This is a genomic window from Enteroscipio rubneri (assembly GCF_963929405.1).
In the GTDB taxonomy this organism is placed as follows: Bacteria; Actinomycetota; Coriobacteriia; order Coriobacteriales; family Eggerthellaceae; genus Enteroscipio; species Enteroscipio rubneri.
The window spans coordinates 97,501-154,832 of the sequence record NZ_CAWVIN010000003.1; the positions used below are offsets into that span (position 1 = coordinate 97,501).

Here is a 57,332-nt window from a genome sequence, read left to right on the forward strand (position 1 = left end):
CTTCTTGCGAGAAAGGCGCGAAGACATCGCTTGTCGTAAGCGCATTCAAAGCCTCGTCGTAGGAGCGGCCCTCCAGCGCAACGCTCTCGAGCAGAACCCGTCCGTCATCGTTGATCGCCGTGGTTTCCACAACAATGCCGAAGCGGTTGAGGCCAAGTTCGATGGAAGGATTCACGTCGATGCCCACATAGGCGACCGGTTGGTCGTACAGGCGCACCGCGCCGAATCCCACCGCCGCCAAAACAAGGCAGGCGGCGATTGCGACGACAAGCCGGCGGGATCCAATGGGCCGGCCAGAACGGCGACGAGCAGCAGCGGATGTTTCTCCCTGCCTCCCGCGCTGCGCGACCGGCGCAGATGCATGCTCTGCGCGGGCATTGCCAGTCGTAGCCCGCAGGGCCTCGATGCGCTCGCGCGTGCCCCGCAGCACCTCGTCGGGAACCGTCACATCGTCGAATGCGCTTTTTACCAGCTGGTCGAAGTCGGTCATGACAGGGCCTCCTTCAGCTGTTTCTTACCACGGGCAATCCATGAGTAAATCGTGTTTACCGGCGCATCGATCATCTGCGCGATTTCCGGAGCGGTATAGCCTTCATAAAGGGAGAGATACAGCGGCGTGCGCGGAGGATCGGGCAAAGCGCGCATGGCATCCACCACATCGCTTGAGAATGAAGACTGCTGTGCGCCTTGATCATTCGAAATGTATGAGCCTTCCAGATCGTCTTCATCGAGACGGGCATCCGAACGATGGGCGGCTTTGAGCAGATCCTTGCATGTGTTGGCCGCGACGCGTATCAGCCATGCCTTGCGATGCTCTTCGTCGCTGAACGAAGCCTCGTCGGCGAGCGCATATTTCATCATCGTATCTTGAAATGCATCCTGCGCATCCGACGATACGCGGAAATACAGGACGCAGACGCGCCAGACGGTGGATCCGTGACGTTCCATGGCCCGTTCTATGTCCTCATGAGGCCTCACCGCCCCGCTCTCGCCTCCGAAACTAGCAGCCGCGTCCGTGATGTCCGCGCGCAGGGCCGCAGCCCGACCCGGAGCCGTAGTTGTCCGCATCGGAGGCGCGTCCGCATCCGCCGCGCGCATTCGATCCGTAGTTGTCGCAAACGCCGTCGCCGTCAGCGTCAGCGTAGCCCTCGCAGCCGGGACACGCGCCGGAAGCGTAGTTGTCGCAAACGCCGTCGCCGTCGGCGTCGACGAAGTCGCGATGATGGCGGCCCGTTGGCGCGAGACCGCATGAGTCGCAAACGCCGTCGCCATCCGCGTCGACGTAGCCAGCGCACGCTGCTCCCGGTCGCTCATCAATGATCTGGGCTATAACCTGCGAGAAAGCCGAGACAAACCCTTGGCGCTCCTGCATCGCCGGTGTCGTTTGCCCGAGCACAGCGGATCCTGCCGTAGCGAATGCGATGTTCGGAACGGCCAAGACCGCGAGCGCGACGAGTGCCGCGCATGCGATCATTTTCTTCTTCATAGCTCTGTCCTCCTGATTCGGCACGATTCGGTCTTCACCACTAACACGATCGAGACGCGCGAATCCTTGCATCGTTTTCGAAATTGTTCACCCGCAAGCGAAAAACCCGATAATACCTGCGCGCGACGCGACGAAAACCAGCAATCTGCTGGATTGGCCGCTACGCCAAGCGGGCGAACTTGCGCTTCCCCACCTGGATGACGGCGCCTGCAAGCATGGACGGATCGACATTGTAGGATTTCGCCGGAAGCGGCTCGCCGTTTACCTTCACGCCGCCGCCATCGATGAGGCGGCGCGCCTCCCCAGCGCTCGCCGCAAGCCCCGCATCCGCCAACAGCTTGGCTACGTAGATCGTGCCGTCGTCGTTTGGTGTAAGATCCGCCTTGAACTCCGGGATATCATCGGGCATCGCATGCTGTTTGAACACGCGATCGAACTGCTCTTCGGCCGCATGCGCGGCAGCTTCATCATGGTAGGCGGCCACGATGTTGCGAGCCAGCGCCCGCTTCACTTTGTTCGGATGCAGCTCATCGGATGCAAGACCACGCTCAATCTCGTCGATCGCATCGACGGGCAGCGTGGATGCCAAACGGTGGTACTTCACCATGAGCTCATCGGGGATGGACATGACTTTGCCGAACATATCAGCCGGCTCGTCGGTGAGGCCGATATAGTTACCGTAGCTCTTCGACATCTTCTGCACGCCGTCGGTGCCCTCGAGCAGCGGCAGCGTCAGGCACACCTGAGGCTCCAGGCCCATTTTCTCCATGAGCTCGCGCCCAGCGAGCAGGTTGAAAAGCTGGTCAGTGCCGCCGAGCTCGACATCAGCTTTGATGACAACGGAGTCGTAGGCCTGCATGACCGGATAAAGAAACTCGTGCAGGCTGATGGGAAGATTCGAGGTATAGCGGTTGTGGAAGTCGTCGCGCTCAAGGATGCGCGCTACCGTGAAATTGCTCGCAAGCTTCAGCAGGCCCTCCAAGTCGAGCGACAGCAGCCATTCGGAGTTGTAGCGCAGCGCGGTCTTCTCGGGATCGAGGATTTTGAACGCCTGGTCCACGTACGTCTGCGCGTTCACCTTGATCTGCTCGCTCGTAAGCTGCGGACGCGTCGTGTTGCGCCCGGACGGATCGCCGATAAGGGCGGTACCATCGCCGATAATAAGCGTGACGCCGTGGCCGAGATCCTGAAACTGGCGGAGCTTGCGCAACGGGACAGCGTGGCCAAGATGGATGTCGGGGGCCGTGGGATCCACGCCGAGCTTGATGTTGAGCGGCGTGCCTCGCTTGAGCTTCTCGGCAAGCGCGCTCTCCGGCACGATGCGGGCAGCGCCCGAGGCGATGGTATGCAGCTGTTCTTCAACGGGTAACATCGATCCCTCTTTCCTTACTATATATAGTAGTTCGTGATTCTACCATATAGGCCGAAGCCGGTACCCGAGAGCAGCTGCGCTACTGAACCCCGCGAAAGAGGTGACCGCTCGTCGCACCGGACTCCTTGGGAAGCGCGTTGCCGCCCGCATTTGCAAGGCTGCGAGCGCGCACGACGCGACCAACCGCCTGCGCCGCCTCTTCGACGTTCATGAGCGTCGTATCGATCATGAGCATAGACACACCGGCACGCACAAGATCGGGCAGTGTATGGACGACATCGAGGCCAACCCCGTTATATAAACGGCTGCGGCCCAGCGCATCGGTGACAACGGGAAACTCATAACCCTTCCGGTCGCGCAGATAGTGCGGACTCTTGCGCCGAGGGCACAGATCGCAGCGTTCATCGCAGGGACCCTGGCTCATGAGCAGGCAATGTTCGGTGACCATAAGTTCTTGACGGCCCACGATCGTCAGGCCGAGCTCCATGGGAGCGTCTTGCGCAAGCTCGGCGATCTGGCCAAGCGTCAGCTCGGGAGATAGCCACACCCGCACAGCCCCGAGTTCTGCGGCCGCAGCGAGAGAGAACCTGTTCGCAATGGGTATATGGGGGCCTGCCTCGACCTCGGCACCAAGTTCGACAGCCCGCACGAGGGCGCCAAGGCTGTCGACGAACACGGGCTTGCCGGGTTTCACGTAGCTCCACGGATCGAATCCGAGGGCATGCTCCCGCGTCCCGGGAACAGGATCGTGATCGACTGCCGACATGGCTACGACCGTCTGCTTCGGATAGCCGGCCTGTTCGGCCGCAGCGCTGCGCTGCCCGGCGACGACGGCTTCTCCGCGCTTGTAATTGAGGGCCGGCACGTACACGGCATCGGCTCCGGCGCGCTTCGCCGCGCGGGCGCAGGCGGGATTCGCGGCCCAGGCGACGATGCGACATCCACGTTCGCGGACGGGAGGAAGCGGAGCCCGCTCGCCCACACGCGGAAGGCGACGGTCGCCGCATCCCGAGAGCAGCTGTCGTTCCAACTCCGCAAGCGCTTCGGTGCGGACACGGTGAATCTGGGAGAATCCCACGCCTGCGCCTTCGTCTAGCTCGACATCGAACGCCTTCAGCGAGAACGGCGTGCTGCCAAGCCGATCGACATGGGCACGCACGTCATCGGCGCTCACCGGCTTGGTACGCGCCTTTTCCACGACGTCTCCTGCAGCAACGCCGCACAGGCTCTGCGTAGCAGGCAGGCCGACGGGACGGCGGGCCGTCGGCGCGAGCTTGAATTCCACTTCGAGCGGCTCGCCCAACCGCAGCTTCGCATGGCCGACGATCGGGATACGCGGCAGCAGAGGATCGTCCGCGAAGCGGGCGGCGGCGCTGCGGACGCGAAACACCCGATCGCCCTTTCCAACCGGCCGACCGGGAGCCACGCGCACCGAGCCGCCTTCGTCGCACTGCACGTCATCGAGTGTGTAGGCGAACCGACCTTTGTTCGTCCAGAACTCCAGGACATCGCCCTTCTCAAGCGTACGTTCGGCAGTTATCGACGCCGCGCCGTCCTTCACCCAGGCGACGCGGCCCACGAACACGCCGCGATTGTTCGGGCGGCCGTAGCTCATCACGGCGTTTCCGCGTTCGCCTTCAAGATACGCTGTCGTGAAACCGCGTGAAAAGGCCTCGGCGAGCGCTTGGTGTTCCTTGTCGGTGGCAACCGCCGACGTCCCCGCCGCGCGCGCTTCGAGCACGCGATCGAGCACAGCCCTATAGGCGCTGGTGACAGCCAGCACGTAGTCAGGCGACTTCATGCGCCCCTCGATCTTGAACGATGCTGCACCCGCCTCGACGAGCTCGGGCAGCAGATCGATCGCGCACAGATCCCGCGGCGAGAGCAGGTGATCTCCGGGCGCCGGCAGATTCGTTCGGCGCGCCACATTGCGCAGTTCGTAAGGCAGGCGACAGGCCTGGGCGCATAAACCACGATTCGCAGAACGACCGCCGATAAGCGAAGACATGAAGCACTGTCCGGAATAGCACACGCACAGCGCACCGTGGACGAAGACCTCCGTTTCGAGGCCGAGTCTATGCGCAACATCGGAAAGATGCGCGATCTCGGCAATCGACAGCTCGCGCGCGAGCGTCACCCGCTCGACGCCGAGCTTCGCTGCAGCTTCGATACCGGCCGCATTATGGGAGTTCATCTGCGTCGATGCGTGCACGCGTGCCTCGGGCAGCGTGCGCATGAGCTCGAGGGCGACACCGATGTCCTGAACGATGAGCGCATCGGCTCCGGCACGGTAGGCCTGACGGGCGGTTTCCAGCGCACGCGGCGCCTCCGAGGGAAGCACCATGGTGTTGAGCGTCACGTATACCCGTACGCCGCGCATGTGCGCATACCGGCAGGCATCGCCAAGCGAATCGAGCGTGAAGTTGTCGGCGCCACGACGCGCATTGAACGAGTCGAGGCCGAGGTACACCGCATCGGCTCCGCCGCGGACGGCAGCGTGCAGCGCCGCGGCGCTACCGGCTGGCGCGAGCAGTTCGATATCGTGCATGGTTATCCTCGCTTCGGTGTTCTATGGGCGGCGATCTGGCCGCATCGGAATTCTGCAACCCGTCTTTTCGGGAATTGCGTGTGCACGCCGGCACGTAACGGTTTGGTGTCGGCGGTATGGTAGTATAATCGAACGATGAAAATACGTCGAAAACAGCGCGAAAAGCGCACCCATGCAGTGAAGTGGGGCATCCTTGTTGCAACAGCGGCGCTCTGCTTCGTCGGTTACTGGGGAGTGCAGGGCGTCCTACACGTCATGGAGGGCTGGACGGACGATCTGCCGAGCATCGCCGATACCGACTTCACAAACTCAGCCGAGGAATCGGTCATGTACGCGAGCGACGGCTCGACTCGACTCGCTGAATTCCAGCTTGAGAAGCGCGATCCCGTCACGATCGATCAGATTAGCCCGTTTGTGCTCCAAGGCACCGTCGACACCGAGGACGTGCGCTTCTACGAGCACAATGGCGTCGATATCGCAGGCATCGCGCGCGCCGTCATCAACAACATCACGGGAGGCCAGCTGGAAGGCGCCTCAACCATCACACAGCAGCTCGTTCGCAACACTATCCTGACGCAGGAAGCCAACGAGATATCGATCGAGCGCAAGATACGCGAGGCCGAGCTGGCAACCGAGATGGAGAAGCAGTATTCCAAAGACGACATCCTGCTCATGTATCTGAACACCATCAACTACGGCGACGGGTGCTACGGCATCGAGGCCGCAGCTCAAAACTACTTCCAAGTATCCGCCGCTGAACTCACCCTCGTCCAGGCCGCCACGCTCGTAGGCATCCCCCAGTCGCCGACCTATCTCAATCCGAAGGCATATCCGGAAGCATGCCTCGAGCGCCGCAACACCGTGCTCGATCGCCTGCTCGCTGCAGGTCATATTTCACAGGAGGAGCACGACGCAGCGCAGGCCGAAGAGCTGGCCCTCAACCCCGCGCCAGAGGCTCCGAGCGATGGCATCTACGCCTTCCCCTACTTCACCAGTTACGTGCGCGCGCAGCTGTTTGCCGACGACAACCCTTACGACGTGTCCTATGCAGACCTGTTCGAAGGTGGGATGACCATCTACACGTCCCTCGATCCCGAGCTCCAACAGATGGCCGAAGACGCATGCGCCGACCAACTCGACCGCATGTCGTCGGATCTGGACTGCTCCCTTGTGGCCGTCGACACCGAAACCGGCCAGGTGAAGGCGATGGTGGGCGGCAAGGACTACAGCGCAAGCCAGGTCAACCTCGCAACAGGCACGGGCGGATCGGGCCGTATGGCAGGATCGACCTTCAAGGCGTTCACGCTCGCTGCAGCGATCGAGCAAGGCATCGACCCCGACACGCCCATCGACTGCACCTCTCCTCTGGAGCTTTCAGGAGGTCATCGCGTCGAGAACTTCGGTGGCACCGATTATGGGATTCGCTCCATCCAAAGCGCGACAGCCGTATCGTCGAACACGGGCTTTGTACGCCTTTCCCAGGAAATCCATCCGACCTCGGTGACAGACATGGCCGAGCGCCTGGGCATCCCGGGCGAGAAGCTGAGCCCCGTTGAAGTGGTCACGCTGGGCAGCACTGCGGTAACTCCGCTTGAAATGGCGCAAGCCTACAGCACGTTCGCAACCGGCGGCGTGAAACGGGATGCCGTCGTGGTCACCAAGATCGAGGACAAGAACGGAAACATCATCTACGAAGCAGCGGACACGAGCAAGCGCGTGCTGAGCGAAGAAGTTGCAGGAGCGACCACGAACGTGCTCAAGACCGTTTTTACTGAGGGCACCGCCCGCGGTGCGAGTCCTTCGAACGGACAAACGGTAGCCGGGAAGACGGGCACGTCTGAGAATTACATCGACCACTGGCTGGTCGGCTATTCCCCCACGCTGTCTTGCGCCACATGGATCGGCAACCCCGCCGGCAATATCGAGGGCACGTCGAACATCACCTGCAACCGGCTGTGGCACGACTTCATGAGTGCAGCGCTGGAGGATCAGCCCGTGGTCGATTTCCCTGCCGCCGAAGACCCCGATTACAACAACGATTTCAATAAGAAGCAGCAGATCACCCTCGGAGACCCTGATCCTGCGGATGCGCCGAGTGTGGTTGGCATGACGCTCTCGGATGCGCAGTCGGCTTTGAGCGACTACACGGTGAGCGTTGTTGAAGAGTATTCCGATACCGCAGCAGCGGGCAGCGTGATCGGCCAGTCTGTGCAGGACGACACGATTGTCCTCGTCGTGTCAAAGGGGCCGCAACCTCCGACCGAACCCGCGCAGCCCGATCCAGATACGCCTCCCCCGACCGAACCCGATCCTCCCGCTGAAAACGGCACGGGAGGAACCTAGGCAGGCGAGGCGTATCCGCAAAACGTTCTCCCACCGTCGAGCACCATCGCTCATAGAGCAGCGATAAGAAAAAGGCCGAGCCCACTTATGGGCTCGGCCTTCTCAATGACCTTGAACGCGGAGACGCATGCGAAACGCGCCCCGGTTGTTCCGAGCGCTTATTCCTTAGAAGCGGCGGTTTCGTCACCCTTCTTGAGCTTGTCGATGCCCGCGTCGTATTTCGCCTGGATATCGGCGATACGCTGATCGTACGTCGACCAATCGAAGGGCTGCTCATCGGTGGCGCTTTCGATCTCCGTGTACAGATCGATGTAGCCGTTGAGCGCATCCTTCAAGCTGTTCGTTCCGTCGACGTAATCCGTCTGGATATCCTTCAGAGCGTCGGGAACTTCAATGCCGTTAAGTTCGTCGAGCGCTTTGAAAGCGTTGTCAGCCTGAGTGCGCATGCCCACCACGTCATCACGCGACACGGCATCCGAGAAGCTTTCGAGCCTTGTTTGAAGCTCGTCCATCGCCTGGTTTACTTGCGACATGTACTGTCGTCTGTCCAGCTGGTCCTGATCGACAGCCGATCCTCGCTGCTGACAGCCGGCAAGAGCTGCGATCATCAAAACGCTTGCAAGCGCAACGGCGAGCACCTTGACGAAGTTCATTCGTTTCATAGCGTATCTGCTCCTTGTTCGAGATTCGTGTTCATCCGGGTAGCGAGAAACCTCGCCAGCTTAGCCTATGCCGCTGAGAGCAGCGGTTTCCTACGACCAATACGGCTCGCGTATCCATATGCCAAACGGCGAGAATCCACGATTCGAGAACGAAGCCACAGCTGGCGCGGGCGTCGTTCCGCCGCCATTGCCCGAATCGCCTCCGCCGCCGGAACCGCCGCCGCCATCGGGCGGATTCGGATCGGGATCGGGATCGGGCTTGGGTTCGGGATCCGGATCCGGCTTAGGCTCAGGATCGGGTGTCGGAGTTGGACTAGGAGCAGGCTCCGTCGTTCCAGGCGCGACGGCGCCAGGATCACTGGGAGTCGTCGGATCTTCCTGCGGCTCATCGGTTTCGTCCTGGTCGCTCTCGTCAGCCCATGCGCCGCCGATATGGTAGGTGGCATCCTTGTAGCTTTCGTACGGAGGATTGCCTGCTTGCGGGAATTCCTCATGAGGCTCGCCATCAAGCGCCGTACCGACGAAGTTTCGGAACACATCCGCAGCCGACGTGCCGTTGAGCGAGATGCTGTTGGACGGGTCGCCCAACCAGATGCCCACGGAAAGCTGGGGCGTGATACCGCAGAACGTGATGTCTTTGTAATCGCTGCCCGTGCCTGTCTTACCGGCGGCCGGACGACCGTCGGGAAGCGCTGCCGCTCGTCCGGTACCGCCGGTGATGACGCCCTTCATGACTTCAGTGGCCGCATGAGCGACTTCAGCCGAGATCACCCGCTTGCCTTCCGGATGGGAGTTGTCAAAGATCACGTCGCCTTTGCTGTTCGTCACCTGCAAGATGGGCTCCGCTTCGTAGTGCATGCCGCCGTTCGCGATGTCGGCATAAGCATCCGCCATATCGAGCATCGTGACGTTGTACGTGCCGAGTGTGAGCGTGGGATCTGTTTCGGCAAGCGGGGAGCCGATGCCCATGCGTTTCGCCACTTCGTACACTTTGTTGGTACCCATCGACATCTCGAGTCGCACGAAACCGGTGTTCGACGACACGGCAAACGCGCTTGCGATGCTGCGCGTGCCGTAACTCTTATTGCCGGAATTGTGCAGGGTCTGTCCATATCCTTCGATTTCGGCGGGCGACGAACAGTCGACCGTCGTCTTGTTCGGATCCATGCCTGCCTCGAGCGCTGCGATAAGCGTGAACGTCTTGAAGGCCGAGCCGCAGGGGCGACCAGGATCGGCCGCATTCGTGCCGGAACCCGTCGCCAGGTTGACCTTGCTCGCACTGTAATCCTTACCGCCCACCATGGCCTTAACATGGCCGGTGGACGGATCGATGGCCACGATCGCGGCTTCAGCCTCATCGGGCAGCGAGGATAGCTTCGCATCGGCAGCGTTCTCAGCCGCCTGCTGCGTGGACGGGTCGATGGTGGTGATCACCTTGAGACCGCCCTTGAACACCTCGTTAGTCGAATACTTGTACTTCCCGTTTTCGTCTGTCAGCGTCTCGCGCACGTAACTTGTGAAGTACGGATACAGGAAGATGCCATCGGTCGAAGGCGTGGTTGGATTGAGTGCGATAGACTCAGCGCACGCGGCATCGTGTTCCTCTTGCGTGATGTACCCGTTCGAGAGCATGCGATCGAGAACGACATTACGGCGCTTGAGACTGTTCTCGGGGTTGTCGATAGGGTTATTGTACGTCGGTGACTGCGGAATGCCGACGAGCGTGGCGGCTTCCGCAAGCGTGAGATCAGTCGCGTTCTTCGAGAAATATCGCTGCGATGCGGCTTGGATACCGTAGGCACCTGATCCATAGTTGATGGTATTGAGGTACATGAGCAGAATCTGGTCCTTGGAATACATCTCTTCAAGCTTGACGGAAAGGTACATCTCGCGCACTTTACGCTTGATGGAGATGTCGTCCATCTCCTCCGAGAGGATGGTGTTGCGAACGAACTGCTGCGTGATAGTGGAGGCGCCTTCGAGCTCGCCTCCCGTGATGTTGTTCACAAGCGCGCGCCCTATTCCAGTGATGTCGAACCCGCCGTGCTCGTAGAAGCGCTCATCCTCGGTAGCCACCGTGCCGCGGAGCACATACTGGCTGATTTGATCGAGCTCAACCGGATCCCGGTTCTCAAGCTGGAACTTCGCGAGCAGCGTGGTCCCATCGCTCGCGTATACCTCGGTGGGTTGCGCCGTATTGAATGCGTCTGCGTCGGTGTAGTCAGGCAAATCCTCGAGCCAAGTCGAGCCGAGGGCGTACACGCCGACGCCGCCGGCGATCACGACGGCGGCGAACACAGCCAAAACGGCGAGAAGACCGATAGAGGGATGCTTCTTTTTAATCCCCGGCCTATTTTTCATAGAACGTGAAGCCACGTGGCACCTCCAAAAAAACTTCGCTCATTGTAACATCGAGGGTTGTGGCCTCTGGAAACCACACAAGTTTGTTGGAAAATGGTCATAAGAAGAAATGCCCGGTGGAAGCCTCAATTTGGAGCTGAAACGACCGAGGGGACCGCCCGGCCCCCTCGGTCATGATTATGTCGCGCAGCTCGGATCCTCCGTTCGACTGCCGCATTTTGAAAGCCCGTGAAACACGGTGCGCGCCTCTGTCCGGTTCCCGGCGAAAGCGGAAGCTGGGCACGATTCCGCACTCGAGAAACGCAGAGCACCCTGCCTTGCTTCTTCTTCCGGGGTGCGGCGCGATCCGTTAGACGGCGGCCTCGTCGGCGGCGAGAACCTGTTTCGCGAGCGCCAGCTGCTCGGCCACGGCGGCGTTGCCCGTGCCGCCCTCGGTGGTGCGGGCGGCCACGATGGCGTCGAGGTCGAGTGCGGAGGTGATGTCGGCCTCGAAAAGGCTGCTCTCGGCCTGGAAGTCCGCGAGCGCGAGGTCGTCCAGGTCGCAGCCGCGCTGCTCGCACAACAGCACGAGGTGGCCCACCACCTCGTGGGCGCGGCGGAACGGCATGCCCTTCTTCGCCAGGTAGTCGGCCACGTCGGTGGCGGCCAGGTAGCCCTTCTTCGCCTGGGCGCGCATGCTCTCGGGCTTCACAGCCATCGTCTCGATCATGCCGGCGGCGCACACGAGGCAGTCCTCGAGCGTCTTGGCGGCGTCGATGGCTCCCTCCTTGTCCTCCTGCAGGTCCTTGTTGTACGCGAGCGGCAGCGCCTTCATGGTGACGAGCAGCGCCACGAGGTCGCCCACCACACGCCCGGTCTTTCCGCGGATGAGCTCGGCGAAGTCGGGGTTCTTCTTCTGCGGCATGATGGACGAGCCCGTGGAGAACGCGTCGGAGAGCTCGATGAAGTCGAACTCGGCCGTGGACCACAGCACGATCTCCTCGCACAGGCGCGACAGGTGCATGCACGACACGCTGCACGCGTAGGACAGGTCGAGCAGGAAGTCGCGGTCCGACACGGCGTCGAGCGAGTTGGGGATCACGCGCGAGAAGCCGAGCGACTCCGCCGTCATCTGGCGGTCGAGCGGGTACGTGGTGCCGGCGAGGGCCGCCGCTCCCAGCGGGCTGGCGTCGGCGGCACGGCGTGCGGCGGCCAGGCGCTCGAAGTCGCGCGCGAGCATCCACACGTAGGCGAGCATGTGGTGCGCGAACAGCACGGGCTGGGCGTGCTGCAGGTGCGTGTAGCCCGGCATGATGACGTCCGGATGCGCCTCGGCCTGCTTGACGAGCGCCTGGCGCAGGGCGACGTTGGCCGCCATGAGGTCCTCGCAGCGCTGCTTGGCGAACAGGCGCGTGTCGGTGGCCACCTGGTCGTTGCGGCTGCGGCCCGTGTGCAGGCGCGCGCCCGCGTCGCCGACATCGGCTATGAGCGCGCGCTCCACCGACATGTGGATATCCTCGTCGTTGACGTCGAAGGCGAACTCCCCCGCCTCGATGCGCTCCTGCACGCGCCCGAGCCCGCCCGCGATGGCGTCGGCGTCAACCTGCGCGATGACGCCCGCCTTCGCCAGCATGGCCGCATGCGCCTTCGAGCCGGCGATGTCCTGCGCGTAGAGCGCTTTGTCAACCGGCAGCGAGGCGCCGAAGCGCTGCGTGAACTCGCTCACGTTCTCCGTGAACCTGCCAGACCAGAGTGCCATGGGTTTCCTTTCGCTTACGCCAAGACGGCTTCGGCCTCGGCCACCACGTGCTGGCCGAGCGGGGTGACGTCCTCGTACTTGCCCTTCTTGAGGGGACCCTGCTGCTTCTCGGCGTCGAAGAGCTCGGCCGGGGCGCCTTCCTGCCGGCGGTTCGAGGCCCACGTCTTGCCGGAGAGCGTCTGCAGCTTGATGAAGCCCTTGGCGGCCGTGTGGTCGAACGCGTCGTCCTTGTCGTAGGTGGCCAGCGCGTAGTCGTAGAGCGAGTAGGCGCTCTTCCGGCCAACCACGGTGCAGGAGCCCTTGTAGAACTTCAGCTTCACTGTGCCGGACAGGCAGCGCTGCGTGGAGGCCATGAACGCGTCGATTGCCTCCTTCAGCGGCGAGAACCACTGGCCGTTGTACACGGCGGTGGCCCAGGCCTGCTCCATGCCCAGCTTGTAGTGCAGCACCTCGCGCTCGAGCACGAGGTCCTCGAGCGCCTTGTGCGCCTGGATGAGCGCGAGGCCCGCCGGCACCTCGTAGCACTCGCGGCTCTTCACGCCCACGAGCCGGTTCTCGATCATGTCGATGCGGCCGAAGCCGTGCTTGCCGGCGATCTCGTTCAGCGCGTAGATGATGCCGAGGAAGCTCTTCTGGTCGCCGTTGATCATATAGGGCAGGCCGCGCGCGAACGTGAGCTCGACGTATTCGGGCTGGTCGGGCGCCTGCATCGGATCGCTCGTCATGGTGTAGATGTCCGCCGGCGGCTCGGTCCACGGGTCTTCCAGCACGCCGCACTCGATGGCCCGGCCCCACAGGTTGTCGTCGATGGAGTACGGCGACTTCTTGGTGGTGGGCACCTCGATGCCGTGGGCCTGCGCCCATTCCATCTCCTCGGGCCTGGTCTTGAGCTCCCACTCGCGCACCGGGGCGAGGATCTCGATGTCGGGGTCCAGCATCGTGATGCTGGACTCGAAGCGCACCTGGTCGTTGCCCTTGCCCGTGCAGCCGTGCGCGATGTACTTCGCGCCGAACTTGTGGGCGGCGTCCACGAGGTGCTTGGAGATGAGCGGCCGCGACAGGGCGGACACGAGTGGGTACTTGTTCTCGTACATGGCGTTGGCGGCGAGCGCCTTGGCTAGGTACTCCTTGGCGAACGTCTCCCTCATGTCCACGACGAGGCAGTCGAGCGCGCCGGATTTGAGCGCCTTCTGCTTGATTTTCTCGAGGCCCTCGTGCTCCTGCCCCACGTCGCCCACGACGGCGATGACGTCGACGCCCTTGTTCTCCTGGAGCCACTTGATGCAGCACGACGTGTCGAGGCCGCCCGAGTATGCCAGTACCGCCTTATCCTTCTGATCAGCCATGGTGAATCCCTTTCCTACGCTCTATTTCTTTTTGTTTTAGCTGGTTCGTGCCCGGATCTCCGATGCAGGTACGGGTGGGCCTTAGCTCCGCCCTGCCAATTCCGGCATGCGGATACACGGGGACCCGTGTGCATCGCGGCTTTTCGCGGTGGCGTGAGCGCCGGGCGGCCCTCACGACTTCATGCTGCTGGGCAGCGTTGGGGGAAGGGAGGGAGAAAAGCGTCCCTCGCAAGAAAAGTAGACGACTAACGTCGTCGCAGTCGGTCGATGGCGCGCTCGACGTCAAGAGCGGCCTCAGGGCTTTCGGCAGCGATCATGATCGTGTTGTCGCCGGCGACGGTGCCGAGCGCGCCGCGCAAGCTCGCTTTATCGAGCGCAGCGGAGACGCCGGCTGCTCCGCCGGAGAACGTCTTGACCACGATGAGATTGCCTGCCACGTGTACCTCTTCAACCAATTCGGAAACCATGCGCTGCAATCGCAGCTCCTCGGGAAGGATATAGTATCCTTCACGGGATTTCACCAGTCCCATGTCCATGATGTCGCGAGAAATCGTTGCCTGAGTGCACTCGTATCCAGCGGCTTGCAGCTGGTTCGCAAGATCCCGCTGCGTCTTAACGTTGTGTTCGCGAATGATATCGCGAATGACGTCGTGCCGTTGTTGACGTTTCCTCATGCTCGATACTCTCTGCTCCGAGAACTGGCACATGCGGTTCAGCTCACGTCTTTTCGAGTGGGGTATGCAGAAAACCGCAATCTCCAGTCGAAAATATGCACTGTATAGTACCGCATATAGAAGCGTTCTGCTGTCAGAATTTAAAAAATCGAGAAGTTTTCCGGCGATCGGAACGATTGGACCGGAAGAACGGAGGATGTGCAGTCGGAGTGAGGAGCCGTGAGCCGATAGCGAGACGGATGGACGACAAGGCTCCGCAGAACAGCATCTAAAGAAGGTTGTGCTCCATTTTGTAGGTAAGCGTGAGGTATGTGCGTTCCCGGGCACTTTGCTTTGCTGTACAACGCCCAAGGCGTCCGGTACTTTATCACACTAAAGCACCCACTGATCCGCTGCCAAAAAACATGCCGGTTTGGCACGCAAGCCCCTTTGCCCTCGACTCGCTGCAAGCATCGACCTGGGAAAACGCGCAGCTGGATACTTGCGTCGCGACTCTTTAAAGCAACACTTGCCATCATTCGTGCCAAACCGGCATGTTTTTTGGCAGCGCATCCCCGTGCCGCCGGCGCGGCGGACCTGGAAGAGCCAGCCGCGCCGGGAATGAAAGGAAGGAGGGAGGGTGGTTTACTTCCCGAGCGAGGACATGCCGTCGAGTACCGTGTCCGCTCCGGACGCATAGGTGTGGCAGTTATCGCACGCCTCGGATATGCCGCCCAGCTGCTCGGGCATATAGTCGGCGCTCCCGCCGTGGATCGGGTCGTAAGGGTTCCAAGGACCTAGGTTCTCGAAGGATGCCTTCCCCACCTCGTCGACAGCAGAGCCTTCGACATAGGGAGTCAGAGCGGGCGCGTTGCCGTCAAGCTTGGGCCCGACACCGACGACCGCATTGACGGCGCTCTCCGCAGCCACATACCCGAAGGTGATTGCGCGCCCGATGGAAGTACCAGGAATGTGGCGAGGGTAGTTGCCCGAGAAGAAGCTGCCACTCGCATTGCCGCAGGCATACAGTCCGCGGATGGGCTCATCGTTCACGTCGAGCACGCTGCAATGCTCGTCGATACACAACCCGCCCGTTGTGGCGAGAACATTGCTGTTCGTGGTGAACGCGAACAAACGCGAACCGGTAAAGGGAAGCGTGACCGCAAGATCGCGATCAAAGTCCTCGTCGCGACCCGCCTCGAAGAACGATCCGTAGCGTTCGAGCGTGGCGGACAGCCCGTCGGCGTCGATGCCAGCCGCCTGAGCCAGTTCGTCAGCCGAAGCGCCCTCATACAGCCAGCCTTTCTGCTTGAATTCTTCGAGCGCGTCCTCCATACCCTCGTACATCGTCTCATCGAAAATGTACCAGCAGTTTTTGCCGTAGCCCGGCTGCGCATTCTGAGCGTTCGAAACCACCTGGAACGGCGCATCCTCACGAACGAAGCGATTACCGCGACCGTTAACCAGGATACCGAAGTACACGGCGTTCCAGGTGCGGAAGTCTGCGAACGAATCGGGCGTTCCCCAACGGAAGTTCATGACCGGATGCGGCACGGGATCCATCTGGGCCCCCACGGCAAGGCCCATCATATGCCCGTCGCCCGTGGTGCCCCAGCCGGGGTTCCACCAGCTCGAGTTCGCGTAGTCTTCGGGCCTGGTCCACGCCTGCATCATCTCGGGATTGCAATCGTAGCCACCGGTTGCCATGATGACGCCCTTGGATGCATTCGCCCGGAAGTAGCCGGACTCGTCGCGTGCGACCACGCCCGTAACGGCCCCTGAATCGTCAGAGACAAGGCGAACTGCGGGCGTCGAGAAACGTAGATCAACGGTATCGTAAGCGTTCTTGGCCACATCCTGCATCTCAAGGCACACGTAGATGCCCGACAAGCCGGAGCGCACGCCGGCGTCAGGCGGCAGGGCGGGAGAATCGTAGAAGCCCAGCTCGGTGTCGATAAGCGGCGTCATGGCGGGGAACCCGCAAGATGAGGGGGCCTGCTCGACCTTGCTGATCACGAAGCCGTTCGCCCCTTTGTCGAGCACGCTCTGCCAGAAATCCGTCGCCTCGCCGGAACGGTCGACATACGTGCGCGCCGGTTCGGGGCGCGTGCGGTAGTACGCTGATCGATAGATCTCATCGAGCAGCGCCGCCTTGTCGATCTCAGTGCCTTCCTGACAGCCGGCCCCCACTGCGCCAAAGCACTCGAAGCACCCGCGACCCTTGGTCATCTTCTCGAGGATGAGAACGCTTGCGCCCAGGTCCGCCGCTTTGAGACCGGCCATGAGACCCCCAACGCCGGCGCCCACGACCACCACGTCGAAGTCCTCCTCGCGCTGTATTTCGCTGTCGGGGATGTCGCGCGCTTCAAACGCCACAGGACCGCGCGGGCCCGGGCAGACGGCTTTGCGCGCGGGCATCAGATTGGCACCGCCCTCGTATACGTTCGTATAATCGACACCATCAACGCCAGTTGCAGCGTTTGCGCCTTTATCGGGCGCCTCCCCGCCGTTGGATGCGCATGCGGTGCCAACGACGCCCATGCCGGCCACCGCCGCCGTTGCGAGCGCTCCCTTCACGAAGTTTCTGCGAGTGAACACGTTTGAATCGTCTGTTGCAGCCATAGCTCCCTCTCTTGTCCTTTGGTTCCCACTGAAAGTGTACGCTGTACACTTTGTGGAGTATACAGCGTACACTTTCAGTGTGCAAGAACCGCTTCCCCGCATCCAAGCGTTTCCATCGCTCGCTCGTCTGCTACCATCAGTGGAAGCTATGCACCTCGATGGTATTGCAGGAGGATGTTCCGCATGCCCCAGAACAATTCGGAGTTGAAGAACAAGCGGGTGCCGCTGAACCGGGAAACGATCATCGCCAAGGCCCTCGAGATTGCCGACGAGGAGGGCCTGGAGAACTTGTCAATCCGCAAGTTGGCGAGCGCCCTCGACCGTTCGGCAATGGCGCTGTACCGCCACTTCGGCTCTATGGAGGAGATACAACAGGGCGTGGTGGCACGCGCATTCACCGAAGTGGATACAGCTCCCGTGCCCGGCGAGCGTTGGGATGACACAATCAGGCGCACGACAGCGTCAATCCGACGCATGCACCTCCGACACGCATCCGCCCACCTCTACCTTGCCGAAGGCGCAGCCTGGGATCCGGGGCTACGCGAACATACCGAGCGCGTGCAGAGTCTCCATGGGAACCAAGGCATTCCCGAGGATATCCTCACACGGGCATGGCGCATCATCGACGCGTTCCTTTCGGGTTTCATCGTCAACGAGATCAGCGAGATGGAGCACGCGGATTCTCTGCCTGCAGCCGACAAACCGGCATGGCTGGATACCGTTGAAGCCGCCTATTCGGAACAAGCATTTAACGACGGGGTCGAAATTATCATCGCGGGGATCCGCGGCCTGGCCGCGCCCGATCCCTGCGAGTGGCGCACGCCCACCGAAGACTGAGGCGCGCTCGCCACGAAGCGCAAGAAACCACCTGGTCAAAAAGGGTGATGCGCCCAGGATGCGGGACGCGTCCTCGATCGAGGGAGCGTGCTCAGCAGTCGTCTGCACGCGTCAGTGGGCAATCCCCTTCTCTGCGACGAACAACGTGCGGAGGCGCTCGATGAGCGCATCCACGTCGGCCTCCGAGCACACGAGCGGCGGCAAGAAACGGAGCGTATGCGGTCCGGTGGCATTGAGCAGCAGGCCGGCATCCAGACCGCGCGCAACGACGCCGAACGCGTCGAAGCCCTTGTCTAGATCAGCGGCCACCATGAGACCGAGACCGCGGACTTCCGTCACCTGCGGCAGCGAAGCAAGGCATGTTCGCAGATAGACCCCCACCTCGCGGGCGTTTGAGGCAACGTCTTCATCGGCGAGCGCCTTCACGGTGGCCTCGGCGGCCGCTACCGCCAAACAGCTGCCCCCGAACGTCGAGCCGTGATCTCCCGGCTCGAAGGAGTCGGCTGTCTCGGCGCGCGCAGCGCACATGCCCATGGGAAATCCTGAGGCGATGCCCTTGGCGATGGTGACCACGTCGGGCACGATGCCGAAATGCTGGAAGCCGAATGGATAGGTTCCGCAACGGTACATGCCGCACTGTATCTCGTCGCACACGAGCAGCGCGCCTGCCTGATCGGTCAAACGCCGCGCAGTCTGCAGAAATTCGGCCGTGCAGGGATGCACGCCGCTTTCCCCCTGCACGCATTCGACCACCATCGCGCAGATGGCATCGCCCTGTCGAACGAACAGCTCTTCAAGCGCGGCAACATCGTTGAGCGGCGTGCGCACGAAGCCGTCGGGCAGAGGTTGGAAGGCCTCCTGCTTGGCAGGCTGCGCCGTGGCTGCGAGCGTGGCGAGCGTACGCCCGTGGAAGCTGGCATCGAGCGTGACGATGAGCCGCGGAGCGGCAGCTTCGGCGGCGCGCACGGCGGCCGCATCAGATCCCGCCGCCTTGGCGGACGCGCCAGCGAGCTTCTTGGCGTGCAGGCGCGCGAGCTTGAACGCGCACTCATTGGCCTCCGCCCCCGAATTGGCGAAGAAGCTGCGCCACGGCCGGCGCTCGTTCTCCGGCGTGCAGGTATTCAGCAGATCGGACACGGCATGCGCCACTTCGCCGCGATGCTCGATATAGTAGTAGTTACTGACGTGAACGAGCTTGCGCGCCTGCGCGCTAACGGCCTCGACCAGAGCCGGATGGCAGTGCCCAAGGCTCACCGCACCCACACCCGAGACGAAATCGAGGTACGTGCGACCCTCCGCATCCTCCACCCGCATGCCGCGCCCGCGCACAAGCTCAACGGGCTTGCGCGCGTAGGTTCCCATGACGTACGTGGATTCGAGTTGCCGCTCCTCGTTGAAGTTCATCGTCCCTCTTTCGTCGCCGTTTCCTTCTTCGTCCTGCGGATTCTACGCTATCGGCCGGTGCGCGTTCCCTCTGCGCCCAGTGAGCCGGATGGTCCTACCCCGCCCGATCCCGACGCCATCCTATTTTCGAGCAGCTTCGAAGCGAAGTTGCCGAGCGGGTGCGCGTCGAACTTGCATGCCTCATCAGTGGAATGCATCGTAGTGCCAACGCCGGTGCTCGTGAGCAGTTCGAGCAGAAGCGAGTGCGGCGTAATGCCGTTGATGACATGGGCGCGGAACACGCCAGCCTCCAGCGCGAGGATGCACGACTTGAGCTTGGGGATCATGCCGGTGGACACGATGTTATTCTCCACCATGTATTGCGCCTCGAACACCGTGAGGTTGGAGATGAGCGAGTCCTTGTTCTCGAAATTCTCGTAGAGGCCGTCAACGTCGGTGAGAAACACCACCTTGTGTGCGCCAATGGCGGCGGCGATGTGGCCGGCAACCATGTCGGCGTTCACATTGTAGAAGCCGCCGTCCTCGCCGAGCGCGACCGACGCGACGACGGGAATATAGTCGGCATTCACGAGGTCGTCGAGCAACGGGCGGTTGATGCGCGTGATACGGCCCACTCGGCCCAGTTCAGGGCTGGCCTGCTCGGCTACGATGACGCCCGCGTCGGCGCCTGACACGCCTACGGCGAAGTTGCCGTGCTCGTTCAAGGCTTCGACGAGCTCCTGGTTCACCTTGCCCATGAGCACGGTACGCACGAGATCCATGGCTTCGGGCGTCGTGACACGTTGACCGTCTTTGAACTCCACGGGAAGCTGCATGTGTTCCATAGCCTCAGTGATGGCCTTGCCGCCGCCGTGCACGATGACGGGGTTTACGCCGACGATCTTGAGCAGCACGATATCGGCCATAACGTCGGCGCGCAGCCGCTCGTCGACCATGGCAGAGCCGCCGTACTTTATGACGACCGTCTTGCCGGTGATATTCTTGATCCAGGGAAGCGCTTCGACGAGCACTTCCGCCGCTTTGTGCGAGGCGCCATGGGGGCGCGTGTCCTTCGCGTATTTCATGATCGATAATCTCCGTTGATCGTGATGTACTCGTGCGTGAAATCGCACGTCCATACCGTGGTGGCGGCGTCGCCCGCGCCGAGGTCGATGTCGAGAACGATCTCTGGCTGCTCGAAGCGGCGCAGCGCCTCGTCCTCGTCGAAGGCGACCGTGAGCCCCTTGCGGCACACGGGCAACCCCATGATGTCGATGGCGGCATCCTCCTGACGGAAGGTCGCGCCCGACTTGCCGACGGCTGCGGCGATGCGACCCCAGTTGGCATCATGCCCGCAGATGGCGGTCTTGACGAGCGGCGAGTTGGCGACGGCGCGAGCCGCGAGATCGGCGTCCTCGGGAGTGGCCGCACCGCTCACGCGCACAGTGACGAGGCGCGTCGCGCCCTCGCCATCGGCAGCCATCTGGCGCGCGAGATCCTCGCAAACGGTTATGAGGGCTCGCTCGAACAGCTCGTAAGCAGAACCGCCCGGCTCGAAAGGCTGCGCGTCAGCCGTGACGGCGGCGCCGCTTGCCATGAGGAAACACGAATCGTTCGTGGATGTGTCCGAGTCGACCGTGACCTTGTTGAAACTCGACCCCACCGCCTTGACAAGCGCCCGATGAAGGACATCGGGCATGATCGGCGCATCGGTGGTGACGACGGCGATCATCGTGGCCATATCCGGCATGATCATGCCGGAGCCTTTCGCCATGCCGCCTACCGCGAACGTGCAACCGTCGTATCCGATACCGTCCCCCGCGAACGTAACGGCTGCCTCTTTGGGCCGCGTGTCGGTGGTCATAATAGCGTGCGCGGCATCATGCCCGCCAGCAGCCGACAGCGACGTCGCAGCGGCCGAAACGCCGGATTCGAACGGCTCGATGGGCAGGTGCACCCCGATGACGCCCGTGGAGGCAACCATGACCTCGTCAGCCGTGCAGCCAAGCGTCTCGGCCACGATGCGCGCAGACGCGCGAGCCGCCTCGAGGCCGCGCTCGCCCGTCGCGGCGTTCGCATTGCCCGAGTTGATGACGACGGCACGCGCAGTACCGTAGCCGCAGCTATCCAGATGTGCGCGCGATACCCTGACGGGCGCAGAGCAAAACACGTTGCGGGTGAATACGCCCGCGCACGCGCACGGCTCGTCCGAAACGACGAGCGCCAGGTCGAGACGCTGGGGATCGGCTCGAAAGCCAGCGTGCACCCCGGCAGCCGTAAAACCGCGTGCCGTGGCAACGCCGCCGTTCGGAACACGGGGCAACGGCGAGGGACGCCGTTCGCTGGCGCGCAACGGAACCGCTCCCTCAGGCGCACCGAACCCCACATCGATTTCATGCTCGGTCATAAGCTTCCTTCTCGTCGAATACGGTTTTGCATCGGTCGAGACACGTCACACGGGTACCGCAGCGCGGTCGAATCCGGCGCTCTCGGGCAGTCGAAGCACCGCGTTTGCACATTGAACGGCCTGACCTGCTGCGCCTTTTCCCAGGTTGTCGATAGCGCACACCGCAATAAGCATGCGCGCGCGTTCGTTGACGGCGAGCCCGATATGAGCGTTGTTCGTGCCCGCAACCGCCGAGGTCTTAGGCATCTCGCCGACACCGAGCACGTGCACGAACGCGCTGTCGCCGTAGAAGGCGCGGTAGTGTTCGATGATGGAGGCGGCATCCAAAGGCGCGTCCGACGCAAGCGGAACGTTGACCGTGGAGAGCAGCCCGCGATTGAGCGGCGCGAGATGAGGGGTGAACACGAGGCGGCCATCGAGCTCGAGAATCTGCTCGATCTCGGGCGTGTGACGATGCGTCGCCACGCCGTAAGCCTCCAGATTCTCGTCAGCAAAGCAGAAATGCGTGCGTGCCGACGCCTTCTTGCCGGCGCCCGTAACGCCCGACACGGCATCTGCGACGACGACGCCTCCAGGAGCTACCCAGCCAGCACGAACGGCGGGCGCCGCCGCGAGCGACGTGGCGGTGGGATAGCAGCCAGCGCAAGCCACGAGCGTTCCCTCCTCCATCTTGTGCGCAGCGGCGGCGCGGACGAGATCGTCCGGGAACAGCTCCGGCAGGCCGAACGCTGCCTTCTCGAGCAGCTCGACCGCCGTATGGCGGGCGGCGTACCACTGTTCGTAAACGACGGGATCTTTCAGGCGAAAATCGGCCGAGAGATCGATGACGGTCGATCCGCCTGCCACGAGGCGCGGCGCCATGCCGAGCGCCGCCGTGTGCGGCACAGCGAGGAACACGAGTTCGCACGTATCGAGCGCCGGATCGTCATGGGAGGCGAATGCAAGGTCGGTTGCTCCGACGAAGCCGGGATACTCCGAGGCGACCGCCGTGCCGGCCAGTTCATTGGACGTAACAATGGAGAGCTCGAGATCGGGATGGCGCAAGACGAGCCGGACCAACTCGATGCCGGCAAACCCCGCTGCCCCTACGATGCCCGTCGTGATGGCCATAGCGCCCCTCTTTCGTCGAATCCCGGACGGTTCCGGGTCCAAGCGTGCGAACCGATGATCGGGCTGGAAAATCGTGCACCTGCACAAAAATGCGCTCGAATGTCATTGAGGTTCATCCTAAAAAAGATCAGTCCGTTTGGCAAGGCGCGCAATGAAATAGTAACAGAGTTCTCGGGTCCTTCAGCTCTCGTCCGACGCCGCATGAGCTGAAATAAGCGACAGGCCGATGCGAACGAAACCATGGCGAAATAGAAAAGAAGGCGAAACGGCGGACAGGAAAGAGTATGGTATGCAAAGCAGCATTATCATCGACACGAGTCTGTTCAGGAGCTTGCACTATGAGCGAACCAGTCTGCGCGCCCGAAGCGGCCGCACGCACGGCACAGCCCGCCCGCGAGAGCAATATCGAAGCCATCGTCGCCTACTTCGAAAGCGGCATCAAGCCCCACGACTCCCTGGGAGAATTGGGTATTGAGCTCGAGCACACCATCGTGCACGATGACCTGAGCCCGGTTCCGTACAGCGGCGAGCACGGCGTTGCCTGGGTGCTCGCAAAGCTCCAAGCCGAGTACCCGCACGCAACCACCGACCTCCACGGGGATCTTTTGGGGGTCGCCCGCCCAGGAGAGGCCGTGACCATCGAACCGGCTGCCCAGCTCGAGCTTTCAGCAGGTCCCTTTGCAGATCTCGTCTCCGCCCGAGAGGCATTCGAGGCGTTCGAACAGCACCTCGCGAGCATCCTGTCGCCGGTCGGCGAGCGGGCGCTCACCATCGGCTACCATCCCACCGCCGCCGCACGCGACCTCGAGCTTATTCCGAAACGCCGCTACCAGTTCATGAACCTGTACCTGGGCGCTAAAGATATCTACGGTCCCTGTATGATGCGCGGCAGCGCCTCGACGCAGGTTTCCATCGACTACACGAGCACGTCCGACTGCTTGCGCAAGCTGCGTCTCGCGTTTGCGCTCGTGCCCGTCTTCTCGCTCATCACGGACAACACGCCTCGGTTCGAAGGAGCGGTTCGCGCACACAAGCTTGTACGAACCGCGATTTGGCAGCATGTGGACAACGACCGCTGCGGGCTCGTGCCTGATGTGCTGGATCCCGATTTCAGCCTGCGCCGCTACGCCGCCTACATTCTCGACGCTCCCGCTATTCTCGTGCCGTGCCGCAAAGAGCAGTGGTGCTATTCGGACCGCACGTTCGGCGACATCTACGCCGAACGCACCATGACGCGCGCCGAAGTCGAACACGCCGTTTCGATGTTCTTCAACGACGTACGCCTGAAGACCTACGTCGAGATCAGGCCCGCAGACGCTATGCCCATCCCCTACGTCATCGCTTATGCTGCGCTGATCAAGGGTTTGTTCTATGACGCCGCAAGCCTTGACGCACTCGACGCGCTTTTCGCCAACGTGCGCGCCCCCGATGTGGAGATAGCGAAAAAAGACCTCATGGCACAGGGCTATGATGCCGAAGTGTACGGGCAACCGGCAGGTCGGCTGTGCGACAAGGTGCTCGCGATAGCCGAATGCGGCCTCGACGATGACGACGCGGCGTTCCTCGCCCCGCTCGCTCGGCTGATCGAGCGTCGCACTACGTTGGCCGATCTTGCGGAAGCGGAGGCGGTATGAACAACGAGAACCGCATGGTGAAGGTGGCGTATCGAGGGTACTTCGACGATGGGACCACGTTTATCGACCAACGCGAGCAGCCCATCGAATTCCCGTGCGTCGCTGGCTGGATGCCCCCCGCGTTCATTGAAACGGTGCGCGACATGGAAGTGGGCGAAACAAGACGTGCGCACGTGAGCGCCGACGAAGCTTACGAGGAGCGCACCGACGCGCGCATCCTTGAAGTCGAGCGAGCGAAGATCCCCGCGGACGTCAGACTCGTTGTGGGCGAGATGGTGAACCTCGAGCAGCCGGACGGCCAGACCTTTCCCGCGCGCCTTACCGCGCTCGACGGCGAGCGAGCCGTATTCGACATGAACCATGACGCCATCTGTAAGGCGCTCAACTTCGAGATCACCTTGTTGGACGTCTACGATCTGCCGGATCGGCGGAGGATCTGACGGATCCCCGATTCTTGTCGAAGGCGGATCGGATACCCGACGAAGGAGGCGGAGCGTTGGAAGAGAGGGCGCTCGCCCGCCTTGAAAGCTGCTGCGCGCGCTCGCAGCACATACCGAAACCGGCTGCTTCACGAACTTGTGGCAACTTAGAGCAAGTTTGCCTTGAAGAAGAGGAAGCGGCAAGCCCTCGGTTAGACTGGGGCCATCGCTTTTCAATCGACAAGGAGCTTTTCATGAGCAACGAAGGCAAAAAGGTCAAAGTCCACTATACCGGGACGCTTGACGACGGCAAGAAGTTCGACTCGTCGTTTGACCGCAACGAGCCCATCGAATTCACGTGCATGGCCGGCCAAATGATCCCCGGGTTCGACGCCGCCGTGAAGGACATGGAGCAGGGCGAGACCAAGACCGTGCACATCCCCGCTGCCGAAGCCTACGGCGAGCGCGACGAAGATATGGTGCAGCAGGTGCCCCTCTCACAGATACCGAATGGTGACGAGCTGCCCGTCGGCCAAACCGTGTATATGATGGGCCAAGGCGGCCGCCCGTTCCCCGTGTTCGTGCGCTCCATCGAAGATGGTGTCGCCACGTTTGACATGAATCACGAGCTGGCAGGCCAAGACCTCAACTTCGAAATCACGCTCGTCGAGGTCGCCGACTAGCACGGGCCTCGCCTCGGACAATGCGCGACCGATGCAGTACGGATCGCAGTGATAGCACGTTCGCCGCCGGATCAGATGACCGGCGGCGTTCTTTTTTCGGAAATCCGCTCATCGACGGGTTCAACTCGACGGATGGCAACCGACTTCGAGCGCGATAGGCGTGACAGACGCATGTGCACGGAGAGGCTTCTGGCCAGAGTACGGGCCTCATCGCGTCGAAGCAGCCCGCATCAGCACATACCCATCCTGCGACTCGCGTCGATGCAACGATCCCTGAATTCGGCTCTCGCGATACCGTTGAGTCTGGCCGTGCGCGCAGCCAGACTGTCACGGAAGTCGGTCTCGAAACGATCAGGCTCCTTGAGATCGAACGAGCGCGCCCGCCCCGCCGTGCTGTCCGGCGATGGCGGCTGGGCGGAATCGTTTCCCGAAGATGCGACGCCGAGCAGCACCTTCCCGCTTGCTTCGGCTTGGCGCGCAACAACCCGCTCGTATTCGAATCCGAAGAACGTCATCTCCCAAACTGCGCTCGCGATCACGAGATAGCGTTCGCGGCGGCACCAAGGTCCTCCAAGCCACGTTTTACATGCAAGGGTCTGTTCCCAAGGAAAGAGCGTATAGGAGCGTCGTATCGGCAGTTCCTCATACGGAACGTTTGGGGAACTGCGTCGCGTAAAATCTTCACCGCGGGCGGCCGCCTCCTCGTCCGAACATGCCAGCAAACGAAGGTCGTCGAACAAGACAAGCGACGCGCCGAGCCGGCGTTCGATATCGAGACTGCCCGCATGCAGTACGAATGACTCTTCCGGCATGAGCAGAAAGTTCCGACCCGTCTTCTTCTTCATCGGCAATGCGCGCATTGAACGCAGCGTGCTCGCAAGCCGCTTCTCCATGGCACGACGTCGCTGAGGAGTCGGCGGCTCATCCTCCATGCGAGCCGCATGGTCGTCCAGGATCACGCGCATCAAAAGCGTCTCATCGCAGCAGCGGATAAGCTCCTGAAGCGCAGGCAGCTGCTTGGGGGCGACATAGCTTCGATCCCAAAAGCTGGCAGGAGACATGGTGCAACACCTCTTCACCAGGCGTTCCATTGCCGAGAGGATCTTGCAAGCGTGGTACGGGCAGCGTGGAACACCGCTACCATCTATGGGCTGCCGCCTTGCGAATGTAGGCGGGACAGCGCTTGCACTGGCTCTATTTGCTGATACCAGTATAGCATATATAAGAACGTTTGTTTGGTATTTTTGCAAGACGTATCCGTCCGTCGTGTCCACGAGCATCGGTTGAGCATCACGAGAACGCGGACGGCGCAGAGGCCGGGCAAAAGGGCGGCAAGGGGACGAACCGCGGCCTCGTCGCCCCGCAAAACCCGCTACCAGGAAAGAAGCTCGTACCCGTCGTCGGTGACGACCGCCTGCACCTCCCACTGGGCCGTATCAGAACCGTCGGCGGTACGGACGGTCCATCCATTCGGATCGCTCATATCGATATCGGCTGCGCCAGCGTTGATCATAGGCTCGATGGTGAAAACAAGCCCCGGAACAAGCACCATGCCAGTGCCGGCCTCGGCCACATGACTGACGAACGGGTCCTCGTGGAACCCGAAGCCAATACCGTGCCCGCCGAACTCGCGCACGACGGAGTACCCGCAGCGCTTCGCATGTTCGTTGACGGCGGCGCCCACATCTCCCAGAAAGCCCCAGGGCTTCACAGCCGCGAGACCCGCCTCCATGGCCCTTCGCGTTTCCTCGACCAAGCGAAGGCGCTCCTCAGAGACGTCGCCGATGCAGAACATACGCGAAGAATCGGAATAGTACCCGTCCAGGATAGTGGAGCAATCCACGTTGACGATGCTGCCAGCTCGAAGCACATCGTCCTCGGATGGCATGCCATGACAGACCACGTCGTCTATCGATGTGCACACGCTATACGGGTAGCCTTCATAGTTCAAATCGGCTGGCACACCGCCGTGCTCAACCGTGTAGTCGCGTACCCATCGGTCTATCTCAGCCGTTGAAATGCCCTCGCCGATGCGCTCAGCCACGTAGTCGAGCACGCCGATATTTATCGCCGCGCTCTTCTTGATGCCTTCGATGTCAGCCGGCGATTTCAACAACGAGCGCGGAGGGACTTCATACCCTTGCCCGCGAGCATCTTCCAGCCGCTCGTCGAATCCGAGATGGCACTTCTTGTATTTTTTCCCGCTACCGCACCAGCATTCATCGTTGCGGCCAGGACGCACATCGTCATCGTACATGCTCGTCTTCCTTTCGCTCGCGGGCTATTGTACCGCGAACTTGTGTGTTGTCATCGGGCTTTCATGCGGATCGCCGACGCACGCGATGGTAGACGAGCATTCCTGCAAGCACGAACGCAGCCGTGACGGCAAACACGATGGCGGTCGCCCGCCAGTCTCCCGCCGCCGCATAGGACGAGGCGAGCGTGGCGGCCACGACCGAAGGCAGCCGCCCGACCGTGGTCACGGCTACGAGGTGCACGGGACGCATGCCCGCGAGCGCTGCGAAGTACGCCATGATGTCCTTTGGCAGGCCGGGGATGAAGAATGCTACAAGGATGGCCAGGTCGAAACGCTGCGAGCGCTTGAGATGAGCGAGTTGTGCGCGACGTTTAGGCGAGAGGAACAGCCTGAGCACGCGATCACCCCAGCGTCTCACGATGAGGATGATGACGACGCAGCCCACCACACTGGCCGCCAGATAGACAAGCGCTCCCTCCCAGAAGCCGAACGCGTACCCGGCCGCCAGCTCAAGCGGCTCACTCGGCACGATGACGGTGACCTCTTGCGCAACCACCAGAATCCCCAGTACGACGGGCGCGAGCGGTCCCAGGCGTTCCACCTGCCGCTGCACCAGATGGCCGTTCGTAAGGAAAGCGAACACCTCGCGCCCGTACAACGCGAGCAAAACGACGGCGATTGCAAGGACGACGCCAAGCACCGCGATGATTACGGCGCGGTCTCGACGCAACCGCTTTTCGTCGTCTCCTTTCGCCATCGTCCGCCGTCCTTCCCGCATGCTTCGCGATACGTAAAGCACTGATTATCCGCTTGGCGTATGCGCACCGAATTGCCGCAAGACGACGGGACGGAAACGGATCAGGGGTTCAGCTTGCCGGATGCATCTCCTGGCGCTTGGCGCAGCCCACGCCGAGAGCGCCGGGGCCCACATGGCAGGCAATGCTCAGCGGTAGTCGGTCCACGAACACGTCACCCGAGCCGAAGGCGGCACGCATTTCGTCGGCCAGAGCAAGCGCATCGCCTTCGCGGTTCGTGTGGGCCACATAAAGATGCACGTTCTCCACGCCGCCGAAGCGCTCGTCCACGTCGCGTGCCAACGCCTTCATCATGGCGCGCTTAGCGGCCTTGAGCGACTTGGCAACCGTGAACGCATCCAATTTGTCGCCCTGTATCTGCAACACGGGCTTGATCTTGAGCACCGAGCCGACAGCAGCCGCAGCCGGGGTGATTCGGCCGCTTCTACGCAGGTGATCCATCGTGTCCACCATGAGGTAGATGCTCGCGTCGAGCCTCGTCTCCTCAAGCAGCGCACGAATCTCTGCCGCAGAACGCCCCTCGCCGGCCCATCTGAGCGCGTCGAGCGTCGCCTCGCGCTGCGTGACCGAGATGCGCTGGTTGTCCGCCACCTGCACGCGCCCCTCGAAGTGCTCGGCCAAGCCGCGCGCTGTCTCGCATGAGCCCGACAGGCCGCTCGACATGGGGATGTACACCACCGTATCGTACGCCTGCAGCAAGTCGCGCCACCGCATGCCCAGATCGACGATAGAGGGCTGCGACGTCGCGATGTCCGCGCCCGCTTCCTGGCGCTCGTAAAAGCGCTCGGCGTCAAGGTTGACGCCCTCGAAGCACTCTTCGCCATCCACGACGAAAGGCATGGGAACCACGTGCACACCCAGCCGTGCGGCTTCGTCCGCCATGATGCCGCTGTTCGTATCCGTCACGACGGCTATGCTCTCGCTCACGATCGTCCCCGCTCTCCGCATGAGAAAGCGGCGGAAACCATCCCGCCGCTCGCGTGCGGACCGCTGACGCTCCGCACGATTTCGTCACCACATTATGACCCAAGGGACCGTATCGCGCATCGTGCAAGCCCGTCCTGCCACACCATCTTCACGGCATCCGCCCCGAGCGCTGTCAGGCGACGGCGCGACCGGAACGCCACGCTCCGGTCCACCTTGAGGAGATTGCGCGGCAGCCGTATCCCGCGCGATGACGTGATCGGCTTCGGACGCCATGGAGATCCCGTCCCAACCTGGGCCTTGCCTTGGGTTTCGACCCACCGACGCACGAGCGGCGAGAAAAAAGAGCCTGCGCTCTTGCAAGCGCAGGCTCGGAATACCTCGACGACCGGGTGTTTCAGCTAAGCTCGGACCTCGGCGCCGGTGGCTGCGCTCACCTTCTTCACAAGCCGGGCGTGCGCCTTGTCCACCTCTTCACTCGTGAGCGTGCGGTCAGATGCACGATACGTGAGCGCATAGGCCATCGACTTCTTTCCCACGCCGACGCGCGCCTCGTCGCGGTATACGTCGAACAGCCGCACGTCCTCCAGCAGCTTGCCGCCCGCCGAGGTCATGCACTGCACAAGCTTCTCGTGCGCGATGCCCTCATCCACGACGAACGCCACGTCCATGGACACGGCTGGGAACGTGGGGACGTCGCGGTAGTCGCGAGCGGGGCGGGACGCCTTCGCGAGCGCCTCCACGTCCAGCTCGAACGCCACAACCGGCGCGTCCGCTTGATACGCATCTACGGCCAGCGGATGCAGCTCGCCCACCCAGCCGAGTTCCGTGCCGCCCGACAGCACCGCGGCGGCCCGCCCGGGCTGCAGGTGCGGGGCCTCCTCGGCGGAAAGCGGCTTGAAGCGCAGCTTCGGCAGCGCCAGCTCGCGCGCCAAACTCTCGACGACGCCCTTGCCGTCGAAGAAGTCGAACGGGGCCGGCGCGGCGTTCCAGCCCGCGTCGCCCATGGCGCCCGCCAGCACGCCCGCCAGGCGGCGGCGCTCCTTGGGCTGCTTGCGGCCCTCGGCCGCGAAGAACACGGCGCCCGCCTCGTAGAGCTGGACGTTCTTCACGCCGCGGCTCTGGTTGTACGCCACGCTGCGCAGAAGACCCGGCACGATGCTCTGGCGCATGACGGACTGGTCGGCGTTCAGGGGGTTGATGAGCTCGACCGGCTCGCCCAGGCCCTCGTGCGGCATGCGTAGGCGGTCGAGGTCGCCCGGCTCGGCGAACGAATAGGTCATCGTCTCGTTGAGGCCGCTCGCCCGCATGACGTCGTTCACCGTGTCCATCACGTGCTCCATCCGCGAGCGCGTGCCCACGCGGCCGGGGCCGGGCAGCGTGGCCGGGATGCGGTCCATGCCCCACAGGCGCAGCACCTCCTCGTACAGGTCGATCTCGCGCTCGAGGTCCGGGCGAAACGTGGGCGCCGTCACGGCCAGAATGTCGGCATTGCCCGCCGCATCATCGGCCACCGCGCAGCCGAGACGGCGCAGGATGTCCTCAATGTCGGCGCGCGGGATGTCAGCCCCCATCATGGCGCAGAAGCGCGGAATACGGAAGCGCAGGTCGGGCGCCGTCGAGGGCGCCGGCCACTCGTCCACGATGCCCGCGCCGTTGCGGGCGGCGGCGCTCACCATGCCCCCGGCCACCTCCACCATGAGCGCGGCGGCCGCGGCCGAGCGCTCCTCGATGCCGTGGTCGTCCACGCCGCGCTCGTAGCGCATGGAGCTTTCGCTGAACAGGCCCAGGTTGCGGCTCGTGCGGCTCGTGCGTCCCGGCTCGAACGTGGCGGCCTCCAGCAGGATGTCCACCGTCCCGTCCGTGACCTCGGTGTCCAGGCCGCCCATGACGCCGGCCAGCGCCACGGCGCCCCGCTCCGGCGTGGAGATGACCGTCATGTCGGGCGTGAGCGCGCGGTCTTCGCCATCGAGCGTGGTCAGGCGCTCGCCTTCGGCGGCCGCGCGCACCACGATGTGCGCCAGGCCGTCCGCGTTCTTGAGCTTGTCCAGGTCGAAGGCGTGCAGCGGCTGGCCGAACAGGAACAGGATGTAGTTCGTCACGTCCACGATGTTGTTGATGGAGCGCTGGCCGATGGCCGCCAGGCGCTCGACCATCCAGTCGGGGCTCGGCCCGACCTTGACCCCGCGGATGACGCGCGCAGTGTAGCGCGGGCAGCGCGCCGCGTCCTCGATGGTGATCTTCACCGTCTCGTCGACGGGCGCCGAGGAGGCGTCCAGCGCGAGCTTGCCTGCCATGCGCCCGAGCGGGCTCTCGTAGTCGGTGCGGTACATGGCGCCCACCTCGCGCGCCATGCCCACCATGGAAAGGCAGTCGGGACGGTTCGGCGTGATCTCCAGGTCGAGCACCGTGTCGGCGAGCTGCGCGAAATCGGCGATGGGCATGCCTACGGGCGCGTCCTCGGGCAGGATCCAGATGCCCGCATGATCGCCGCCCATCCCCAGCTCGCGCTGCGAGCAGCACATACCGCAGCTGGGAACGCCGCGCAGCTTCGACTTCTTGATCTTGAGGTCGCCCGGCAGCACCGCGCCCACGGTGGCCACCGGCACCTTGATGCCGGCCGCGATGTTCGGCGCGCCGCACACGATCTGCACCGGCTCGCCCACACCCACATCAACCTCCACCACGTGCATGTGGTCGCTATCCGGGTGCTGCTCGCACGCGAGCACGTGCCCCACGACCACGCCGTCGAGCGCCGCGCCGGTCTTTTCCACCGCCTCCACGCCCGTGCCCGTCAGATCGAGCCGGTCGCAGAACGCCTTCGTGTCCGAGGGCACGTCCACATATTCGCTCAGCCACTTCAAAGATACTTTCATATCGTTCTTCCTATCGTCTATGCGCGTCGCGCATACTATTCCGAACCACTCCCGCCCCTCGCGCCTCCCAAGAAAGCAAAACGCGCAGGTCAACCCCTCTCACCATGCCCACGCCTGCCCGACTCCCTTGACTTGAAGCCGGATCCCGGTCATCAGGCGAGCCGCTCCAACGGCAACAGTGCGAAGGGTTGGCGGGCGGTGCCCACCAAGCGAGTTCCGCACGAGCCGAAACGTCCTGCGGACGTTTCGCGCGAGCCAGGACTGCCGAGCGACTGGGCGCCGCCCGCCAACCCGCCAGAAACCTCAGAACTGCCGAAGGAAGCGCATGTCGCCTTCCACCAGCATGCGCAGATCCGGCACGTTGTACTTCAAGCAGGCGATGCGCTCCACCCCCATGCCGAAGGCGAAGCCGGAGTACTTTTCCGGGTCGATGCCGGACATGGACAGCACGTTCGGGTCCACCATGCCGCAGCCGAGGATCTCCAGCCAGCCGGTGCCCTTGCAGAAGCGGCAGCCCTCGCCGTGGCAGATGCCACAGCTCACGTCCACCTCGGCCGAAGGCTCCGTGAACGGGAAGTAGTGGGCGCGGAACCTCGTCCTGCGCTCCTCGCCGAACAGCTGCTTGCACAGGTAGTCGAGCGTGCCCTTCAGGTCGCCGAACGTGATGCCTTCGTCCACGACGAGGCCCTCGATCTGCGTGAACTGGGGCAGGTGGGACGGGTCGGCCACGTCGCGGCGGTACACCTTGCCGGGCGCGATCACGTAGATAGGCAGCTCGTTGTCCTCCATCGCGTGCACCTGCACGCCCGAAGTCTGCGTGCGCAGCAGCACGTCGGACTCGCCGTGCACAGCGACCTGGTCGCCCGAGCGGTCCACCACGTAGAACGTGTCGGCCAGGCTGCGGCTGGGATGGTCGGCTGGGGCGTTGAGCGCCTCGAAGTTGTAGTAATCCGTCTCCACCTCGGGGCCCGTGGCCACCGTGTAGCCCAGGCCGAGGAATATCTCGGAGATCTCGTCGGTGATGCGGTTGATGAGGTGCCGCGTGCCCATCTGCTGGGCGCGGCCCGGCAGCGTCACGTCCACGGCGGCCGCGTCGATTGCGGCGGCCAGCTCGGCGGCATCGAGGGCCGCCTTGCGCGCGGCCAGCGCCTCCTCCACTTCGACGCGCACCTCGTTCACCATCTTGCCCACCTGAGCGCGCTCCTCCTTGGGTACCTGCCCCATGCCGCGCAGGTACCCCGTGAGCGTGCCCGCCTTACCCAGCACGGCCACGCGCACCCGATCGAGCGCGGCGGTGTCGGCCGCCTGCGCGACATCGCCGAGCGTTTGCTCGCGCAGCGCCGTCAGTTCCTCCACGATTGCCATGTTCGCTTCCTTTCCGTCTCTCTTTGCCCGCCGTGCAACGCCAATGCGGGCAACAAAAAGAGCCCTCTTTCGCCCTTGCTCAACGGGATGCGCATCCCGGAATCCAAGGACGAGAGAAGGCTCTCGCGGTACCACCTCGGTTGACGAGCCTCGGCTGCGCACCCGCCCGTCTCGCGACGATGGGGCGCACGGCTTTCGGCCGCCCGCTCGTATGCTCTGTGACGGGAGCGCCCGGCGCGTTCTACTGCACGTCTTGCCGTCCGTCGAATCAGGACTGCATCCGCCTTCAAACGCACTGCTCAGAAGGGAATCGCCGCTTTCGTCGCCCGGGTGCTTTCAGCCGGTGGCACCCGTCTCTGCCGACGACCTTCGCATGCGGCGCTGTCTTCGTCATCGCGTGTAACGATGCAGTATAGCGCAAACGGGTGCCGCTGCGCGAGAAATTCCTCCGAGCTTCCACGCGAGCAGCGCGCGAGCGTGCAAACGGAACCGCCGCGAGAGAAGCCCGAGCGTAAACCTGCGAAGCGCAGGACGTCCCTTTGCACGAAGGGATCCGACGAAGCAAGAGCCGCCGGAACCTTGAGGCCGATCCTACAGGAAGCGGTAGCTAACCGTGCGCAGCCCCCATGCGGTGCAGGACGAATAGCCGAACGCCTTCCATACACCGGGCTGCAAGTCGAGCGAGCGGCTGCCGCCACCCATGCCGCCGCAGTCGTTCACGGTCGCATACACGGTCTTGCCATTGTAGGAAATTTCGACCGTACGGCCGAAATAGGAGCGATAGTTCGGCCACGCCATGGGCACGGCCACGCCCATCGACCAGTCGTCGCACACGGCGCCGGTGGCCGTGGTGCCGGGATTCGGAGTATAAGGGTCGGTCGAGCCGCCGTAAGCGGATGCAATACCCGTCCTCCAACCGCTCTCAGACGATCCGGAATCAGAACCTCCCGAATTAGAGCCGGAATCAGGGGCAACGGGTTTCGGGTCGGGCTGCACCGGGGTTCCCGGATCCACCACATCCTCGCGATCGACCGTGTTCGCATCGTTCGCTATCGGAGCCTGTTCGGATTCTTGAGAGGCTGCCAGCTGCTCGGCGGCGCGCTGGAGCGCAGCAAGTCGTTCAACCTCCTCAGCCTGCGCGCTCTGGAGCTGAGAAGACGCCGAGGCCACCACTTGCTCGGCCTCCGCCTCCTTCTCCTCGAGCTCGGCGAGCTTTTTCTCCTGCTCGTTCTTCTGGAAATCGAGGTCGCTGGCAATGGCTTCGAACTGGGCGACACGCTCCTGCTGCGCGGTGATCTCGTCCGATTGGAACTGTAGGACAGATTCAAGATAGGACATGCTGCGGAGAAACGCATCGAAATCCTCCGCCTCAAGAACGAGCGTCAATAGAGATTCCACCGAGCCGCCGCGATACTGGTACACGGCCGTCTTGCCGAGCGCAGTCTGGCCTTCGACGACTCCTTGTTGGGATTCGAGCACCTGCGCAGCTGTTTTGTCGATGCGTGCTTGCAGATCGTCGACTTCCTTCTGAAGCGCGTCATGCTCCGACGCGATGCTCTGCATGCGCGCCTCGGCCTCATCAAGCGCCGCCTGTGCTTCAGCCACGCCCACAGCGCGAGCAGTGGACGGAACAGCGGGGACGAGCGCGAATGCGAGCACACAGGCAAGCATCAGCCGACCAGCGCGGCTAACGCCAACAGCGCTCGCGCATTCTACCCGTTGGGAAACAAACCTCATGGCGCTACCTGCATGCTCCTTCTTGGCGCCGCTGCGCCACTCGTTCGTTTGCAGACCCGTAGCCCTGACTGACGCTCAAGTATTTCGTATCGGCGCATATTCGGCAAGCCTTCCACCGCGAAATACACAGGAGGGCCACGGCGGCCCGTGTGCGGCCCCATGCGCGAATCCACAAAGGACTGATCTGCGTCGGCGTCGACGAAGCGAGAGACGAAGCCGGATGCGTCGCGGCCGGAACAAGCTGGAGCGGCGTGTCGGAAAGCCCGCTCAGCCTTCCCGCCCAAGCTCGTCGGATATCATATTCAGCGCCGTCGAGCACGAGATCTTCTGCGCGAGCAGCTGCTGACCCGTCGCGCCGCGCATTCGCCCGCGCGCCTTCAATGCCTCGAGCTCCGCAGCGAGGCTCGCGTGCCGCGCCTCCAAAGCCTCGACGACGTTCTCGAACGCCGCCAATCGCTCCACGACAGGCCCTCGCAAAGAGCCGTCATCGTCGAATTCCGCCGCCCCTTGCGCGACGATGTGCGATCCGTCCGCCTGCTTGCAGGTCATACGTTCCATGTGCGCCCTTTCGCTTCCGTGCTAGTATGCGAGAATTAGTGTAGCGCGACCGTCCCGACCGCGCACGACGTTCTCGTGTGCCCTGCCGGAGACGGGCCGCTCGGAAAGGCAGACCATGCAATCGCAGCGCTTGTTCGAGATCGTCTACCTGCTCATGGAACGCTCGCCGCGTCCGGCCGGCGAGCTGGCGGCGCGCCTCGAAGTGTCGGAGCGTACCGTCCGCCGCGACGTGGAGGCGCTTTCGGCAGCGGGCGTTCCGGTGTTCATGACGCGCGGTAAAGGCGGCGGCGTGCACCTTATGGAAGGCTACGTGCTGGACCGCTCTCTTATGACCGATGCCGAACAGGACGAGATCCTTGCGGCACTGTCCGCCCTACGCCAGACGGGGGCCGCCGACGACGCGTCGCTTCCCGAGCGCGTCGCGCGCCTGTTCAGGCGGGAGGGCGCCGACTGGCTGGACATCGACTTCTCGTTCTGGGGAGCGCCGGCCGCGTACCGGCGGGCGTTCGACCTGGTAAAACGCGGTATTCTGGAGCGACGGCTGCTCTCGTTCGAGTATCGCGACGCGGCCGACCGCACGAGCCAGCGCACCGTGGAGCCGGCGAGGCTGCTGTACAAGGACCGCTCCTGGTACGTGCGCACCTGGTGCCGCGAGCGCGGGGACTGGCGTACGTTTAAGGTTATCCGCATGGTTTGGGAGACGATGGAGCTGAAGGACGAGACGTTCGACCCGCGCCCGCTGCCGCCCGACCTCGTGGAAAACTATTCAGCCCGTAACCGGGCGCACGTCGTGCTCGCATTCGAGCCGGGCGACCCGCGCGTGCGCGAGGAGTTCTCGCCCGACGCCATCGAAGCCCTCCCGGACGGACGCTTCCGCGTGACGTTCGATACCGAGCTCACCGACCGGGCGCGCCATCACCTGCTGTCGTTCGGCGCCGGCATGACGGTGGAAGAGCCGGACGAACTGCGCGAATGGATGCGAGATCAAGCTCTCGCCATCCTGAAGGCCTCGGAAGAGAAAGAAGCTCGGACTCCTGCTTTCTAAAAGGGAGAGAAGGCGTCCCCCTTTGCCGCCCTGTTTCCCGAACAATTTTCCAAAACCGGTCACGCCCTGTCCGGTTCGGTCGCGTATCGTGCTCCCCGTCATCAAAACTTCAACGAGAGGAACACCATGAACTACGAGATCGTCGAGCTTCCCGCACGCACCGTCGCAGGTTCCGCCGTTCGCGCGTCCAACAACTCGCCGGAGGAAGGCGCGGTCATCGGCCAACTGTGGCAGCGTTTTATGGGCGAGGGCATGGACCGCGCCATTCCCGAGGTGCGCGTGGAGCCCTACGGCTGCTTCGGGCTGTACTGCGACTACGACTTCTCCGACATGAGCTACAAGCTGCTCATCGGCTGTCAGACGAACGCCGCTGACGCGCCCGAGGGCATGGAGCGCCTGGAGATTCCCGCCGGCCGCTACGCAAAGTTCGCCGTCCGCGGCGGCGACTGCGTGGGAAGTGTGCAGGAGGTATGGGCCGCCATCTGGGCCGACGAGGAGCTCACGGCGCAGCGGGCCTTCACCTTCGACTTCGAGGGGTACCTCCCCGGCGAGGACATGTCCAACGCCGACATCGACATCTTCGTGGCACTCAAGTAGACGCGTCCAAGGAAAGGAGGGAGCATCATGGAGCCATCGAAGGGAAGCGTCGTCGCGTACCTGCCGGAACGATTCGCCGACTGGGAGGCGGGCCTTGCGTGCGCCGAGCTCAACCGGCCGACCGCCGGCTACCGAGTGCGCACAATGTCGGCCGACGGGGGCTTGCGGCGCTCCATCGGCGGCCTGGCCGTCCAGTGCGACCTGGCCGCCGACTCCCTGCCCGAGGATCTGCGCCTGCTCATCCTCATAGGCGGCGAGACCTGGCTCGACGGCTCAAACGACGCCGTGCTGGCCGTCATCGACGACTGCGTCGCGGGCGGCGTGCCCGTGGCCGCCATCTGCGGCGCATGCACGTTCCTCGCGCGGCACGGCTACCTGGATGCGTGCGACCACACCGGTAACGCGGACTTCGAGTTCGCCCAGCTGGCACCCGCCTACCGAGGACAGGAGCATTTCCGCTTCGAGCCAGCCGTGGACGGCGGGGCGATCATCACGGCGAGCGGCGCGGCGTCGGTGGAGTTCGCGCGCCTCGTGGTGGAGCGCCTGGGCGTCGAGCCCTGGGGCGGCGTCGACACATGGTTTGCCGCCTTCAAGCGCGGGGTATTCGTCACGGCATAATGGCAACAGCCGGTTGCTTGACGCAGCTTGGCGGGCATGGTTCCATGAAGGCGCTTGCATCCATCCGACGAGAATCGAGGAACCCATGGCCATCAAGGAGACACTCATCGAGCTGCGTGAGCGAAACGGCCTCACCCAAACCGAGATGGCCGAGCGGCTGTTCGTGACGCGCCAAGCCGTGTCGCGCTGGGAATGCGGCGACACCCAGCCGGGCATCGACGTGCTCAAGCTCATTGCCACCGAGTTCAACGTGCCCATCGAGAAGCTGCTCGACATGCCCCTGCAAACCGTATGCCAAAGCTGCGGCATGCCTCTCGCGGACGCGAGCCTGCTGGGCACGGAAGCAGACGGCTCCCCCAGCGAGCATCATTGCAAGTGGTGCTACGCGGATGGCTCTTACCTCGGTGAATGCACCATGGAAGACATGGTGGACATCTGCGTGTCGAATATGGCCGGACCCGAGGCGCCCTTCACCGAGGACGAGGCGCGCGCCTACATGGAGGCGCTGCTTCCCACGCTCGAACGCTGGAAGGGCGCCGCACCCGCCGACGCACGATAACCTGCGCGCGCCCAATCGTGCGTGCATGAACGAAGGGAAAGAAGCCGTGGCTGGAGCATTCGACTTCAAGAAGGAATACCGCGATCTCTATCTGCCGAAGGAGAAGCCGGCCCTCGTCGACGTGCCGGCCATGAGCTTCGTCGCCATAGCGGGTGCGGGAGATCCGAACGAGGAAAACGGCTCCTACGCCGATGCGCTTGCCCTGCAGTACGCCTTTTCCTTCACTATCAAAATGACGAAGATGGGGAATTGGCAACCGGACGGCTATTTCGATTACGTCGTGCCGCCGTTGGAGGGCCTTTGGTGGACTGTTACGGGAGGGTTCGACGGACGCAGCATCGTGGACAAAAACCTTCTGCAATGGATATCCTTGATTCGCCTACCCCCGTTCGTCACGCCCGAGGTGTTCGCTTGGGCCCGCGAGCAGGTGGCGGCCAAAAAACCCGATTTCGACGTGACGCGCGCACGATTCGTGACGTTTGCGGAAGGACCGTGCGCCCAAGTGCTGCACAAAGGCCCCTACGACGACGAGCCAGCTACCATCGAAGCGCTTGAAGCGTTTGTTGCCGCAAGCGAGCTGGCGAGCGACATAAGAGACCCGGCTAGCACTGAGGCCATGATGGACATGCTCGATACGTGCGGAGGCGTTCCCTCGGTGCGCCTGCACCATGAGATCTACCTGGGCGATCCGCGCCGCACGAAGCCCGAGAACCTGCGCACCGTGCTGCGCCATCCCGTGAGGCCCGCATCCGCATGAGCGATGCCGCGCCAAGCCCCTGCCCCGTCGTGCGCGCGCGGTCGATCCTTCAGAAGGTGCGCACGCACGGAAACGAATGGTTCGGCATCGACTACAACATGAACCTGTACCGGGGCTGCTGCCACGGCTGCATCTACTGCGACAGTCGAAGCGAGTGCTACCGCATCGACGACTTCGACCAGGTGAGCGTCAAGTTCGACGCGCTGGCCATCCTGCGACGCGAGCTGCGCAGCCGCCGCACGCGCGGCGTCGTGGGCATCGGCGCCATGTCCGACACGTACAATCCGTTCGAGGGTGAGCTGCGCGTAACGCGCGGGGCGCTCGAGCTGGTCGAGGAGTTCGGCTTCGGCGTTTCGGTGGACACGAAGAGCGCCCTCGTCACGCGCGACATAGACCTGCTGAGCGCCATCGGGCGCGCGGGCGGCGCCATCGCGAAGATCACCGTCACCACGGCCGACGACGAGCTGGCGCGCATCATCGAGCCGCACGCGCCGTCGCCGAGCGAACGGTTCGCAGCGCTGGCAGAGCTGGCCGACGCCGGCGTGTTCTGCGGCGTGCTGTTCACGCCGACGCTGCCATGGGTGACGGACGACGATGACACGATCCGCGGCGTCGTTGAGGGCACGGCGGCGGCCGGCGCGCGGTTCGTCTTCCACTTGACGGGCGTCACGATGCGCGACCGACAGCGCGAGCACTTCCTCGAACGTGTGTCCTCCGTCGACCCCGCGCTACCCGAACGCTATCGCGCAGCCTTCGGCGAGCGCTACTTCTGCAACAGCCCGCGCGCGTCCGAGAACCGCGCCCTGTTCCGCGCGTTGTGCAAGCAGCACGGGCTTCTGTGGCGCATGTCCGACATCATCAAGGCGTACAAGCCCGCCCAGCCCCTCGGCGCACAGGCCAGTCTGTTCTAGCGACCCGATGGCGAGAAATACAGGGAGGGGCGACCATCGAAGCGAAGTCGCACCGAATAGGGTGCCAGGACATGCTTCACGCGAAGCATCCGCGTCTCCCCCTGCCGGCGGGAGTCCGATTTCTATTTCCCGCGGTGCTTGGCCTTGCGCTTCTCCTGCTTGAGGGCGAATCGACGCTTAGCCTCGGCCTCGCGGGCTTCGCGCGAGGCCGCTTTCCGCTCCGTCTTGCGCTCTTCATAGGCGGCGCTCATGGCCTGCTGGGCCTTCGTCCCGATGCCCGCATGCTCCACCTGTTTGCGCGCCTCGCGCTGGCGACGCTTTGGGTTCGCATGGGGTGGCGCCTGAATGCCCGCACCCTCAACGAGCCCGAACGGCAAAGAAGCCCAACGCGTGCACACGAAAGCGAGGAGCTCCGTGTCGGTGGGCTCTGTTGCCCCGAACACAATGCGGCATGCGCCGTAGCGGCCCTCGTCCATGTGCTCGCAAATTCCAATCCAGAATTGGCCGTCGTGAAACACGGTCAACGTGGATGAAGCGATGACGTTCATGATCGTCCTCCTTGTATGTAGCTGGCACGCGGAAAATGGACAACCAAGGAGGCAGGTTACTGACGGGAATCCTTGCGAAACCGGGCTACTTCGGCTCAAAGGGCGACTCCCGCGCCCGGACTACCAACCGGGCCGTGTTTTCATGTCCGCACGCGCTATGATAGCACGCCTTACGCGCGCCTTCGCGACGATGCCCCGGCCGTGCAACTTGCGTGCGCCGCAGTGCAACTCGACCGCGGGCGCCTTGTGCAGGCGCGATAGGTTGGGCATACTGGCGGCATCGGCCAACCACCGCAACCCCACCGACGGGAAGGTGCGCACCATGAACGTGACCATCACCGAGAATCCCACGCTCGACGACATCGAGGTGTCCGTCGCGTGCCCGCGCATAGACGAGCGCGTCCAGCGCATCGTCGCCTCGCTGGGCGCCTACGACCGCACGCTCACGGGCGAGCGCGACGGCGCCGTGCACCGCATCGACCGGGATGAGGTCTGCTATGCGGAGACCGTGGACGGCAGGACGTTCCTCTACACGGCCGATGCCGTGTACCGGACACCGCTCAAGCTCTACGAGCTTGAAGACAAGCTGGCGGGCACCGAGTTCGTGCGCGCATCGAAGCAGATGCTCGTGAACTTCGACCACGTCGCGTCCATCCGGCCCGCCCTGAATGCGCGCCTGCAGCTCATGTTAGACAACGGCGAGGCCGTGATCGTGTCGCGCCAGTACGCGCCCGCCATCAAGCACAAGCTCGGACTGTAGGCTGTGCGGCGCCGATCGCGCCGCACAGCCCCCCGACCCCCGACCGTCCCTCCGTCAGAAGGAGTCCCCATGAAGAAGATCGCCGTCCAAGCCGCCTCCGCCGCGTGCATCATGTTCACCATCGTCATGCTATGGTTCACGGGCATGGGATACCTGTTCGCCGGGCCCAGCTACGGGCTCAACCTCACCCTGAGCGTGTTCGGCGCCGCCTTCGGGATGGCGGCGCTCCAGGCGCTGTGGTTCACCGGAGCCGTGTTCAAGAAACTCGCCTACCCGGTGCGCATCGCGGGCTTCGGCGCCTGCGGCCTGCCCGTGCTTGTCCTCTGCGCGTGGGCGGGCCCGTGGTTCCCGCTCGACGATCCGGGCGTCTGGGCCACGTTCGCCATCGTGTACCTGTTCATCCTTGCAGGAGTTACGATCGGCTACACCGTCTACTTCAAGAAGACCGCCGGCGGCTACGACGCGGCGCTCGAACGCTACCGCAACCAGAACCGTCATTAACGGCCGCTGCGACGAAACAGCCTATCGAACGTAGGGCGGAGGCTCTGGCCTTGCCGGAGAACCTATGGCACTGCAGCTGCCGAGCGTCAGGGGCAAAGCCGTTGCCCTACAGCCCCACAACAGCAACCCGCTTTGCAGAAAGGCATACCCATGAAAGAGAAGCTCGCCTTCGGCACGAAGGTCACGGTCGCGCACGTCCTCACCTACACCCTGTGCGGCTTTGCGGCAATGTTTCTGTTCGACTACCAATCCTCGGTGGAGGCCATCGACATGCGCCCCCTGGACGACCCCATCGTCGGGCTGGCCCCCGTATTCCAAATCGTGCGCGGCGCGCTGTTCTCCCTCGTGCTCTGGCTCATCCGCCCCGCGTTCATGGAGCGCAAGCACGGCTGGCTCGTCGTGTGGGCGGTCATAGCCATCGTTGGCATCTTCAACACGCCAGCCCCTTCGCCCGACTCCATCGAGGGCTTCATCTACCTCGCGCCCACGGACGCGCCCCTGGGCATCAGCATCGGAGGAACGCTCGAGATACTCGCGCAGACGCTCCTGTTCAGCGTGGCCGCCACCTGGTGGGTCAAGCTACCTGCGCGTCATGCCTCCGGTGCGCCCGGCTCCTCGGCGACCGGCTCCGGCACGGTGAAGTCCTCCGACCCGAAGTTCTGATAGAAGCGCCCCGCATCGGCCGTGAAGCGCAGCACGCAGTAGTCGGGATCGGTCACGCCCAGCGGATAGTACGTCGTGTCCCCCTCCTGCCAGATAAGCTCCTTCGCCCAGGCGTCCTCGAGCACCTCCATCGTGCCCTTGAGCATGACGCCCCGGAAGAACCGCCGGTCCATGAAGTAGATGCATGCCTGCGGGTGCGCGCGGTAGTGCCGCACCCGCATCGACGAGGTATTCGTGGTGAAGTAGAACGTGCGGATGCCCTCGCGACGGCGCGGCGGGAGCATCGCCTTGATCTCGGGGAAGCCGTCCCCGTCCACCGAGCCGACGAACGAGGCGTTCTGGTGGTCGACAAGGTTGCCGATGGTCTGCTCGGGGTCGCGCATCATGGATGCCTCGCTTTCGTCAGAGGGTACCGCTCTTTCGTTTGCGCATTGTATCACGCGAACATGCGTTTTGTTACCGGCGGCAAGGCGTATGCCTTGCCGCCTTCTCCCCTCCCCTCCTCATCGATCTCGCTTCGACCGACCATAGTCTGAACAGCCCTTTGACCGAAGCATGCCGTCGCATAGGGTCCAGTGGCGTAAGATGTCCGATACGCTAGACGGAAGATTCGGAAAACCCGCCCGCGCCGAACGGCAGACGAAACCCTGAAGGCAAGGGCGCTCGCCGGCCAAGTCGATCGCGTCAGGAGGAGGCGACGTGCCCGTGAGCATCGAACGAGTTCCGCGCCTCAACCGGCACCGGAACACGGGTCCGCGCCTCCCCATGCTGCGGGGCGCCATCGCGCTCGCCATACTGGCCGCGTTCTCGCTTTCCTCCTGCGCTGCAAAAAACGACGACACGGCGACGGCAACCGCGTCGTTTACGGCCATGGACACCGCAATGACCGTTACCGTGCACGCACACGATCGCAACGAGGCGGATGAAGCCCTTTCGAGCTGCACTGAAATCGTACGAGGGCTGGACGAGGCGCTTTCGCCCACTGAGGATGGCAGTTGGATTGCGCGTTTGAACGACGCCGACGAACCCCTGCCCGCGCCCGACGACGTAGAAAAGCTTATCGAGGAAGCGCTCGGCATGGCGGAAGCGACCGGCGGGGCCTTCGATCCCACCATCTACCCGCTTACGAGCGCCTGGGGTTTCACGAGCGGCAACTACCGGACACCCTCGGATGCCGAGATCGAGACGGCGCTCACCCGCGTCGGCTTTCGCTCCGTGGACGTCGACGCTGCAAGCGGCGCAGTCACGCTCGATAACGAAGCCCAGCTCGACCTCGGGGGGATCGCAAAAGGCTACGCTGCCGACCGAATCACCGCTGAGCTCCGCGATCACGATGCAGCAGGCGCGCTCGTCGACCTCGGCGGGAACGTGACCGTGCTTGGATCGAAACCCGACGAGACGCCATGGACCGTCGGCATCGCAGACCCGCACAATCCCGAAGCGCTCGCCGGCACGCTCCAGCTCTCCGAGGCGACCGTGTCCACCTCGGGAGACTACCAGCGATACTTCGTCGACAGCGAAGGCATCCGACGCCATCATCTCATCGACCCCGAAACGGGCTATCCAGCTGAAAGCGGACTGTCTTCCGTCAGCGTCGTCGCAACAAGCGGCGCGCGAGCCGATGCGCTGTCGACGGCTTTATTCGTGCTCGGAGTCGATCGCGCCGTCGACCTATGGCGCGCGACACAGAATGACGAGGCATTGGCATTCGAAGCGGTGTTCATCGCATGCGACGGATCGGTGCTCGTGACGGAAGGGCTTTCCACATCCTTCGCGCCCTCTGCCGCCTACGACGGCCGCGTGGAGACGGTACCGCGATGAGCGCGCCGCAGCGGCTCACGGCCCAACGTGCCGAGATCGTGTTCGCGGGCATCGTGTTTGCCGTCGCAGTCCTCTTGGCCGCCTGCTTCGCCGTAGGCGGCAGCGCAACAGCGGGAACCCTTGGCGAACGCACGAAGGCCATCGTGTCCCGCGACGGCGCAGTCGTGCAGACCATCGATCTCAGCAACACAGACGAATTCGATACTCTCCTTTTCGAGGACGACCGCGACAGCAACCTCATCGAGCTCGACGGCGGCCGCATCCGCGTGGCGGATGCCGATTGTCCCGACAGGACATGCGTGCGCACGGGCTGGATCGAGCGGCCGGGACAGATCATAGCCTGCGTGCCCCATGGTCTGACGATCATTATCGAACGCGAAGGAGAGGGGACGCCCAATGGCCCGGACGCAGTCGTTGGCGCAGCGTGATCCCAATGCCACCCGCCGAGTGTGCCGCTGCGCGCTGCTCGCCGCACTCGCCGTGGCCGTCGCCGCCGCAGAAGCTCTCGTGCCGATGCCTGCCCCCATCCCCGGGATGAAACTAGGGCTTGCCAATACCGTCACCGTGATTGCCGCGTTTTGGCTTGGTCCGGCAGAAGCGACGGTCGTGCTGGCCGTCCGCATCCTGCTCTGCGCCGTGCTCGCCGGTCAGCTGGCCGCCCTCCCATTCAGCCTGGTCGGTGGAGTCTGTGCGCTCGCTGTCACCCTAGCCTTCGTCCATCTGAACGCGCGCGGGAAGGTGCGCCTATGCTGCATGGCGGCCGCCGTCGCGCACAACTGCGGACAGATAGCCATGGCAGCGATCCTCACCGCAACACCTCAAATCGCGCTCCATCTGCCCATACTGCTCGTCGTTGGAACAGCGACAGGATATGCGACCGGCACATTGGCTGCAACAGTGCTGGAACGCCTGCCGCACCTACTGGCGTCCGCAACGAATCGGATCGATTGCCCGAACGCAGAGTCGTCGCCAGGCGGCACCGCCTCCGAGCAACATGGAGCAGGGGCCTGTGCACCGCATCCCGACCGTTCGACACCGTCTGCCGAGCGCCCCCACCACGCGTAACACCTCACCTACCGCTGACCTAAGCACCTCTGAATCCACGATGTCGGGTTGCTATGATGATGTGCGTACCGAACACCAATCTCGGGTAGGAAGCGCGCTTTGCGTCAATCGTAGCGCACTCTGCAGAAGGGAAGGCTAATGGGTATTTACGTCATCACCGGAGCTACGAGCGGCATCGGAGCGAAGACTGCCGAGATTCTGCGCGGCCGAGGCCACGAGGTGGTCAACATCGACCTCAAAAACGGCGACATCGATGCGAACCTCGCCACGAAGGAGGGGCGCGCAGGCGCCATCGCAGAGCTGCACGAGCGCTATCCCGACGGCATCGATGCCATGATCTGCAACGCAGGCGTCTCGGGAGGCAAGGTTCCCATATCCCTCATTATCTCGCTCAATTACTTCGGGTCGACCGAAATGGCGCACGGCGTGTTCGATCTTCTTGAAAAGAAGGGGGGCAGCTGCGTGGTGACCTCCTCGAACTCCATCGCCCAGGGAGCGGCGCGCATGGACGTAGCAGGCATGCTCAACAACCACCCCGACGAGGATCGTATCATCGAGCTGGTCAAGGACGTCGATCCCGCCGTCGGGCATATCTACTACGCTTCGACGAAGTATGCGCTCGCCCGTTGGGTGCGCCGCATGAGCCCTGACTGGGGTTCGCGTGGCGTGCGTCTGAACGCCATTGCGCCTGGAAATGTGCGCACCGCCATGACGGCCAACATGCTGCCCCAGCAGCGTGCGGCCATGGAGGCCATTCCCGTGCCCACCCATTTCGGCGAGGAGCCGCTCATGGAGCCCACCGAGATCGCCAATGCCATGGCGTTCGTCGCCTCGCCCGAGGCTTGCGGCCTGAACGGGGTGGTCCTGTTCGTGGACGGTGGCACCGATGCCCTGTTGAATTCCGAGAAAGTCTACTAGGAGGCGACCATGGTCATCAACGATTTGGTTACGGCGATGCAGAACAAAGACCACGAGGCGCTCGCAGCATGCTTCGAAGAGGATTGCCGCCTATTCGACTACTGTCCTTCCGTCGCCGGCCGGCAAAACGCCTTCCTGTACGGGCGCAACGCCATCGAAATGTCCTACCACAACAAGTTCATGTTCGGCGGCTTCGGCATGCTTGATCCGCACGTGGTGGATGAGCGCACCGTGAACTTCTACGCCGATTACAACGGCACCATCATCCACGCCCTCGCTCAGATCGAGAACTGTAACGACGGCGTATGCACACTCGACAACAGCCTTATCCAGGAGCTGGTGATCCGTCCGGCATAAGCTGGCGCCGCCACTCCCAGCCGCATCGCACCCGTCTCCAACGATGCGGCGACCCCGGCCCGAGGCGGCCGCCCGTTTGTGCGGGCGACCGCCTCTCCGTTTTCCGTCAGGACGCTCTACGGCCTGCAATTCTTGCAGGGTTCGTATCCGCGGGCTTCGGCTTCCGAGCGCGTTGTCGGAATTTTGCTCTTCCGCAGCGACGAACATCCGTCGCGATGGTATTTTTCACCCGTTTTCGTCAGATACACGGTGTCGCCGCCACGGTCGTCCGCAGCCGAGGCCGCTGCGGCAGCAGCTGCCTCGCGCTCTGCAGCAGCGGCGGCCTCCTGCTCCGCCGTTGCTGCCGCAGCGGCTGCAGCAGCCTCTTCCTCGGCCTTTTGGCGTTCGGCCTCTTCTTGCGCCGCCCGAGCCTGCATCGCCTCGGCATCCTGCACTATCTTGATGCTGACCGTACGATCCTTCAAGCCATCGAACGAGCACTCGACTCGATCCGCCTTCAGCAGCACTTCGCCGACTGCAAGCGACGATGCATCGATCTCGAACGAGTACCGTCCTGGCGAACAAGCGAGCGTATAGGTTTTGCCAACCGCCGCTTCATGTCGCTCGCTCACTTTTACGCCATCCGTTTGCGTTCCACTCACGATCACCGTGACCGAAGCGGGCGCAAGCTCTTCATCGCTCTGCACGACAAAATCGAGTTCATGCTCCTCGGGTGCTTCAACCGTTTTCGGTTCCTGTTGAACGGACGAACTGGAAGGCTGCTGAGCCTCGTTGTGAACACCTCCCGAAGCAGCTCCTCCCAACGCGACCATGACTCCGAGCACGACAGAACATATCCCGAGCGCAAGCGTCGCCTTTGGCGCAGTCAGACCGGAAGAAGAGGGTTTCTTGCGCCGGTCATGAACGAAGAACCCCAGCGATACGGCACCGCAGAGCGCGCCGACAAGAGAAAGCACGCCGGTGAAGCTCAGGGCAAGACCGACTGCAGCAAGCACGAGCGCGATGATCGAACCGGTTTTCGGCTCGGATCGTTCTATGGAAGGGAGCGAGGTGATGCCGCCCTCGTACGAACCCGAACCACATTCCCCGGTCGCCTGCTGGCTTGTCGCTCCCGCATCGGGCTTGTCCCGCATGGCCGGCGATTCGTCGGAGGGTTCGGCTGCAGCACCCCCTTCGGGCACGCGCATTCCAGCCTCCGGAGCTTGATCGGGCTCAGTTTCCAGCTCGCTCTTTGCGCTGGCTTGTCCCCTGTCGCCAAGGCGTACTTTGCCTCGTGCCGGATACTCGATCATGCCATCACGATGGAGTTCCAAACGAGCCTTCTCAAAACGATTGGAGAACAGGGCCGATGAACTGCCGGTGACGCAGAAGGCTCGCTGCGCCGATGTGAGTCCCAGACGTTTCGCCGTTTCGCTTTCAAACGAAGCGAGCGATCGCGATCTCCCGCTTTCCAAAACCTGCAAAGCCACAGGTTTGATGTCCTCGATGCCGGGGATATCCTCCCGCGACACCCCCTTCGAATCCCCCATGCGCCATCCTTCCTGCCGCAAGAGCATACCCCTTGCCTCGGAAACCCCTTTGCCTTCTCATTCTAGCAAAGCGATCGATGATCACATGACGTTATCGATAATAAAAAGCTGTTCGCAGCGCAAACGTGCCGAAGCGCTCGCTCGCCATCGCCTTCCCGAACAGCCATCGCGCCTTGATTCGTCGCCCCTTCAAAACGCTTGAACGCTCGCAGACGCGGCAAAGGGCCGAATCGCCAACACCTCACAAGCATTGTCGATCCGGCCCTGAAACGGGCGAGCCTACGCGTTGGCCCGAGGCTCTTGCTGGGTGATGCAATGGATGTTGCCGCCGCCGTAGGCTACTTCCCGGGTGGACACGCCCACGACTTCCCGGTCGGGGAACATCTCGCGTACCTGGTCGAGGGCCAGCTCGTCGTACTCGTCGTCGTACTGCGGCACAATGACGCCGCCGTTGACGATGAGAAAGTTCATGTAGGAGGCGATGGCGTAGTCCTCGGTGGTGCGGGGAAGCGTACCCTCCACCACGTCGACGGCGTCTACCTCCTCCTGCGTCATGTAGGTGAGCTCCTTGGGCATGACCAGCTTGTGCACCTTCAGCTGGCGCCCCTTCGCATCGGTGGCCTGCGACAACGTCTCATAGGCAGCGTGGGCGGCCTCGTAGAAGGGACTCTCCTCGTCGTCGGTCCAGATGCAGGCCGCCTCGCCGGGACGCACGAAGCAGGCCACGTCGTCGATGTGGCCGTTCGTCTCGTCGGGGTCGATGCCGTCTTTGATCCAGATGACCTTCTCCACGTTCAGGTACTCCGCGAGATAGCCCTCGATGTCCTCCTTCGAGAGCTCCGGGTTGCGGCCGGGCGACAGCAGGCACATCTCGGTCGTGATGACGGTGCCCTCGCCGTCCACATGGATGGAGCCGCCTTCCAGCACGAACTGGTCGGGGCGGTAACGGTCGGCGTGGGCGAGGTCGGCCACCTTCATGCCGATGAGCGCATCCTGATCCCAGGGGAAGTACAGGCCGTCGTAGAGCCCACCCCAAGCGTTGAAGTGCCAATGCACGGCGCGAACGCCGCCCTCGTCGTTCACCACGAACGTGGGACCGCAGTCGCGGATCCATGCGTCGTCTGACTCCATCTCGATGACCAGCACGTTCTCGTCCTCAGACATCTCGAAGCGCGCGGCCTCATAGTCCTCGGGCTTCGCGCCGATGATAACGGGCTCGAACCGGGCGATGGCGCGCGCTACGTTGGCGTAGGCTTTCTGAGCGGGTTTGGCGCCGTCGCGCCAGTTGTCGGGGCGATGCGGCCACAGCATCCAGATGCGCTTCTGCGGCTCGAACTCGCCCGGCATGCGGTAGCCGTCTTTCCGAGGAGTGGATTCGTTCTCGTATATAGTTTTCATACGTTTCCTTTCGACGATAAAGAACAGAGTTGCTTGGGTCAGCGACGATCGACGGGGTTGATCTTTTCCGCAACAGCGGCATCGAACGTCTCCGGGTCGCCGCTCGCTTCCATACCGAGATAGTCGACCTTTCGGCCGCGCGCCGAGAGCACGCGCACAATCTCGCCGATGACGACGAACGCGATTACGCCGATAAGCATCGGTATCTTCGACAGCTCCTCTTCGGAGCCGTTCAGCGGCACGATGGTGGCGATGATGGACAGGACGAGCAGCACCACGGGGAGCCAGCATACCACTGCCAACAGGCCTTTGCCGCCGGGCACGCGGAACACCCGCGGGCGAGCAGCGTCCACCTTGCGCAACTTGAGGAACGCGGGGAACATGGGGATGTAGCTGATAAGCAGAAACACGATGTTCATGGAGAAGAATATCCAGAAGAAGCTGTCGAAACCTGCAAGCTCCATGAGCGGCGAGAGCAGCACGAGCACGCTCGCAACGATGCCGTTGATGATGGCGGCGCCGGTGGGCATACCATTCTGAGCGCTCTCGTGGGCGAAGGGCTTCGGCATGTTCTTCTTCTTAGCAGCGTGCTCGGCGACGAAGTTCACGCCGAACGACCAGCTGACCATATTACCGAACAGCGTGATGAGGAATACCACGGCCACCACGACGAACAGCACGCTGCCGAAGCCTGCCATGATCCCCACCGCATCCATGATGCCCGAATCGAGCGAGATGTCGGAGGCGGGGATGGCGGCGCTGATGCCAAACGAGCTGAACAGGTAGAGCGCCGCGATGGCGATACCACCCGCAATGATGGCTTTGGGAATCTGCTTGCTCGGATTCTCCATCGATCCCACGTAGGTGGTGATAACCTCGAAGCCCATGAAGTTGAACAAGATGATGGAAAGATAGGTCAGACTGTTCGAGTCGAGCGAGGGCAGGAACGTCTGAGGGGCCATGTCATTTGCGAACCCGTAATTCACGGCGTACCAGATGCCCAAGCCGCCCACCACCACGGCGATACCCACCTTGAGCACAGCAGCCAGGTTGAGGATCCAGGTTGAGTCGGATACCTTCGAGAAGCTGAGGAATACGACGATCCAGATGAACGCGAGCTCTATGACGAGCGAAGGCAGAAGCCCCAGCTCGAACCCTGTGATAAGCGCAATGGTCTCGGGGAACAGAAATGCGAGCGAAGCCATCCACAGTGGGAAGTTTATCCAGTAGTACCAGCTCACGCGGCTACCCCACGTATCACCGAACGCGCGGCGCACCCAATCGTACAGACCGCCTTCGTCGTCGTAGGCGGTGCCCAACTCGCTCACCACGAGTCCATACGGCAACAAAAAGGCGATGATGAGGAAGATCCACCAGAAGAACTGCGAGTTGCCGATGGCGGCCGCAGGAGCCGCCGCCTCGGCCACGAACACGACGGTTATGACCGACAGTATCGCGTCGATCAACCGGAATTTCTTATTCTTTGCCATAGGTTTCCTTCTTTCACGCACAGGTTGGCGTAGTCAGTCAGCGAGGGCAGCCGTGGTGCTTGAGATTCGTGGGATGGCGAGGGCGACGCGTACTTCGGTACGCGAGTTCGCGGCATCGCTCGAAGATTGAGCGCCACGGCCGCCCGTCCCCTTCGGGGACTTGCTTCGCGGCGCAGCACATCGACTCGTTCCGATGGCCGCTAGGCCGTCGGAACCCCCTGCTTGCCGAGGCCTTCCAGCAGATAGTTCAGCTGGTCGTGCGCCTCGCCGGCTTCGGGCTCCTCGGTTTCGGCCTGCTTGCAGAAGTACGCCAGCAAGCCGCGGATGGAGTGCTTGCGGTTCTCGGCTTCGTCCCAGCAGATGGACTGCGCACCGTCAATGACCGCGTCGGTGACCTCCTCGCCGCGCGAGGCGGGCAGGCAGTGCATGAATTTGGCGTCCGGGGCGGCCATCGCCATGAGCTCCTCGGTGACCTGGTACGTCGGGTAGAAGATGGCCATCCGCTCGTCCTTCGACAGCTCCTTGTCGTACAGGCCGTACCACACGTCGGTGTACACGAAGTCGGCGTCCTTCATCGCTTCCTCGCGGTTGTCGGTGACGCTCACGCTGCCGCCCGACACCTCGCAGTTCTTGCGGCCGATCTCCAGCAGATCCTCGCGGATCTGATGGCCCTCGGGGCCGTACTGCACGAAGTCCATGCCCATCTTCGAGCAGATGAACATCTCGGACACGCACACCTGGGTGGCGTCGCCCACGAACACCATCTTGCAGTTCTCGATGCGCTTGCCCTCGGGCAGGTGCTCGATCATGGTGAGAAGGTCGCCCATCTCCTGGGTGGGATGGTTGTAGTCGGACATGCCGTTGATCACAGGGATCGTGGCGTACTTCGCCAACTCCACGAGGTCTTCGTGGCGGTCGACGCGCGCTTCGAGGATGTCGAGCAGGCGGCTCATGACGCGCGCCGAGTCCTCGATGGTCTCATGCCCGCCCAGCTGGATGGTGCCGGGCGCGTAGAACTGGCCCGTGCCGCCGAGGTCGGCCATGGCGCCCTCAAACGACAGGCGCGTGCGGGTGGAAACCTGCTGGAAGATCATGCCGAGCGTCTTGTGCTTCAACAGCTCGGGGAAGTAGCCGGCCTTCACGCAGCGCTTGAGCACGCGCGACAGCTCGATCATGTCGAGCAGCTGGTCCTTCGTGAAATCATTGGTATCGAGAAAATCCTTGACGGTCATCGCGATGGGCCTCCTTTAGAAGTGGGGACAAGGGAACCGGCGCGACCGGATTGCAGTACGGACGCGCCTTAGATGCAAGTATCGGGGCTCGAGGAGGAGACGCTCGACAGTGACGAGAAGTCGTGCGAGAATCGAGAGCGAACCGAAACCAAATCGATGAAGGAGCCGTCATGGACCTGCCTGGCCTCATCACCGTCCCGCCCGATCCCATCGAAGAACTCGACGGCCTAGCGCACATGGTGGGCGCGTGCTTCCGTGAAGAGATGTGGTACGCCACCTGGTTGGAGGCGATCGATTCACTCGGAGCGGACGAGTCCCGCAAGCTCGAGATCACGCGCGCAGCCATATACGCGGACTACGCCGTCACGGCGCCGTTCCAGTGCGTGTACACGCTCCCCGACCGCGCGGGAGCAGCGAACGCCTACCTGCGCAGCGAGCTGGAAGGCGTCATCTGGCCCGAACTTGAGGAGCGGTCGGGCGCGCTTCTGGCTGCAGCGCTCACCGCCCAGGAGGCCGAGGCGCTGGGGCCACGCGCCGAGGCGATGGGACCCCTTTCCGACACCTGCTGGCCACTTGAGCGAGCCCGCGATGACGAGGACTTCATCTACTTCATCTCCGTGGGCGTCGACCCCGAGAAGCGCGGCACGGGCGCGTTCCGCCGCCTGTTCACACCGTTTCTCGCCTACGCCGATGAGCACGGGCTAAAAAGCTATCTCGACTGCTACACCGACCGCTTGGAACAGCTGTACGGCCATTTCGGCTTCCAGACGGTGGAGCGGCGCGGCGCCCCCGGCTTCGACATCGTGGAGCGCCTCATGGTGCGCGCGCCGCGCTAGCCTAGGAGAGCCCATGAAGTCGAGCGAATTGGCGGAATTGACCGGGTGCACGGTACGCACGCTGCGCCACTACCACGCCATCGGGCTTCTTCCCGAGCCGCCGCGCGGCGCGAACGGCTACCGCGACTACGGCGCGGAGGACCTTGCGCGCGTGCTGCGCATCAGGCGACTCGCGTCGCTGGGATTCTCGCTCGAGCGTATCGGGCGCGTGATGGACGATATGGATGCGAACCCGGCCGATGCGGCGGGTGTGGGCGCCTCGGAGGCCCTCGACGAACTCGACCGCGAGCTGAAGCTGCAGATCGAGCACCTTGAGGGGCAGCGCCGCACCATTGCCCAGCTGAAGCAGGAGCAGCTCGACCCCGACCTGCCCGTGCGCTTCGCGCGGGCGGTGCGTGCGCTCATCGATTACAAAGAAGGCGCCATCTCCAGCGGCGAGCGCGAGGCCCTGCTGATCGCCGCACACCTCTACACCGAGTCAGACACCGCCGAGCTCGAACGCGTCATGGAGAGAGTCCACCGACTCGGACTGTTTGATCAGATAAAGTCGTTGAACGAGCGCTTCGACGAACTGCCCGCAGACACGCCGCGCGAGAAGCTCGAACGGCTCATCGAGGAAGCGCTCGAGACGATCGACCCCCTTATCGACTGCTTCAATTCCGCCAATTGGGAAGACATAACGAACCCGGAAGACGCCGAAATGGAGCGTTTCGTCGACGAGCTCATGCGCAGGGGACTGAACCCCGCGCAGCTCTACGCCGAGGATCGGCTGGAGGAGGAAATAAAGGCACGCATTTTCGCCCGTCAAGACGCCGCTTCCGACGCCTAGCCCCTCTCCTTCACAACTTCGCCACGCTCCGCTTGACCCCGACGTTACGTCAGGGTTTTTACTGGTGCCTGCACGAAGCCGCCGAGACGGCACGCACGAGACGGCCGCTCCGCGCCCACCGCGACCGAAAGGACCCCCATGCACGGCAAAAGCACCACCATCCGGTTTCTCACCTCCAACGCGCTCTCGCTGTTGGGCAACTCCGTCGCGGGCGTCGTACTGCCGCTGGTGCTGCTGGCGCGCACGGGCGACGCGCTGGCGGCCGGCACGCTCGTGCTCATCTGCGCGGTGCCCCAGATGCTGGCGGGCCTCATGGGCGGCGCGCTGCTCGATCGGCTGAACCGGCGCTCCATCTCCATCGTGTCGGACTTCATCTCGGCACTCGGCATCGCGCTTCTGCCCGTAGTGGACATGGTGTGGGGGCTGAACTTCGGCTGGTTCGTGGCGCTGGGCCTGCTGAGCGCCGTCGGCGACATCCCCGGTATGACGGCGCGCGATGCGCTGCTGCCCGCCGTATGCGAACGGGACGGCGTGAACCTGCAGCAGTTCCTGGGCGCGGCCCAGTCCCTCGACTGCATCGTCACCATCGTGGGACCCGCGCTGGCCGCGCTGCTCATCGGCTTCGGCGGCGACGTGAACGCGCTGTGGGTGACCGCGGCCCTCTCGTGCGCGGCGGCCATCGTCACCGTCACCATCCCGCGCTCGGTAGGCGCCGTGCCCCCGCGCGTAGCCGCAGATGGCGCATGCGATGCAGAAACAGCGCCCGCGAAACGCCGCACAGCCCTCCAGCGCGTCGCAGCCGCCGCCCGCGCTTCACTCGTGGACGGATGCCGTGTGCTGTTCAAAGACGACGCCGTGCTTCGCGCCTCCACCCTGCTCACGTTCGGCATCGTCATGGTCATGGGCAGCTTCCAGGGGCTCGTGCTGCCGGTGCACTTCACCGAGACGGGGCATCCGGAACTGCTCGGCTATGTGCTGTCGGCTATGGCGGCAGGCATGCTGGCAGGGTCGCTCGGCTACGCGGCGCTCGCCCCGCGCGCCCGCAAGCGCACGTGGTATCTCATCTCGCTTGCGGGCATGGCGGCGAGCGTTGCGCTTATGGGCATGCTGCCCGCCTTCCCCGCTCTTATCGCAGGTGCAGTCGTCCTGGGGATGGCGGCCGGACCGGCGTCTGCACTGCTGGGATTCTTCGCCTACGACCGCATTCCCAATGCGCATCGCGGCAGCGCGCTGGGCACGCAGAATGCGCTCATGCTGGTGGCCGCTCCCGTCGCCGTGTTCGCCACCTCCATCGTGGTAAAGTCGGCCGGTACATCGATAGCCGCGCTTGTATTGGTGGGCGCCTGGATGCTGGTGACGGTTGCCGCCCTTTGCGCGAAGAGCATGCGCAACCTGGACGAAGCCGTCCGCTCGCCCAGCGGCGCAGGGGAGGCCGCGCGGGAGACTTCTGGAGCGGCCGCTCAATCTCCGGCCGAGTAAACCCGACGATAGCGCGCTCGTTGCGCCTTTCCAACGGCCGCCCGGGCGCCGCGTAGGCGTTCGGGCGGCGCTCCTATCATGCCAAGCGGAAACGCCCGGGCGCCCAAGCAGCGCGCCCTGCACATGAAAGGAGCCCTCCATGGCACAAACCGCATTGGTCACCGGCGCAACGAGCGGCATCGGCGAATCGCTTTGTCTGCTGTTCGCCAGCGACGGATACAACCTGGTCACCGTAGCGCGCGACAAGGAAGCGCTCGAAAAACAAGCCGACGAGCTGCGTTGCCTGGACATCGAGGTCACCCCCATCGCCTGCGACCTCTCCAATCCCGACGCCGCGCGCACCATCTTCGAGCGCGTGCGCAAGGCCGGCATCGAGATCGAGTTCTTGGTGAACGATGCCGGCTATTCCCCCGCCGGCCGCTTCGCAGAGCTGCCCATCGCCGACATTCGCTCCATGATCCAGGTCAGCGTGACCAGCCTCGCTGAACTCACCAACGTGTTCCTGCACCCCATGCTCGACCGCGGACACGGCCGCATCCTCAATATGAGCTCTATGATGGCGAAGACGCCTTGTCCCTACAACGCGTTGTACGGCGCTGCAAAGGTGTTCGTTCTCTCGTTCTCCACCGCGCTTGCACGCGAGCTACGCGGCACCGGCGTTACGGTGACCACCGTATGCCCGGGCGCCACACGCACGAATTTCCCACGAAACGCAGGCATTGAGGACGCGCCGGCGTGGAAGTACTTCTCCATGGACGCCGATGAGACGGCTATCCGCGTCTACCGTGCCCTTATGCGCGGCGAGCTGTGCGCGGTCACCGGCTGGTACAACAAGATCGGCGCGTTCGGGACACGCTTCATGCCGATGGGATTCCAACTGATGGCAGGCGAATGGCTCATGGGAGCTCGCAAGCATCCGCTCCGCGAAGAGGAAGACGAACCCCGCTCCGATGGCTCAACCTGCTCCGACGATCGCGCACCACTCTCGTCAGGTGACGACAAGAACGGGGAGCGCCAGCACGCGCACGGCAAGGACGACCGCAAAAAGCGCGACGGCGGTTCCGCTTGCTTCCACAGCTCCCGTCGCATGACCATCGACCCGGACGATTGGGGCTGGTTCGGCTGGTAGCTCGCTCGAACGGCGGCTGCACCGTGAATGCGCTGCGCTTACCGCACGTACTCCATCGAGCCAACGTCACCAAGCGAAAAACACTCGCCGTCGAAAGCGAGTCGGGTGACGCTGGCGTTGAGTATCTTGAGCGGGTCGTTTACGCGCGAAGGTT

53 protein-coding genes (2 of these 53 only partly in view) are annotated in these 57,332 nt (G+C 63.3%); 23 read left to right on the plus strand and 30 right to left on the minus strand.

Going from position 1 to position 57,332, the window contains the following annotated elements; genetic code table 11:
* From ABGT83_RS07670 to ABGT83_RS07690, 5 genes are all read right to left on the minus strand, one after another.
* Nucleotides 1–490, minus strand: partial view of an anti-sigma-I factor RsgI family protein gene (locus tag ABGT83_RS07670; protein WP_103265138.1) — the 5' portion only. 374 nt of this gene lie to the left of the window's left edge; only the first 490 of its 864 coding nucleotides appear in the window; its start codon is at nt 488–490; its stop codon lies off the left edge, out of view.
* Nucleotides 487–948, minus strand: coding sequence for an RNA polymerase sigma factor (locus ABGT83_RS07675; protein WP_346686816.1), 462 nt, complete (start codon nt 946–948; stop codon nt 487–489). The genes ABGT83_RS07670 and ABGT83_RS07675 overlap by 4 nt, the downstream gene beginning before the upstream one ends.
* Before the next feature lie 52 nt (nt 949–1,000).
* Entirely contained in the window at nt 1,001–1,486 is a 486-nt protein-coding gene (locus ABGT83_RS07680; RefSeq protein ID WP_346686818.1) for a hypothetical protein, read from the minus strand.
* 160 nt (nt 1,487–1,646) lie between these two features.
* Entirely contained in the window at nt 1,647–2,858 is a 1,212-nt protein-coding gene (gene tyrS, locus ABGT83_RS07685; RefSeq protein ID WP_346686820.1) for a tyrosine--tRNA ligase, read from the minus strand.
* Nucleotides 2,859–2,937: 79 nt separating this feature from the next.
* Nucleotides 2,938–5,406: a U32 family peptidase gene (locus tag ABGT83_RS07690; RefSeq protein ID WP_346686822.1), complete on the minus strand. Its 2,469-nt coding sequence runs from the start codon at nt 5,404–5,406 to the stop codon at nt 2,938–2,940.
* Nucleotides 5,407–5,541: 135 nt separating this feature from the next.
* Here ABGT83_RS07690 and ABGT83_RS07695 point away from each other — a divergent pair, with 135 nt between their 5' ends.
* Nucleotides 5,542–7,749, plus strand: a complete 2,208-nt coding sequence (locus ABGT83_RS07695) for a transglycosylase domain-containing protein (RefSeq protein ID WP_346686824.1) — start codon at nt 5,542–5,544, stop codon at nt 7,747–7,749.
* 158 nt (nt 7,750–7,907) lie between these two features.
* Here the strand turns inward: ABGT83_RS07695 and ABGT83_RS07700 are convergent, their stop codons facing one another.
* From ABGT83_RS07700 to ABGT83_RS07725, 6 genes are all read right to left on the minus strand, one after another.
* Entirely contained in the window at nt 7,908–8,411 is a 504-nt protein-coding gene (locus ABGT83_RS07700) for a hypothetical protein (protein ID WP_103265132.1), read from the minus strand.
* A gap of 90 nt (nt 8,412–8,501) precedes the next feature.
* Nucleotides 8,502–10,787 (minus strand): transglycosylase domain-containing protein, encoded by a 2,286-nt coding sequence (locus ABGT83_RS07705; RefSeq protein ID WP_346686827.1) that lies wholly within the window; start codon nt 10,785–10,787, stop codon nt 8,502–8,504.
* A 334-nt stretch (nt 10,788–11,121) separates the two neighbouring features.
* Nucleotides 11,122–12,510: an argininosuccinate lyase gene (argH, locus tag ABGT83_RS07710; protein ID WP_346686829.1), complete on the minus strand. Its 1,389-nt coding sequence runs from the start codon at nt 12,508–12,510 to the stop codon at nt 11,122–11,124.
* A 14-nt stretch (nt 12,511–12,524) separates the two neighbouring features.
* On the minus strand, nt 12,525–13,856 hold the full coding sequence (locus ABGT83_RS07715; RefSeq protein WP_103265129.1) for an argininosuccinate synthase: 1,332 nt from the start codon (nt 13,854–13,856) through the stop codon (nt 12,525–12,527).
* Nucleotides 13,857–14,101: 245 nt separating this feature from the next.
* Nucleotides 14,102–14,530, minus strand: coding sequence for an arginine repressor (locus ABGT83_RS07720; RefSeq protein ID WP_103265150.1), 429 nt, complete (start codon nt 14,528–14,530; stop codon nt 14,102–14,104).
* Between the two features lie 624 nt (nt 14,531–15,154).
* Nucleotides 15,155–17,131 carry an FAD-dependent oxidoreductase gene (locus ABGT83_RS07725; RefSeq protein ID WP_346686832.1) on the minus strand — a complete coding sequence of 659 codons (1,977 nt, stop codon included), beginning with the start codon at nt 17,129–17,131 and terminating at the stop codon, nt 15,155–15,157.
* Between the two features lie 183 nt (nt 17,132–17,314).
* Between ABGT83_RS07725 and ABGT83_RS07730 the strand changes: the two genes are divergently transcribed.
* On the plus strand, nt 17,315–17,968 hold the full coding sequence (locus tag ABGT83_RS07730; RefSeq protein ID WP_103265128.1) for a TetR/AcrR family transcriptional regulator: 654 nt from the start codon (nt 17,315–17,317) through the stop codon (nt 17,966–17,968).
* Between the two features lie 111 nt (nt 17,969–18,079).
* On the opposite strand, the gene ABGT83_RS07735 is transcribed toward ABGT83_RS07730, so the two are convergent.
* Genes ABGT83_RS07735 through argC form a run of 4 tightly spaced genes read right to left on the minus strand, consistent with a single transcriptional unit; the run spans nt 18,080 to nt 22,868 of the window.
* Complete coding sequence (locus ABGT83_RS07735; protein WP_346686834.1) at nt 18,080–19,372, minus strand: aminotransferase class III-fold pyridoxal phosphate-dependent enzyme; 1,293 nt, start codon at nt 19,370–19,372, stop codon at nt 18,080–18,082.
* Between the two features lie 47 nt (nt 19,373–19,419).
* Nucleotides 19,420–20,436 carry an acetylglutamate kinase gene (gene argB, locus ABGT83_RS07740; RefSeq protein ID WP_346686836.1) on the minus strand — a complete coding sequence of 339 codons (1,017 nt, stop codon included), beginning with the start codon at nt 20,434–20,436 and terminating at the stop codon, nt 19,420–19,422.
* Nucleotides 20,433–21,758, minus strand: a complete 1,326-nt coding sequence (argJ, locus tag ABGT83_RS07745; RefSeq protein WP_346686838.1) for a bifunctional glutamate N-acetyltransferase/amino-acid acetyltransferase ArgJ — start codon at nt 21,756–21,758, stop codon at nt 20,433–20,435. Before argJ ends, argB begins: the two co-directional genes overlap by 4 nt.
* Before the next feature lie 45 nt (nt 21,759–21,803).
* Nucleotides 21,804–22,868 (minus strand): N-acetyl-gamma-glutamyl-phosphate reductase, encoded by a 1,065-nt coding sequence (gene argC / locus ABGT83_RS07750; protein ID WP_346686840.1) that lies wholly within the window; start codon nt 22,866–22,868, stop codon nt 21,804–21,806.
* A 338-nt stretch (nt 22,869–23,206) separates the two neighbouring features.
* On the opposite strand from argC, the gene ABGT83_RS07755 reads away from it, so the two are divergent.
* From ABGT83_RS07755 to ABGT83_RS07765, 3 genes are all read left to right on the plus strand, one after another.
* On the plus strand, nt 23,207–24,502 hold the full coding sequence (locus ABGT83_RS07755; RefSeq protein ID WP_346686842.1) for a glutamate-cysteine ligase family protein: 1,296 nt from the start codon (nt 23,207–23,209) through the stop codon (nt 24,500–24,502).
* Nucleotides 24,499–24,942: an FKBP-type peptidyl-prolyl cis-trans isomerase gene (locus ABGT83_RS07760; RefSeq protein ID WP_103265123.1), complete on the plus strand. Its 444-nt coding sequence runs from the start codon at nt 24,499–24,501 to the stop codon at nt 24,940–24,942. Before ABGT83_RS07755 ends, ABGT83_RS07760 begins: the two co-directional genes overlap by 4 nt.
* A gap of 233 nt (nt 24,943–25,175) precedes the next feature.
* Nucleotides 25,176–25,604, plus strand: a complete 429-nt coding sequence (locus ABGT83_RS07765; protein ID WP_103265122.1) for an FKBP-type peptidyl-prolyl cis-trans isomerase — start codon at nt 25,176–25,178, stop codon at nt 25,602–25,604.
* 230 nt (nt 25,605–25,834) lie between these two features.
* Here the strand turns inward: ABGT83_RS07765 and ABGT83_RS07770 are convergent, their stop codons facing one another.
* The 8 genes from ABGT83_RS07770 to ABGT83_RS07805 all read right to left on the minus strand — a co-directional run bounded on the left by ABGT83_RS07770 (nt 25,835) and on the right by ABGT83_RS07805 (nt 36,136).
* Nucleotides 25,835–26,665: a hypothetical protein gene (locus ABGT83_RS07770; protein WP_346686845.1), complete on the minus strand. Its 831-nt coding sequence runs from the start codon at nt 26,663–26,665 to the stop codon at nt 25,835–25,837.
* A 311-nt stretch (nt 26,666–26,976) separates the two neighbouring features.
* Nucleotides 26,977–27,861, minus strand: a complete 885-nt coding sequence (map, locus tag ABGT83_RS07775) for a type I methionyl aminopeptidase (protein ID WP_346686847.1) — start codon at nt 27,859–27,861, stop codon at nt 26,977–26,979.
* Between the two features lie 61 nt (nt 27,862–27,922).
* Entirely contained in the window at nt 27,923–28,618 is a 696-nt protein-coding gene (locus ABGT83_RS07780) for a TVP38/TMEM64 family protein (RefSeq protein WP_103265119.1), read from the minus strand.
* 109 nt (nt 28,619–28,727) lie between these two features.
* Nucleotides 28,728–29,603 (minus strand): DegV family protein, encoded by an 876-nt coding sequence (locus ABGT83_RS07785; protein ID WP_346686848.1) that lies wholly within the window; start codon nt 29,601–29,603, stop codon nt 28,728–28,730.
* A 398-nt stretch (nt 29,604–30,001) separates the two neighbouring features.
* Nucleotides 30,002–32,476, minus strand: a complete 2,475-nt coding sequence (gene pheT / locus ABGT83_RS07790) for a phenylalanine--tRNA ligase subunit beta (RefSeq protein ID WP_346686850.1) — start codon at nt 32,474–32,476, stop codon at nt 30,002–30,004.
* 303 nt (nt 32,477–32,779) lie between these two features.
* Nucleotides 32,780–33,841, minus strand: a complete 1,062-nt coding sequence (gene pheS, locus ABGT83_RS07795) for a phenylalanine--tRNA ligase subunit alpha (RefSeq protein ID WP_346686851.1) — start codon at nt 33,839–33,841, stop codon at nt 32,780–32,782.
* Nucleotides 33,842–34,432: 591 nt separating this feature from the next.
* Entirely contained in the window at nt 34,433–35,578 is a 1,146-nt protein-coding gene (locus ABGT83_RS07800; protein ID WP_346686853.1) for a coiled-coil domain-containing protein, read from the minus strand.
* Nucleotides 35,579–35,845: 267 nt separating this feature from the next.
* A complete protein-coding gene (locus ABGT83_RS07805) occupies nt 35,846–36,136 on the minus strand; it encodes a hypothetical protein (RefSeq protein WP_103265115.1) in 291 nt (96 codons plus the stop codon).
* A 115-nt stretch (nt 36,137–36,251) separates the two neighbouring features.
* Between ABGT83_RS07805 and ABGT83_RS07810 the strand changes: the two genes are divergently transcribed.
* From ABGT83_RS07810 to ABGT83_RS07835, 6 genes are all read left to right on the plus strand, one after another.
* Entirely contained in the window at nt 36,252–37,181 is a 930-nt protein-coding gene (locus ABGT83_RS07810) for a helix-turn-helix transcriptional regulator (RefSeq protein WP_346686854.1), read from the plus strand.
* A gap of 126 nt (nt 37,182–37,307) precedes the next feature.
* Nucleotides 37,308–37,778, plus strand: a complete 471-nt coding sequence (locus ABGT83_RS07815; RefSeq protein ID WP_103265113.1) for a GyrI-like domain-containing protein — start codon at nt 37,308–37,310, stop codon at nt 37,776–37,778.
* A 27-nt stretch (nt 37,779–37,805) separates the two neighbouring features.
* Nucleotides 37,806–38,396, plus strand: a complete 591-nt coding sequence (locus ABGT83_RS07820; RefSeq protein ID WP_103265112.1) for a DJ-1/PfpI family protein — start codon at nt 37,806–37,808, stop codon at nt 38,394–38,396.
* 85 nt (nt 38,397–38,481) lie between these two features.
* The gene (locus tag ABGT83_RS07825; protein ID WP_103265111.1) at nt 38,482–38,955 is read left to right on the plus strand and encodes a zinc ribbon domain-containing protein; all 474 of its coding nucleotides are present in this window, start codon (nt 38,482–38,484) and stop codon (nt 38,953–38,955) included.
* A gap of 46 nt (nt 38,956–39,001) precedes the next feature.
* Nucleotides 39,002–39,712, plus strand: a complete 711-nt coding sequence (locus ABGT83_RS07830) for a GyrI-like domain-containing protein (RefSeq protein ID WP_239926468.1) — start codon at nt 39,002–39,004, stop codon at nt 39,710–39,712.
* Complete coding sequence (locus tag ABGT83_RS07835) at nt 39,709–40,623, plus strand: SPL family radical SAM protein (RefSeq protein WP_103265109.1); 915 nt, start codon at nt 39,709–39,711, stop codon at nt 40,621–40,623. Before ABGT83_RS07830 ends, ABGT83_RS07835 begins: the two co-directional genes overlap by 4 nt.
* 122 nt (nt 40,624–40,745) lie before the next feature.
* Here ABGT83_RS07835 and ABGT83_RS07840 read toward each other — a convergent pair whose 3' ends face one another.
* Nucleotides 40,746–41,171, minus strand: coding sequence for a YjdF family protein (locus ABGT83_RS07840; RefSeq protein ID WP_103265108.1), 426 nt, complete (start codon nt 41,169–41,171; stop codon nt 40,746–40,748).
* A 262-nt stretch (nt 41,172–41,433) separates the two neighbouring features.
* On the opposite strand from ABGT83_RS07840, the gene ABGT83_RS07845 reads away from it, so the two are divergent.
* The 3 genes from ABGT83_RS07845 to ABGT83_RS07855 all read left to right on the plus strand — a co-directional run bounded on the left by ABGT83_RS07845 (nt 41,434) and on the right by ABGT83_RS07855 (nt 43,095).
* Nucleotides 41,434–41,931, plus strand: coding sequence for a LytTR family DNA-binding domain-containing protein (locus ABGT83_RS07845; protein ID WP_346686858.1), 498 nt, complete (start codon nt 41,434–41,436; stop codon nt 41,929–41,931).
* Nucleotides 41,932–42,000: 69 nt separating this feature from the next.
* Entirely contained in the window at nt 42,001–42,432 is a 432-nt protein-coding gene (locus tag ABGT83_RS07850; protein ID WP_346686860.1) for a hypothetical protein, read from the plus strand.
* A gap of 150 nt (nt 42,433–42,582) precedes the next feature.
* Nucleotides 42,583–43,095, plus strand: a complete 513-nt coding sequence (locus tag ABGT83_RS07855) for a hypothetical protein (RefSeq protein WP_346686861.1) — start codon at nt 42,583–42,585, stop codon at nt 43,093–43,095.
* Here ABGT83_RS07855 and ABGT83_RS07860 read toward each other — a convergent pair.
* Complete coding sequence (locus tag ABGT83_RS07860; protein ID WP_103265105.1) at nt 43,023–43,481, minus strand: pyridoxamine 5'-phosphate oxidase family protein; 459 nt, start codon at nt 43,479–43,481, stop codon at nt 43,023–43,025. The two genes, ABGT83_RS07855 and ABGT83_RS07860, sit on opposite strands and share 73 nt — an antisense overlap.
* A gap of 319 nt (nt 43,482–43,800) precedes the next feature.
* Between ABGT83_RS07860 and ABGT83_RS07865 the strand changes: the two genes are divergently transcribed.
* The 5 genes from ABGT83_RS07865 (at nt 43,801) to ABGT83_RS07885 (ending at nt 47,256) form a co-directional block, all read left to right on the plus strand.
* Complete coding sequence (locus tag ABGT83_RS07865; RefSeq protein WP_346686863.1) at nt 43,801–44,916, plus strand: FAD:protein FMN transferase; 1,116 nt, start codon at nt 43,801–43,803, stop codon at nt 44,914–44,916.
* On the plus strand, nt 44,913–45,344 hold the full coding sequence (locus tag ABGT83_RS07870) for a NusG domain II-containing protein (RefSeq protein ID WP_346686865.1): 432 nt from the start codon (nt 44,913–44,915) through the stop codon (nt 45,342–45,344). The genes ABGT83_RS07865 and ABGT83_RS07870 overlap by 4 nt, the downstream gene beginning before the upstream one ends.
* Nucleotides 45,313–45,981, plus strand: coding sequence for a Gx transporter family protein (locus ABGT83_RS07875; protein WP_346686866.1), 669 nt, complete (start codon nt 45,313–45,315; stop codon nt 45,979–45,981). The genes ABGT83_RS07870 and ABGT83_RS07875 overlap by 32 nt, the downstream gene beginning before the upstream one ends.
* A 138-nt stretch (nt 45,982–46,119) precedes the next feature.
* Entirely contained in the window at nt 46,120–46,899 is a 780-nt protein-coding gene (locus tag ABGT83_RS07880; RefSeq protein WP_346686867.1) for an SDR family oxidoreductase, read from the plus strand.
* Between the two features lie 9 nt (nt 46,900–46,908).
* Entirely contained in the window at nt 46,909–47,256 is a 348-nt protein-coding gene (locus ABGT83_RS07885) for a hypothetical protein (RefSeq protein ID WP_346686869.1), read from the plus strand.
* Between the two features lie 116 nt (nt 47,257–47,372).
* Here ABGT83_RS07885 and ABGT83_RS07890 read toward each other — a convergent pair whose 3' ends face one another.
* From ABGT83_RS07890 to ptcA, 4 genes are all read right to left on the minus strand, one after another.
* Nucleotides 47,373–48,785, minus strand: coding sequence for a winged helix-turn-helix domain-containing protein (locus tag ABGT83_RS07890; RefSeq protein ID WP_346686871.1), 1,413 nt, complete (start codon nt 48,783–48,785; stop codon nt 47,373–47,375).
* 279 nt (nt 48,786–49,064) lie between these two features.
* Nucleotides 49,065–50,183, minus strand: coding sequence for an agmatine deiminase (aguA, locus tag ABGT83_RS07895; protein ID WP_346686873.1), 1,119 nt, complete (start codon nt 50,181–50,183; stop codon nt 49,065–49,067).
* A 38-nt stretch (nt 50,184–50,221) separates the two neighbouring features.
* Nucleotides 50,222–51,673: an APC family permease gene (locus tag ABGT83_RS07900; RefSeq protein WP_103265097.1), complete on the minus strand. Its 1,452-nt coding sequence runs from the start codon at nt 51,671–51,673 to the stop codon at nt 50,222–50,224.
* Nucleotides 51,674–51,873: 200 nt separating this feature from the next.
* Nucleotides 51,874–52,905: a putrescine carbamoyltransferase gene (ptcA, locus tag ABGT83_RS07905; RefSeq protein WP_103265096.1), complete on the minus strand. Its 1,032-nt coding sequence runs from the start codon at nt 52,903–52,905 to the stop codon at nt 51,874–51,876.
* A gap of 170 nt (nt 52,906–53,075) precedes the next feature.
* Between ptcA and ABGT83_RS07910 the strand changes: the two genes are divergently transcribed.
* The 4 genes from ABGT83_RS07910 (at nt 53,076) to ABGT83_RS07925 (ending at nt 57,178) form a co-directional block, all read left to right on the plus strand.
* Complete coding sequence (locus tag ABGT83_RS07910) at nt 53,076–53,741, plus strand: GNAT family N-acetyltransferase (RefSeq protein ID WP_346686876.1); 666 nt, start codon at nt 53,076–53,078, stop codon at nt 53,739–53,741.
* A 13-nt stretch (nt 53,742–53,754) separates the two neighbouring features.
* Entirely contained in the window at nt 53,755–54,570 is an 816-nt protein-coding gene (locus tag ABGT83_RS07915) for a MerR family transcriptional regulator (protein ID WP_346686878.1), read from the plus strand.
* 138 nt (nt 54,571–54,708) lie between these two features.
* Nucleotides 54,709–56,049 (plus strand): MFS transporter, encoded by a 1,341-nt coding sequence (locus tag ABGT83_RS07920; protein WP_346686880.1) that lies wholly within the window; start codon nt 54,709–54,711, stop codon nt 56,047–56,049.
* A gap of 139 nt (nt 56,050–56,188) precedes the next feature.
* A complete protein-coding gene (locus tag ABGT83_RS07925; RefSeq protein WP_346686882.1) occupies nt 56,189–57,178 on the plus strand; it encodes an SDR family NAD(P)-dependent oxidoreductase in 990 nt (329 codons plus the stop codon).
* A 38-nt stretch (nt 57,179–57,216) separates the two neighbouring features.
* On the opposite strand, the gene ABGT83_RS07930 is transcribed toward ABGT83_RS07925, so the two are convergent.
* On the minus strand, nt 57,217–57,332 hold the final stretch of the coding sequence (locus ABGT83_RS07930; protein WP_239926462.1) for a histidine phosphatase family protein. The gene runs 679 nt beyond the window's last position; only the last 116 of its 795 coding nucleotides appear in the window; its start codon lies beyond the right edge, outside the window; it ends in the stop codon at nt 57,217–57,219.

Coding starts and splice junctions, on each gene's coding strand:
- ABGT83_RS07675 (WP_346686816.1), bottom strand. CDS start 948: ATGGAACGTCACGGATCCACCGTCTGGCGCGTCTGCGTCCTGTATTTC.
- ABGT83_RS07680 (WP_346686818.1), bottom strand. CDS start 1,486: ATGAAGAAGAAAATGATCGCATGCGCGGCACTCGTCGCGCTCGCGGTC.
- tyrS (WP_346686820.1), bottom strand. CDS start 2,858: ATGTTACCCGTTGAAGAACAGCTGCATACCATCGCCTCGGGCGCTGCC.
- ABGT83_RS07690 (WP_346686822.1), bottom strand. CDS start 5,406: ATGCACGATATCGAACTGCTCGCGCCAGCCGGTAGCGCCGCGGCGCTG.
- ABGT83_RS07695 (WP_346686824.1), top strand. CDS start 5,542: ATGAAAATACGTCGAAAACAGCGCGAAAAGCGCACCCATGCAGTGAAG.
- ABGT83_RS07700 (WP_103265132.1), bottom strand. CDS start 8,411: ATGAAACGAATGAACTTCGTCAAGGTGCTCGCCGTTGCGCTTGCAAGC.
- argH (WP_346686829.1), bottom strand. CDS start 12,510: ATGGCACTCTGGTCTGGCAGGTTCACGGAGAACGTGAGCGAGTTCACG.
- ABGT83_RS07715 (WP_103265129.1), bottom strand. CDS start 13,856: ATGGCTGATCAGAAGGATAAGGCGGTACTGGCATACTCGGGCGGCCTC.
- ABGT83_RS07720 (WP_103265150.1), bottom strand. CDS start 14,530: ATGAGGAAACGTCAACAACGGCACGACGTCATTCGCGATATCATTCGC.
- ABGT83_RS07725 (WP_346686832.1), bottom strand. CDS start 17,131: ATGGCTGCAACAGACGATTCAAACGTGTTCACTCGCAGAAACTTCGTG.
- ABGT83_RS07730 (WP_103265128.1), top strand. CDS start 17,315: ATGCCCCAGAACAATTCGGAGTTGAAGAACAAGCGGGTGCCGCTGAAC.
- ABGT83_RS07735 (WP_346686834.1), bottom strand. CDS start 19,372: ATGAACTTCAACGAGGAGCGGCAACTCGAATCCACGTACGTCATGGGA.
- argB (WP_346686836.1), bottom strand. CDS start 20,436: ATGAAATACGCGAAGGACACGCGCCCCCATGGCGCCTCGCACAAAGCG.
- argJ (WP_346686838.1), bottom strand. CDS start 21,758: ATGACCGAGCATGAAATCGATGTGGGGTTCGGTGCGCCTGAGGGAGCG.
- argC (WP_346686840.1), bottom strand. CDS start 22,868: ATGGCCATCACGACGGGCATCGTAGGGGCAGCGGGGTTTGCCGGCATC.
- ABGT83_RS07755 (WP_346686842.1), top strand. CDS start 23,207: ATGAGCGAACCAGTCTGCGCGCCCGAAGCGGCCGCACGCACGGCACAG.
- ABGT83_RS07760 (WP_103265123.1), top strand. CDS start 24,499: ATGAACAACGAGAACCGCATGGTGAAGGTGGCGTATCGAGGGTACTTC.
- ABGT83_RS07765 (WP_103265122.1), top strand. CDS start 25,176: ATGAGCAACGAAGGCAAAAAGGTCAAAGTCCACTATACCGGGACGCTT.
- ABGT83_RS07770 (WP_346686845.1), bottom strand. CDS start 26,665: ATGTCTCCTGCCAGCTTTTGGGATCGAAGCTATGTCGCCCCCAAGCAG.
- map (WP_346686847.1), bottom strand. CDS start 27,861: ATGTACGATGACGATGTGCGTCCTGGCCGCAACGATGAATGCTGGTGC.
- ABGT83_RS07780 (WP_103265119.1), bottom strand. CDS start 28,618: ATGGCGAAAGGAGACGACGAAAAGCGGTTGCGTCGAGACCGCGCCGTA.
- pheT (WP_346686850.1), bottom strand. CDS start 32,476: ATGAAAGTATCTTTGAAGTGGCTGAGCGAATATGTGGACGTGCCCTCG.
- pheS (WP_346686851.1), bottom strand. CDS start 33,841: ATGGCAATCGTGGAGGAACTGACGGCGCTGCGCGAGCAAACGCTCGGC.
- ABGT83_RS07800 (WP_346686853.1), bottom strand. CDS start 35,578: ATGAGGTTTGTTTCCCAACGGGTAGAATGCGCGAGCGCTGTTGGCGTT.
- ABGT83_RS07805 (WP_103265115.1), bottom strand. CDS start 36,136: ATGGAACGTATGACCTGCAAGCAGGCGGACGGATCGCACATCGTCGCG.
- ABGT83_RS07810 (WP_346686854.1), top strand. CDS start 36,252: ATGCAATCGCAGCGCTTGTTCGAGATCGTCTACCTGCTCATGGAACGC.
- ABGT83_RS07815 (WP_103265113.1), top strand. CDS start 37,308: ATGAACTACGAGATCGTCGAGCTTCCCGCACGCACCGTCGCAGGTTCC.
- ABGT83_RS07820 (WP_103265112.1), top strand. CDS start 37,806: ATGGAGCCATCGAAGGGAAGCGTCGTCGCGTACCTGCCGGAACGATTC.
- ABGT83_RS07825 (WP_103265111.1), top strand. CDS start 38,482: ATGGCCATCAAGGAGACACTCATCGAGCTGCGTGAGCGAAACGGCCTC.
- ABGT83_RS07835 (WP_103265109.1), top strand. CDS start 39,709: ATGAGCGATGCCGCGCCAAGCCCCTGCCCCGTCGTGCGCGCGCGGTCG.
- ABGT83_RS07840 (WP_103265108.1), bottom strand. CDS start 41,171: ATGAACGTCATCGCTTCATCCACGTTGACCGTGTTTCACGACGGCCAA.
- ABGT83_RS07850 (WP_346686860.1), top strand. CDS start 42,001: ATGAAGAAGATCGCCGTCCAAGCCGCCTCCGCCGCGTGCATCATGTTC.
- ABGT83_RS07855 (WP_346686861.1), top strand. CDS start 42,583: ATGAAAGAGAAGCTCGCCTTCGGCACGAAGGTCACGGTCGCGCACGTC.
- ABGT83_RS07860 (WP_103265105.1), bottom strand. CDS start 43,481: ATGATGCGCGACCCCGAGCAGACCATCGGCAACCTTGTCGACCACCAG.
- ABGT83_RS07870 (WP_346686865.1), top strand. CDS start 44,913: ATGAGCGCGCCGCAGCGGCTCACGGCCCAACGTGCCGAGATCGTGTTC.
- ABGT83_RS07875 (WP_346686866.1), top strand. CDS start 45,313: ATGGCCCGGACGCAGTCGTTGGCGCAGCGTGATCCCAATGCCACCCGC.
- ABGT83_RS07880 (WP_346686867.1), top strand. CDS start 46,120: ATGGGTATTTACGTCATCACCGGAGCTACGAGCGGCATCGGAGCGAAG.
- ABGT83_RS07885 (WP_346686869.1), top strand. CDS start 46,909: ATGGTCATCAACGATTTGGTTACGGCGATGCAGAACAAAGACCACGAG.
- ABGT83_RS07890 (WP_346686871.1), bottom strand. CDS start 48,785: ATGGGGGATTCGAAGGGGGTGTCGCGGGAGGATATCCCCGGCATCGAG.
- aguA (WP_346686873.1), bottom strand. CDS start 50,183: ATGAAAACTATATACGAGAACGAATCCACTCCTCGGAAAGACGGCTAC.
- ABGT83_RS07900 (WP_103265097.1), bottom strand. CDS start 51,673: ATGGCAAAGAATAAGAAATTCCGGTTGATCGACGCGATACTGTCGGTC.
- ptcA (WP_103265096.1), bottom strand. CDS start 52,905: ATGACCGTCAAGGATTTTCTCGATACCAATGATTTCACGAAGGACCAG.
- ABGT83_RS07910 (WP_346686876.1), top strand. CDS start 53,076: ATGGACCTGCCTGGCCTCATCACCGTCCCGCCCGATCCCATCGAAGAA.
- ABGT83_RS07915 (WP_346686878.1), top strand. CDS start 53,755: ATGAAGTCGAGCGAATTGGCGGAATTGACCGGGTGCACGGTACGCACG.
- ABGT83_RS07920 (WP_346686880.1), top strand. CDS start 54,709: ATGCACGGCAAAAGCACCACCATCCGGTTTCTCACCTCCAACGCGCTC.
- ABGT83_RS07925 (WP_346686882.1), top strand. CDS start 56,189: ATGGCACAAACCGCATTGGTCACCGGCGCAACGAGCGGCATCGGCGAA.